The organism is Marinicella sediminis (assembly GCF_002000055.1).
Lineage (GTDB): Bacteria > Pseudomonadota > Gammaproteobacteria > Xanthomonadales > Marinicellaceae > Marinicella > Marinicella sediminis.
This window is the reverse complement of the sequence record NZ_MVBD01000003.1, coordinates 173,015-230,685: the sequence shown is the minus strand read 5'-3', so window position 1 is coordinate 230,685 and position 57,671 is coordinate 173,015. Positions and strand designations below refer to the sequence as shown.

General features: G+C 48.8%; 52 protein-coding genes, 1 tRNA gene and 1 pseudogene (2 of these 54 running past the window's edge). 23 read left to right on the top strand and 31 right to left on the bottom strand.

From position 1 onward, the window contains the following. Window positions 1-914: the 5' portion of a porin family protein gene (locus B0475_RS05820; RefSeq protein ID WP_077410821.1), read on the bottom strand. 301 nt of this gene lie to the left of the window's left edge; the window shows 914 of its 1,215 coding nt (coding positions 1-914); the start codon lies at window positions 912-914; its stop codon lies off the left edge, out of view. A gap of 51 nt (window positions 915-965) precedes the next feature. On the opposite strand from B0475_RS05820, the gene B0475_RS05815 reads away from it, so the two are divergent. Next, window positions 966-2,015 (top strand): FAD:protein FMN transferase, encoded by a 1,050-nt coding sequence (locus B0475_RS05815; RefSeq protein WP_157892735.1) that lies wholly within the window; start codon window positions 966-968, stop codon window positions 2,013-2,015. Here B0475_RS05815 and trhA read toward each other — a convergent pair. From trhA to B0475_RS05755, 12 genes are all read right to left on the bottom strand, one after another. Then, the gene (gene trhA, locus B0475_RS05810; protein ID WP_109862356.1) at window positions 2,006-2,647 is read right to left on the bottom strand and encodes a PAQR family membrane homeostasis protein TrhA; all 642 of its coding nucleotides are present in this window, start codon (window positions 2,645-2,647) and stop codon (window positions 2,006-2,008) included. The two genes, B0475_RS05815 and trhA, sit on opposite strands and share 10 nt — an antisense overlap. 108 nt (window positions 2,648-2,755) lie before the next feature. After that, complete coding sequence (gene purD, locus B0475_RS05805) at window positions 2,756-4,030, bottom strand: phosphoribosylamine--glycine ligase (RefSeq protein WP_077410935.1); 1,275 nt, start codon at window positions 4,028-4,030, stop codon at window positions 2,756-2,758. 11 nt (window positions 4,031-4,041) lie between these two features. Further along, a complete protein-coding gene (gene purH / locus B0475_RS05800) occupies window positions 4,042-5,619 on the bottom strand; it encodes a bifunctional phosphoribosylaminoimidazolecarboxamide formyltransferase/IMP cyclohydrolase (RefSeq protein ID WP_077410818.1) in 1,578 nt (525 codons plus the stop codon). Between the two features lie 141 nt (window positions 5,620-5,760). Then, window positions 5,761-6,000, bottom strand: a complete 240-nt coding sequence (locus tag B0475_RS05795; protein ID WP_077410817.1) for a helix-turn-helix domain-containing protein — start codon at window positions 5,998-6,000, stop codon at window positions 5,761-5,763. Next, window positions 5,997-6,797, bottom strand: coding sequence for a zinc-ribbon and DUF3426 domain-containing protein (locus B0475_RS05790; protein ID WP_077410816.1), 801 nt, complete (start codon window positions 6,795-6,797; stop codon window positions 5,997-5,999). Before B0475_RS05790 ends, B0475_RS05795 begins: the two co-directional genes overlap by 4 nt. Before the next feature lie 97 nt (window positions 6,798-6,894). Next, window positions 6,895-7,785: a 50S ribosomal protein L11 methyltransferase gene (gene prmA / locus B0475_RS05785; protein ID WP_077410815.1), complete on the bottom strand. Its 891-nt coding sequence runs from the start codon at window positions 7,783-7,785 to the stop codon at window positions 6,895-6,897. Beyond that, on the bottom strand, window positions 7,785-9,131 hold the full coding sequence (gene accC, locus B0475_RS05780; RefSeq protein WP_077410814.1) for an acetyl-CoA carboxylase biotin carboxylase subunit: 1,347 nt from the start codon (window positions 9,129-9,131) through the stop codon (window positions 7,785-7,787). The genes prmA and accC overlap by 1 nt, the downstream gene beginning before the upstream one ends. Window positions 9,132-9,146: 15 nt before the next feature. After that, on the bottom strand, window positions 9,147-9,599 hold the full coding sequence (accB, locus tag B0475_RS05775; RefSeq protein WP_077410813.1) for an acetyl-CoA carboxylase biotin carboxyl carrier protein: 453 nt from the start codon (window positions 9,597-9,599) through the stop codon (window positions 9,147-9,149). Window positions 9,600-9,616: 17 nt separating this feature from the next. Then, on the bottom strand, window positions 9,617-10,045 hold the full coding sequence (gene aroQ / locus B0475_RS05770) for a type II 3-dehydroquinate dehydratase (protein WP_077410812.1): 429 nt from the start codon (window positions 10,043-10,045) through the stop codon (window positions 9,617-9,619). Window positions 10,046-10,115: 70 nt separating this feature from the next. Then, window positions 10,116-12,347: a protein-disulfide reductase DsbD gene (gene dsbD / locus B0475_RS05765; protein ID WP_077410811.1), complete on the bottom strand. Its 2,232-nt coding sequence runs from the start codon at window positions 12,345-12,347 to the stop codon at window positions 10,116-10,118. Further along, a complete protein-coding gene (gene cutA / locus B0475_RS05760; protein WP_077410810.1) occupies window positions 12,331-12,651 on the bottom strand; it encodes a divalent-cation tolerance protein CutA in 321 nt (106 codons plus the stop codon). The genes dsbD and cutA overlap by 17 nt, the downstream gene beginning before the upstream one ends. 47 nt (window positions 12,652-12,698) lie before the next feature. Continuing rightward, window positions 12,699-14,558, bottom strand: a complete 1,860-nt coding sequence (locus B0475_RS05755; RefSeq protein WP_157892733.1) for an EAL domain-containing protein — start codon at window positions 14,556-14,558, stop codon at window positions 12,699-12,701. 227 nt (window positions 14,559-14,785) lie between these two features. On the opposite strand from B0475_RS05755, the gene B0475_RS05750 reads away from it, so the two are divergent. The 18 genes from B0475_RS05750 (at window position 14,786) to B0475_RS05665 (ending at window position 32,429) form a co-directional block, all read left to right on the top strand. Next, window positions 14,786-15,403 (top strand): thymidine kinase, encoded by a 618-nt coding sequence (locus B0475_RS05750; RefSeq protein WP_077410808.1) that lies wholly within the window; start codon window positions 14,786-14,788, stop codon window positions 15,401-15,403. Window positions 15,404-15,405: 2 nt separating this feature from the next. Continuing rightward, complete coding sequence (fmt, locus tag B0475_RS05745; RefSeq protein ID WP_077410934.1) at window positions 15,406-16,329, top strand: methionyl-tRNA formyltransferase; 924 nt, start codon at window positions 15,406-15,408, stop codon at window positions 16,327-16,329. Further along, the gene (rsmB, locus tag B0475_RS05740; RefSeq protein WP_077410807.1) at window positions 16,326-17,573 is read left to right on the top strand and encodes a 16S rRNA (cytosine(967)-C(5))-methyltransferase RsmB; all 1,248 of its coding nucleotides are present in this window, start codon (window positions 16,326-16,328) and stop codon (window positions 17,571-17,573) included. The genes fmt and rsmB overlap by 4 nt, the downstream gene beginning before the upstream one ends. Then, a complete protein-coding gene (locus B0475_RS05735; RefSeq protein ID WP_077410806.1) occupies window positions 17,570-18,112 on the top strand; it encodes a DUF4390 domain-containing protein in 543 nt (180 codons plus the stop codon). The genes rsmB and B0475_RS05735 overlap by 4 nt, the downstream gene beginning before the upstream one ends. Continuing rightward, window positions 18,109-20,262 (top strand): HAMP domain-containing histidine kinase, encoded by a 2,154-nt coding sequence (locus B0475_RS05730; RefSeq protein WP_077410805.1) that lies wholly within the window; start codon window positions 18,109-18,111, stop codon window positions 20,260-20,262. The genes B0475_RS05735 and B0475_RS05730 overlap by 4 nt, the downstream gene beginning before the upstream one ends. 2 nt (window positions 20,263-20,264) lie before the next feature. Next, on the top strand, window positions 20,265-21,626 hold the full coding sequence (locus B0475_RS05725; protein WP_077410804.1) for a coniferyl aldehyde dehydrogenase: 1,362 nt from the start codon (window positions 20,265-20,267) through the stop codon (window positions 21,624-21,626). 90 nt (window positions 21,627-21,716) lie between these two features. Then, entirely contained in the window at window positions 21,717-22,409 is a 693-nt protein-coding gene (locus B0475_RS05720) for a response regulator transcription factor (RefSeq protein ID WP_077410803.1), read from the top strand. After that, a complete protein-coding gene (locus tag B0475_RS05715) occupies window positions 22,409-22,810 on the top strand; it encodes a hypothetical protein (RefSeq protein ID WP_077410802.1) in 402 nt (133 codons plus the stop codon). Before B0475_RS05720 ends, B0475_RS05715 begins: the two co-directional genes overlap by 1 nt. A gap of 6 nt (window positions 22,811-22,816) precedes the next feature. Beyond that, entirely contained in the window at window positions 22,817-24,634 is a 1,818-nt protein-coding gene (locus B0475_RS05710) for a BON domain-containing protein (RefSeq protein ID WP_077410801.1), read from the top strand. Beyond that, window positions 24,631-25,107 (top strand): Rab family GTPase, encoded by a 477-nt coding sequence (locus tag B0475_RS05705; RefSeq protein WP_077410800.1) that lies wholly within the window; start codon window positions 24,631-24,633, stop codon window positions 25,105-25,107. The genes B0475_RS05710 and B0475_RS05705 overlap by 4 nt, the downstream gene beginning before the upstream one ends. Further along, window positions 25,104-26,513, top strand: coding sequence for an ATP-binding response regulator (locus B0475_RS05700; RefSeq protein ID WP_077410799.1), 1,410 nt, complete (start codon window positions 25,104-25,106; stop codon window positions 26,511-26,513). The genes B0475_RS05705 and B0475_RS05700 overlap by 4 nt, the downstream gene beginning before the upstream one ends. A 92-nt stretch (window positions 26,514-26,605) precedes the next feature. Beyond that, complete coding sequence (locus B0475_RS05695; protein ID WP_077410798.1) at window positions 26,606-27,529, top strand: SPFH domain-containing protein; 924 nt, start codon at window positions 26,606-26,608, stop codon at window positions 27,527-27,529. After that, a complete protein-coding gene (locus tag B0475_RS05690; RefSeq protein ID WP_077410797.1) occupies window positions 27,526-27,984 on the top strand; it encodes an NfeD family protein in 459 nt (152 codons plus the stop codon). Before B0475_RS05695 ends, B0475_RS05690 begins: the two co-directional genes overlap by 4 nt. Beyond that, complete coding sequence (locus tag B0475_RS05685) at window positions 27,981-29,813, top strand: hypothetical protein (RefSeq protein WP_077410796.1); 1,833 nt, start codon at window positions 27,981-27,983, stop codon at window positions 29,811-29,813. Before B0475_RS05690 ends, B0475_RS05685 begins: the two co-directional genes overlap by 4 nt. Before the next feature lie 45 nt (window positions 29,814-29,858). Next, window positions 29,859-30,398, top strand: coding sequence for a gamma carbonic anhydrase family protein (locus B0475_RS05680; RefSeq protein WP_077410795.1), 540 nt, complete (start codon window positions 29,859-29,861; stop codon window positions 30,396-30,398). A 6-nt stretch (window positions 30,399-30,404) separates the two neighbouring features. After that, on the top strand, window positions 30,405-31,364 hold the full coding sequence (locus tag B0475_RS05675) for a hypothetical protein (RefSeq protein WP_077410794.1): 960 nt from the start codon (window positions 30,405-30,407) through the stop codon (window positions 31,362-31,364). Continuing rightward, on the top strand, window positions 31,364-31,834 hold the full coding sequence (locus B0475_RS05670; protein WP_077410793.1) for a SixA phosphatase family protein: 471 nt from the start codon (window positions 31,364-31,366) through the stop codon (window positions 31,832-31,834). Before B0475_RS05675 ends, B0475_RS05670 begins: the two co-directional genes overlap by 1 nt. Then, on the top strand, window positions 31,824-32,429 hold the full coding sequence (locus B0475_RS05665) for a rhomboid family intramembrane serine protease (protein WP_157892732.1): 606 nt from the start codon (window positions 31,824-31,826) through the stop codon (window positions 32,427-32,429). Before B0475_RS05670 ends, B0475_RS05665 begins: the two co-directional genes overlap by 11 nt. Here the strand turns inward: B0475_RS05665 and B0475_RS05660 are convergent, their stop codons facing one another. The 5 genes and pseudogenes from B0475_RS05660 to B0475_RS05640 all read right to left on the bottom strand — a co-directional run bounded on the left by B0475_RS05660 (window position 32,430) and on the right by B0475_RS05640 (window position 35,755). Then, on the bottom strand, window positions 32,430-33,251 hold the full coding sequence (locus tag B0475_RS05660) for a pseudouridine synthase (RefSeq protein WP_109862353.1): 822 nt from the start codon (window positions 33,249-33,251) through the stop codon (window positions 32,430-32,432). Then, a complete protein-coding gene (scpB, locus tag B0475_RS05655) occupies window positions 33,241-33,843 on the bottom strand; it encodes an SMC-Scp complex subunit ScpB (RefSeq protein ID WP_077410791.1) in 603 nt (200 codons plus the stop codon). Before scpB ends, B0475_RS05660 begins: the two co-directional genes overlap by 11 nt. Before the next feature lie 13 nt (window positions 33,844-33,856). Next, window positions 33,857-34,657 (bottom strand): annotated as a pseudogene (locus tag B0475_RS05650) (segregation and condensation protein A); the annotation flags it as partial. Then, window positions 34,650-35,267 (bottom strand): L-threonylcarbamoyladenylate synthase, encoded by a 618-nt coding sequence (locus B0475_RS05645; protein WP_077410790.1) that lies wholly within the window; start codon window positions 35,265-35,267, stop codon window positions 34,650-34,652. The pseudogene B0475_RS05650 and the gene B0475_RS05645, both read right to left, overlap by 8 nt. A gap of 2 nt (window positions 35,268-35,269) precedes the next feature. Then, entirely contained in the window at window positions 35,270-35,755 is a 486-nt protein-coding gene (locus B0475_RS05640; protein ID WP_077410931.1) for an asparaginase domain-containing protein, read from the bottom strand. A gap of 77 nt (window positions 35,756-35,832) precedes the next feature. Here B0475_RS05640 and B0475_RS05635 point away from each other — a divergent pair, with 77 nt between their 5' ends. After that, window positions 35,833-36,654 carry a hypothetical protein gene (locus tag B0475_RS05635; protein WP_077410789.1) on the top strand — a complete coding sequence of 274 codons (822 nt, stop codon included), beginning with the start codon at window positions 35,833-35,835 and terminating at the stop codon, window positions 36,652-36,654. Between the two features lie 54 nt (window positions 36,655-36,708). Beyond that, window positions 36,709-39,273, top strand: coding sequence for a hypothetical protein (locus tag B0475_RS05630; protein ID WP_077410788.1), 2,565 nt, complete (start codon window positions 36,709-36,711; stop codon window positions 39,271-39,273). A 5-nt stretch (window positions 39,274-39,278) separates the two neighbouring features. On the opposite strand, the gene B0475_RS05625 is transcribed toward B0475_RS05630, so the two are convergent. Both B0475_RS05625 and B0475_RS05620 read right to left on the bottom strand, forming a co-directional pair. Then, window positions 39,279-40,082, bottom strand: a complete 804-nt coding sequence (locus B0475_RS05625) for a M48 family metallopeptidase (protein WP_077410787.1) — start codon at window positions 40,080-40,082, stop codon at window positions 39,279-39,281. A 31-nt stretch (window positions 40,083-40,113) separates the two neighbouring features. Next, window positions 40,114-40,431 (bottom strand): hypothetical protein, encoded by a 318-nt coding sequence (locus B0475_RS05620; RefSeq protein WP_157892730.1) that lies wholly within the window; start codon window positions 40,429-40,431, stop codon window positions 40,114-40,116. Between the two features lie 154 nt (window positions 40,432-40,585). On the opposite strand from B0475_RS05620, the gene B0475_RS05615 reads away from it, so the two are divergent. Then, window positions 40,586-41,947: a TonB family protein gene (locus B0475_RS05615; RefSeq protein ID WP_077410785.1), complete on the top strand. Its 1,362-nt coding sequence runs from the start codon at window positions 40,586-40,588 to the stop codon at window positions 41,945-41,947. Between the two features lie 172 nt (window positions 41,948-42,119). Next, window positions 42,120-42,617, top strand: coding sequence for a 2TM domain-containing protein (locus B0475_RS05610; protein ID WP_077410784.1), 498 nt, complete (start codon window positions 42,120-42,122; stop codon window positions 42,615-42,617). A gap of 134 nt (window positions 42,618-42,751) precedes the next feature. On the opposite strand, the gene B0475_RS05605 is transcribed toward B0475_RS05610, so the two are convergent. The 11 genes from B0475_RS05605 to B0475_RS05555 all read right to left on the bottom strand — a co-directional run. Next, window positions 42,752-46,303 (bottom strand): hypothetical protein, encoded by a 3,552-nt coding sequence (locus B0475_RS05605; RefSeq protein ID WP_077410783.1) that lies wholly within the window; start codon window positions 46,301-46,303, stop codon window positions 42,752-42,754. Window positions 46,304-46,554: 251 nt separating this feature from the next. Continuing rightward, window positions 46,555-48,651 carry a polyribonucleotide nucleotidyltransferase gene (gene pnp, locus B0475_RS05600; protein WP_077410782.1) on the bottom strand — a complete coding sequence of 699 codons (2,097 nt, stop codon included), beginning with the start codon at window positions 48,649-48,651 and terminating at the stop codon, window positions 46,555-46,557. 124 nt (window positions 48,652-48,775) lie between these two features. Then, the gene (rpsO, locus tag B0475_RS05595) at window positions 48,776-49,042 is read right to left on the bottom strand and encodes a 30S ribosomal protein S15 (protein ID WP_077410781.1); all 267 of its coding nucleotides are present in this window, start codon (window positions 49,040-49,042) and stop codon (window positions 48,776-48,778) included. 137 nt (window positions 49,043-49,179) lie between these two features. Beyond that, window positions 49,180-50,109 (bottom strand): tRNA pseudouridine(55) synthase TruB, encoded by a 930-nt coding sequence (gene truB / locus B0475_RS05590; RefSeq protein ID WP_077410780.1) that lies wholly within the window; start codon window positions 50,107-50,109, stop codon window positions 49,180-49,182. Window positions 50,110-50,119: 10 nt separating this feature from the next. Beyond that, window positions 50,120-50,497: a 30S ribosome-binding factor RbfA gene (rbfA, locus tag B0475_RS05585; protein ID WP_077410779.1), complete on the bottom strand. Its 378-nt coding sequence runs from the start codon at window positions 50,495-50,497 to the stop codon at window positions 50,120-50,122. Window positions 50,498-50,506: 9 nt separating this feature from the next. Then, complete coding sequence (gene infB, locus B0475_RS05580) at window positions 50,507-53,140, bottom strand: translation initiation factor IF-2 (RefSeq protein WP_077410778.1); 2,634 nt, start codon at window positions 53,138-53,140, stop codon at window positions 50,507-50,509. Window positions 53,141-53,159: 19 nt separating this feature from the next. Then, window positions 53,160-54,641 carry a transcription termination factor NusA gene (gene nusA, locus B0475_RS05575; protein WP_077410777.1) on the bottom strand — a complete coding sequence of 494 codons (1,482 nt, stop codon included), beginning with the start codon at window positions 54,639-54,641 and terminating at the stop codon, window positions 53,160-53,162. Then, window positions 54,638-55,102 (bottom strand): ribosome maturation factor RimP, encoded by a 465-nt coding sequence (gene rimP / locus B0475_RS05570; protein ID WP_077410776.1) that lies wholly within the window; start codon window positions 55,100-55,102, stop codon window positions 54,638-54,640. The genes nusA and rimP overlap by 4 nt, the downstream gene beginning before the upstream one ends. Window positions 55,103-55,238: 136 nt before the next feature. After that, window positions 55,239-55,315 (bottom strand) — tRNA-Met (locus B0475_RS05565). Between the two features lie 66 nt (window positions 55,316-55,381). After that, entirely contained in the window at window positions 55,382-56,629 is a 1,248-nt protein-coding gene (locus B0475_RS05560; protein WP_077410775.1) for a cation:proton antiporter, read from the bottom strand. A gap of 101 nt (window positions 56,630-56,730) precedes the next feature. Beyond that, on the bottom strand, window positions 56,731-57,671 hold the 3' portion of the coding sequence (locus B0475_RS05555) for a TonB-dependent receptor (RefSeq protein ID WP_198538139.1). It continues 2,116 nt past the right edge of the window; only the last 941 of its 3,057 coding nucleotides appear in the window; the start codon falls outside the window, past its right edge; it ends in the stop codon at window positions 56,731-56,733.

The window sequence follows — 57,671 nt, the reverse complement described above, 5'->3', positions numbered from 1 at the left end:
AGCGCCCGCAGACCAAAACCATCACGCTGGTACTGGGCATTGATTTCAAACAAGTCGGCAGCCACGTCGAGTGCGCCCTGAGTCAAGTCAGTCTGATGCTGATAACTGGCCGCCAATTGCAAACCAGGTACGGGGTTGTAACGCAGACGGGCGGTATATGCCAGATCTGAACCAACCGCTTCAGCCACTTTTTGCCGGCCACTGCGTATGTTAAAGGCTTTGCTGCCGGAAGTAGGAACGTTCAGGCCACTGGAAATAAACAAATCCAGGCCCAATTGATCATTGAACTGCTTGTTCAACCCCAAACCTGCTTCCCACCAGGTTGAAGGAATGATGTTTTTCTCAACGTTGTTGCGCTCTACGCCAAAGAAGGTGTCTGGCTCATGGGTTTCATTGAGGATGCCCACCGGCACCAGGCTGATGCCTGCAGTACCTTTGGTGCTGTCATTGAACAGATACTCAATATAGGCTTGCTCCAGTTCTACTTCACCGGGTTTACCATCGCCTGCCAGGGCATGCTCCAATTCGATTTCAGAGAAGAATCGGGTGCGCTCATTGAAATCATATCCAAAAAACAGCACAAATCGATGAAAATCAAATTCATCTCCCGAATCCAGGTTGTTGTAGTGCAATTCTCCGTATCCACCAATCTTCACCCGATTGGCTGGAGCCGATTGCTCTTCGATGGCATCAGCCACCACGGCAATGGCTTCTTGCTGAGCTTCTACATCAGCTTCCAACTGCTCGCTTGTGACTTTGACCTGCTCTGTCTGTTCAGCCAATTGTTTTTGCAATGAGTCGATGGTGGCCTGTTGTTGTTGAATGATTTTCCACATCTCTTCCAGTGAAGGGGTGTCTTGGGCGGCCGCCGCTCCGGCCAGGCATAACAATGCCAATATCAGTGCTTTTTTCATTCGTTATGGTTATGGTATAAAATAAGTGGGTGAATTGTAATGCTAATGAGAATGAGTATCAACATTGATTTTAATAAAACTTCAATCGTCCTGATTTGCCTGTACTGGCTGACTGCCTGCCATAACCAAAGCGGAACAAAAACCGAACATCAACTGTTTGTTTTTGGCACCCTGGTGAACCTGACCATATGGCATGATGACGACAAAGCCACCGAACATGCCTTCGATGAAATCAGCCATTTATTCAATGACATGCATCACCAATGGCATGCCTGGAAACCTGGTCGTTTGACTTCCATCAATCAACAATTACGGGCTGGTAAATCAGTCAGCCTAAATGATGAAGAAGCCGCTTTCATCTCCAGCACCATCCGCTTATCAGAACAGTCTGATGGGCTATTCAATCCGGTCATGGGTGAACTGATTCATGTCTGGGGATTTCACACCGATGATTACCCACTGCTCACCCCTCCTCCAGAACAAGCCGAGATTGATTTCCTGGTTGGTCAGCAATTAAATACCTCACGGCTGCAATTGAATGGTAACAAGCTGTCTGCAGGAAGCCCCCATGTATGGCTGGATTTTGGTGGCATTGCCAAAGGTTACGCCGTAGACCGGGCCATCGAAGTGCTGCGCAGGCATGGCATAGATAACGCCATTGTCAACGCAGGTGGCGATTTGCGCAGCATCGGCCGCAAAGGCAATCAACCCTGGCGCATTGCCATCCAATCACCCGCTGACTGGCAACCAGTGGCTGAGTTGACAGTGTCAGGTGATGAAGCCATCTTCACCTCTGGTAATTACCAGCGCTACAAAGCATTTGACGGTCAGCGATACGCCCACATCATTCACCCCGACACCGGCCAGCCGGTGGCTGAGGTGGTGTCTGCTACTGTCATTACTGAACAAGGCATCAAGGCAGACGCTGTGGCCACTGCATTGGTGGTTGCGGGCTCTGAAAACTGGTATAAAGTGGCACAAAAAATGGGCATTGAACTGGCCCTGGTCATTGATGACCAAAACCGATGTTTGTGTACCTCCGCCATGCTGGACAGGCTGGAAAATCTGACCGTTGATTGTGTGACGGTGAATCAGCTGTGATGATAGACGGCGATGAAATGACACACACTGCCTGCCAGCACAAACAGGTGGAAAATGGCATGGTTAAAGGGCAGTTTTTTGATGGCATACAGCACCGCACCAACGGTATAGGCAACACCTCCTGAGATCAACCATACCAAACCTTCAGCAGACAAAGCTGCTGCCAGTGGTTTGATGGCAAACACAATGGCCCAGCCCATGAAAACATACAACAGGGTCGATAACAACTCAAAATGCCCGGTGTAAAAGACCTTCAAAGCTATGCCCAGTACCGCCATCGACCAGGCCGCAATAAGGATGCCATAACCCAAAGTACCCGGTATGGTGAGCAACATAAATGGCGTATAAGTACCGGCAATCAATAAATAGATGGCCGCATGGTCCACCACCCTGAGTTTTTTGCGCAAATGGGGTGTTTGCGTCGAATGATAAATGGTGGAAGCGGCATACAGGGCCACCATACTTAAACCGTAGACCAGGTATGCCGCCAGACGAACCATTTCTGCAGATTGAACAGCGGCACCGATCAACAACACCAGTCCGAGTACACTGAGTACCAGCCCCAACGCATGCGAAACGATGTTCAGGCGTTCTTCTGCGGGAGGATAATGCTTCACGAGGTGGGTTGTCATTTTCAGTTTACACATGTACGCTCAAAAAAGCAGTATACACGATTTTGCTGGACACAACCAAAAAAGGCCACCTGTGGTGACCTTTTCATTTATCAGGATAATGCCACTTCAGCGTATGGCTTTGAAACCGATGTCCGTGCGATAGTATTCGCTGCCCCAGGAGATGCGTTTGACCGCCTGATAGGCTTTCTTCTGCGCTTCACCCAGGCTGTCATCAAGGGCACAGACACACAGGACACGTCCACCATGGGTGAACACCTGACCATCGGACTGACGGGTTCCTGCATGAAAGACTTTGATGTCTTCATTGACCAAACCCAATCCCTGAATGGCATGTCCTTTTTCATAAGCCATGGGATACCCTTCTTCAGCCATCACCACGCCCAAAGCATAGCGCTCATCCCACAAGCAGTGCGCTTTGGCCAGGCTGCCATTGATGGCCGCCAGGCACAATTCATCTAAATTGCTTCGCAAACGGGTCATGATGGGTTGGGTTTCCGGATCGCCAAAACGCACATTGAATTCCAGCACCTTGGCCTGCCCTTGCGAATCGATCATCAGACCTGCATATAAAAAACCAGTGAATGGCATACCATCTTTGGCCATCCCGTCCAGGGTAGCCTGAATCACTTGCTCTGCCACCTGTTGATCGATCGCCGGAGTCACAACCGGAGCTGGAGAATAGGCTCCCATACCACCGGTGTTGGGGCCCAGATCACCGTTGTCACGGGCTTTGTGATCCTGCGAGGTGGCCATGGGAATGAAGTTTTTACCGTCAGCAATGACAATATAAGAAGCCTCCTCACCCTGTAAGAATTCTTCAATGATGATTCGCGAACCGGCTTCCCCAAAAGCGTTATCTGCCAACATGTCGCGCACGGTGTCTTCAGCCTCTGGCTGAGTTTCCGCGATCACCACACCTTTGCCGGCAGCAAGTCCATCGGCTTTGATAACAATGGGCATGTCCTGAGAGGACAGGAACTCAATGGCCGGTGCCACTTCAGTGAATTCACCGTAGGCTGCTGTGGGGATGTTGTGCCTGGAGAGAAAATCTTTGGCAAAGGCTTTAGACCCTTCCAGCTGCGCAGCTTGTTGATTGGGACCAAAACAAGCAATTCCCGCAGCACTCAGGGCATCCACCATGCCATCGACCAGGGGTTGTTCCGGGCCAACCACCACCAACGTGATCTGGTTTTGCTGACAAAAACTGATCACCGCAGAAAAATCACTGACATCCAGATCAACATTGGTCAGCAAAGGCTCCAATTCGGTACCCGCATTGCCAGGGGCCACAAATGTTTGCGCCACTGTGGTCGACAGCGACATCCTCCATGCCAGGGCATGTTCCCTGCCACCTGAACCAATCACCAACACCTTGTTCATTGCCTTCTCCATCAATGGTTAAAGTGACGCATGCCGGTGAAAATCATCGCCATGTCATGTTCATCGGCGGCCTGAATGACCTCCTCATCACGGATTGAACCACCGGGTTGAATCACCGCTGTGATGCCTGCCTGAGCGGCCGCATCTATGCCATCCCTGAATGGGAAAAACGCATCTGAAGCCATCGCTGAACCCGGTACTTTGAGTCCCGCGTCATCGGCTTTGATGGAGGCGATTCTGGCCGACACCACCCGACTCATCTGACCGGCGCCCACACCGATGGTTTGGGCATCTTTGACATAGACGATGGCATTGGATTTGACCCACTTGGCCACTTTCCAGGCAAAGGCCATGTCCGTCAATTCCTGAGTTGTCGGGGTCCGTTTTGAGACCACCTCAGCCTGGGCCACATCAATCATTTCAATATCGGCATCCTGTACCAGCAAGCCACCACTGACTCGTTTGTACATTTTCCAGGGTTTGGTGTGTTCGGGCAAATCACCACAACAAATCACCCGCAGGTTTTTCTTGGTGGCAAACACTTTCAGTGCCTCATCCTCATAGGCCGGCGCCACAATCACTTCAGCAAACTGCTTCTCAAGGATGGTTTCAGCCACCTGAGCGGTCAACTTTTGATTGAATGCAAGAACGCCACCAAATGCCGATGTAGGATCGGTGGCGAAAGCCTTCAGATAAGCCAGCGTGAGGTTGGACTCAGTGGCCACACCACAAGGGTTGGCATGCTTGACAATCACACAAGCCGGCAAGTCATTGAATTCTTTAACGCAAGACAAAGCTGCATCGGCATCGGCGATGTTGTTATACGACAACGCTTTACCCTGAATTTGCCAGGCATGCCCCATGGTGCCGCTGGCTGGGTTTTGTTCGGTGTAAAAAGCGGCTTTCTGATGGGGGTTTTCACCATATCTGAGTTCAGACCGATGATTGAATTGTTTGGTGAAATAACGGGGAAAATCTTCCTGTTCTTCGGTGTCATTGATGGCACTCAGGTAATTGGCAATCAAACCATCATAACGAGCGGTATGGGCAAATGCCTTGGCCGCCAGAATATGACGATTGGCATGAGAAATGCCACCATAAGTGCTCAATTCATCAAGCATTTCTTCGTAATCTTCCGGGTTTACCAGCACGGTGACCCGGTCATGATTTTTGGATGCTGCCCGTATCATCGCCGGGCCACCAATGTCGATGTTTTCAATCGCCTGCTCCAGGGTCACACCCTGTTGCTTGATGGTGGCTTCAAATGGGTACAAGTTGACCACCAGCAGATCGATCCCCTCAATGCCATGCTGTGCCATGACTTCATCATCCACCCCGTTACGACCCAGTAAGGCACCATGTACCCGCGGATGCAAAGTCTTGATGCGACCATCCATCATTTCCGGAAATTCCGTGTATTGGGAAATTTCAGTGACCAAAATGCCTGATTGTTCCAGCATTTTAGCGGTGCCACCAGTGGACAGGATTTCAACACCCAGCCGTGACAGGCCGTTGGCCAGCATATCCAGGTTGGTCTTGTCAGAAACGCTGATCAAAGCCCTTCTGATGGGTACACGATTTTGTGCCATGATATATGTGATTGTGCTCAAAGGAGCGCGTATTATAAACGCGAATAATTTTGAAGTTAATGGATATCAGGGATTTTTAAGTAGAATCGGCCAGTGTTAATACAATCTGAGCAGGTAACCGGTGTCTGGATGACCAAATGCTCAGGAAATATTCAACTTGCGCATTTTATTGCGCAGGGTGGTGCGGGTGATGCCCAGCATTTCAGCGGCGTTGGTGCGGTTGCCTTTGCACCATTTCAAGACTTCAGTGATCATGCCACGCTCAGTTTCTTCGATCACCAAATCATACAATTGATTGGGTTTATGGCCATTGAGTGACTCCAGGTAGCGGCGAACCGATTCACGGGTGAATTTTTTTTGACTGTGGCTGTCCTGGCTCATGGTTGTACAAACCCAATTTCAAATGCCACCGCATCATCACCCGGGCTGAGGATTTCCAGATTAACCGGTATCAGGGTGTTGCTCACGAAGCCTGCCCGCAGTACATCACCTGGTACATACTCCTCTGCCAGGAAACGTCGCATGGCTACAATCTGTCCGTCCAGATCTGATAATTTGATTTCCAGTGCCGGGAATGCAAGGCTGTCTTCATTGCTGTTGATGATGCTGGCAGATATGATCAGCGAATGATCTCTGCCTGGATGGGGCCGGATGTTTCTGGAAACCAAAGAAATGGCACTCAGATCCACAGCTTCTCCAGGCTGCTGACAACTGATCCATTGGCACAGCTCATCTGTATAGCTGTTCTCTGGCAACTTGATTTGCCCGGAAGCCACCGCCATTTGCGCCTGCCAAAAAAACACGGCCAACATCGCCACAGCAAGACCCCGCCACATCCAGCGGGATGAATCAGATGGCTGTTGTTCTGCTGACTGGCTGGCAAATGGAGTTTCTTCAGTGCTGGCCTCAGCGAACCCCGGAATCATGGGTTCTTCCAGTTCTTCTTCAACGGTATCTGCCACCAGCATGGAATGATAGGCTTGTGTCAGCAATGGCGGGGCGTTGTCAAAATCATGTAACAACAGGTCTTCATCTTCATGGGGTTTTTCTGCACTGAGGGTTTCCAAACCATCAAAAACAGTGCCGCACAGGTTACACCTGACATGACCGCGTGCGTGGGTGAGGTGATCCACTTCGATCACGAATACTTCACCACAACCTCTGCATTGCGTATACAATTTAATTCACCCAATTGGTTTGTTAACGGAAATATCCAGCGCCAATAAACTGACCCGAAAGAACGGTTGCTGTCAATCTGGTGACTGGATGATCAGGTCATTCATTGCCTGATTTTTTGATGGCTCCCACACGAACCCAATCTTGGTCAATTTCTGTCTCAATGTCAACAAATAGGGTGCTGTATTTTTCCACAATGCGGTTTTTCTGCGACTTCAGAATACCACTGAGGATGACAAAGCCTCCTGGTTTCAACATCTGCCTGAAGGATTCACCATACGCCATCAAAGGTTCAGCCAATATATTAGCCAAAACCCCGTCCTGATTCTTGATGGTGTCCACATTTTCCGGATTTACTACCCTGATACCACCCGCTACGCCATTTTTTTCTGCATTTTGCCAGGTTGCCTGAATGGCTTGTTCATCAATGTCCACACAAATCACCTCTTGTGCACCATGCAGTAAAGCCATCACCGCCAAAATCCCTGAACCACAGCCAAAATCCACCAGTCGCTTGCCTTTCAAATGCGCTCTGTTGGCATCCAGCCATCGCAAACACAAAGCGGGGGTTTCGTGAGTACCGGTGCCAAAGGCCAGTCCCGGATCCAACATCAGATTAACCGCCTGCTCATCAACCACGGCAAAACCATCTGGAATGACCCAACTGTGCGCACCAAATTGAATCGGCTTAAAATGATCCATCCATACACGCTCCCAAACCTGGTCTTTGAGTTGAGTCTTGAGTTGCTGTAAAGCAGGGTGCTGTTGTGCCAGCTGATCACTGGCTTGTTGCATCAGGGTCTGTTGATCAAACAAACCAATGAGTTTGATGTCCTGCCATAAAGGCATTTCACCAGGTGCCGGTTCATAAATGGGGTGGTCTTTGGCATCCACATAAGTCACCCCAACCGCACCATTGGCGTGCAGTAATTCATCCAACGCTTCAACTTGCGGCTGGGCAACCTGAACGGTGAGCTCGTAAAACGGCATTATTTATTTTCGTTGAGGCGTTTTTCCAGGTAGTGGATGTTCTTACCACCGCTGACAAATCCCTGATCGGTCATGATCCGCTGTTGTAACGGGATGTTGGTTTTGATGCCATTGACCACCGTTTCAGCCAGCGCCAAACGCATGCGTCTGATGGCCGTTTCCCGGTCTTCCCCATGGGTGATGATTTTACCTATCATGGAGTCATAGTTTGGCGGTACAGGATAGCCATCATAAACATGTGAGTCAACCCGCACACCCGGTCCACCCGGTGCATGAAAAATATCAATGGTTCCGGGGCATGGCATGAAGGTGTCCGGATCCTCTGCATTGACCCGGCACTCGATGGCATGGCCAGTCAGCTTTATGTCATCTTGTTTAATTTTCAATGGCTCACCGGATGCAATCAGCAGTTGTTGCTTGATCAGGTCAACCCCGGTAATCAATTCAGTGACCGGATGCTCAACCTGAATCCGGGTATTCATTTCAATGAAATAGAAACAACCACTGTCATACAAAAACTCAAAGGTTCCTGCTCCTTCATATTGGATGCGTTTACAGGCAGCCACACAGACCTCACCGATGGCCGCACGTTCTTCATCTGTCAAACCGGGAGCCGGCGCTTCTTCCACCACTTTTTGGTGGCGGCGTTGCATGGAACAATCACGTTCACCCAAATGAATGGCATTGCCATGCATGTCAGAAAGCACTTGGATTTCAATGTGTCTTGGATTTTCCAGGTATTTTTCCATGTACACCGTGTCATCACCGAATGCCGCCTTCGCCTCGGTTTTGGTGGTCATGATGGCATTGTTCAGGGCCGCTTCAGTGTGTACCACCCGCATGCCTCGTCCACCACCACCGGCAGCGGCTTTCACAATGATTGGATAACCAATTTTACGGGCGATCTTTAAATTGCGTTCGGCATCGTCATTCAATGGTCCGTCAGAACCGGGTACACAGGGCACGCCGGCAGCCTTCATGGCTTCAATGGCCGCCACCTTATCACCCATCAGGCGAATGGTTTCAGCCCGTGGTCCAATGAATTTAAAGCCGGATTCGGCGATGCATTCAGCAAACTCAGCATTTTCTGCCAGAAAACCATAGCCCGGATGGATGGCTTCGGCGTCAGTGACTTCAGCCGCAGCAATGATTTTGGGGATGTCCAGGTAGGATTCCAATGAGGAAGGTGGTCCGATACATACCGATTCATCGGCCATCCCTACGTGTTTTTGATTGCGGTCGACTGTGGAATGAACAGCCACCGTTTTGACCCCCATGGTTTGACAGGCGCGCAAAATCCGCAGGGCTATTTCACCCCGGTTTGCAATGACTATTTTACTGAACATAATGGCCCCTTAAGATCACTCAATTTCAAACAATGGTTCATCAAATTCAACCGGTTGACCATTTTCCACCAGAATGCGTTTGATTTTACCTTTGTGCTCAGATTCAATCTGATTGAACATCTTCATGGCTTCAACCATACACAGTGTATCACCTACATTGACAGACTGACCCACTTTGACAAACGGTTCAGAATCTGGTGAGGGTGATGCATAAAATGTGCCCACCATGGGGCTGCGGACCAGCAAACCAGAGGGTTCCGGGGTTGCCTCAGCGGCCGCAGGTGCGGGGGCAGCAGCAGGTGCCGGTGCAGCGACCGGTGCAGCAGCCTGAACCGCCACCGGAGCTGGCTGGCTGTGCTGTGAAATGCGTGATAATTTAACGGTTTCTTCGCCTTCGGTGATTTCCATCTCGGTGAGTGAAGAGTCTTCTAACAATTCAATGAGCTTTTTTATTTTTCTGATATCCACTGATTTATCCTGCTGAATTAGTCTTGCCAGTAACGAAGTGCCATCAGGTAGCCTTTTGAGCCCATACCCGTGATGGTGCCAATGGCCACATCCGACAACCACGACTGTGAACGGAATGATTCCCGTGCATGGATGTTGGAAAGGTGCACTTCAATGAATGGAATTTCGGTTGCCAACAAAGCGTCGCGAAGCGCCACACTGGTGTGGGTAAACGCAGCCGGGTTGATGACAATACCTGAAACCTGGTCGGCATAGCACTGATGAATGTATTCGACCAGTTCATGTTCTGCGTTGGATTGCCTGAACCGCAAAGACACACCCAACTCATCAGCCAAATGGCTCATTTTGTCGTTGATGTCTTGCAAGGATTCGGTGCCATAAACCTCGGGTTCCCTGACTCCCAGAAGGTTCAGATTGGGACCGTTTATGACCGCAATTTCGCGCATGTTAATTCTATATATTGCTTATAATTTCAGCGATTGTGCATCAATCGGTAGCGAATGTCCAGAAATGTGCTTAATTTAATATTTTTTCAAACGTTTGTTTCAGTTCGCCTGCAGATTTGTAGCCAAAGAAGTTTCTCGCCTTTAACGGGGTACCATCAGCAGCAAAGAACAAACTGGCTGGCGGACCAACCACACCAAACTGCTTCATCAACGCCCTGTCCTCATCGTCCTGAGCTGTGACATCAGCTTTCAGCACAGTAAATTCAGCAGCCAATGCAACAATTTGAGGGTCTTTGAAGGTGGTTTTTTCCATGCGGATACACTCCACACACCAATCGGCATAAAAGTCCAGAAAAACAGGCCGGTTGCTTTGCTGTATTTCGCGGTTCAGGTCATCCACTGACTTGATGGTTTTGAAGTTCACCTTTTGTTCAGCCGCAGTGGCACCACCGGAAAACACCCCTTGCAATGGCCTGAAAGGATCTTCCTTACCGGCCATGCCTCCCAGTAGCTGGGCAATGCCCACCACCAGCAAGATGACTTTCAACGCATCAAACAGCGACATGACCCAGCCACTGAGTCCATTGGCTTTGGCATGCTGATGCCACATCACCGCGGTGGCAATCAGCAACACACCCCATGTCATCAGAATGGTGTCACCAGGCATAATTCTCGACAGGAACCAGATGGCCATGCCTAACAACAGGATACCAAAGAATGATTTAACCACATTCATCCAGCCCCCGGCACCTGGCATCCACTTCCCAGCAGAAGTGCCAATCGCAATCAACGGTACGCCCATTCCAATTGACATGGCGAACAAGGCCAATCCACCCAACACCGGTCCACTGTCGGTTGATGAAATGAAAAGCACCGCTGCCGCCAACGGAGGTGCCACACAAGGCCCGACAATCAAGGCTGACAACAGCCCCATCACCGCCACTCCCGCATATGATCCACTTTTCTGACGATTGGAAATACCGGAAAGTTTACTTTGCCAGCTGGCTGGCAACTGCAGGTCATAAAAACCAAACATACTCAATGCCAGCAACACAAATACCAGAGAGAATACAATGATGATCCAGGGTGTCTGGAACAATGCCTGTAAATTGACCTCAGCCATTCCTGCAATGACGCCGACTGCGGTATAAGTCAGCGCCATGGCCAGCACATAAACCACCGATAAAGTAAAAGCCTTGGCTGTAGAGGGGTTCTTTTGACCCACGATCAGGCCAGACAGAATGGGAATCATGGGAAACACGCAAGGGGTCAGAGACAGCAACAAGCCAAATCCAAAAAATTGCAACAGGATGAGTAACACAGAACGGTCAAACACCTGGCTGATGACTTCGGTTTCTGATAATTCAACGGCTGACTCACTGTCCAACAGGTCTTCGGTTTGTACCAGGGTCACCGCAGGCGGCAGCTCAACGGTCACCAATTGTGCCGTTGGCGGATAGCAAACCTTGCCATCTTCACACCCCTGAAAAGCAGCTTCAATGTCCATTTGGCTGAGCCCAGCCTTCGAGCGACTGATCGGCAGCTCGATTTCCACCACGTCATAATAAACATCCACCAAACCGAATTCCGGGTCATCCTTCAGCACCGCCTGCGGAAACACCGGCTTACCCAGCGAAACTCCGTTGGTGAAACTGCTGAACTGAATCTGGTCTTTGTACAGATATATATTGGGCGCCATGGTAAATCGCGCCATCAGGCGATCACCATCAAGGGCAATGGTTTCAAACTGAAAGGCCTGGTCGACAGGTAACAACTGTTCGCCACCAAAGAATCCACCGGAACCGGAACCACTGTTCAACAGGGAACCGGCCGGTTGTATGGGCGCAGGCGCGCCGGACGACAACAAAGGTTCAGCCGATAAATCAAAAGACAGCCGTTGTGGTGGATAACAAATGAAATTTTCCACACAGCCCTGGTACTTGACTTTCAACACCGGATTTTCACCCACTGAACTGAACGGCACCCGCACGATCAGCTCATCCCAATATGTCTCAACCAGACCAAATGCAGGGTCATCTTTTTCCTTGCCCGCCGGGATGAACAGCGCTGCTTCATCCACCATCAGGTTTTCACCAGTGAATGCCAATGCATGGCGATACAGATACACATCCTCAATCAGCTCAAACCGAACCTCTATCTGATTGCCATCAATTACCCGGTATGATACCTGCATGGCCTCATCTGGTGGCGGTGGATTTTGCTGAGCAGCTTGTCCAGCCACACTGTGCAGCAGCAACCAACCGGTTGCCCATATCAATATCAGTTTATTCAGTTTGTTCATCGATCCACTTTAAATAGTCTGTTGAGCCGTCCACCAGCGGGACAGCAATGATTTCCGGCACATCATAACTGTGCCCTTCTCTGACCAGTTGTTCAATTGCAGAAAAATGCCGATGCCGGGTTTTCAGCAACAGCAAACATTCCTGATCATTGACGATCTGACCTTTCCAGCGATAAAAAGATTCCACTTCAGGCAAAATTTGTGCACAGGCAATTATCTGGTCTGCCAACAAAGATTCAACCAATTTTTTGGCTTCTGACTTATTCTGGCAACTGATGAAGACCTGGATGTGTTGATAATTCATGCAAAAAAATGGACGCCTGGTGATTGGAGCCACATATTAACAGAAAGTCACTGCACCGTTTGTGATGAAAGCGGCTTGTCAGCGTCTGCATTAACTTCAAATTCGTAGGGACCGGGTTTACCCAGATAGAATCCTTGCAAATAATCCACCCCGAGATCTATGGCCAGTTGTGTCAAGGCCCTGGTGGAGCAGTATTCAGCCACCACTTCCAGGCCCTTTTTGTGAGCCAGTTTGACAATTCCTCTGGCCACATTCTGCATCTCCAGGTTGTGCGTTACGTTTTCCATGATGGAACGATCGATTTTGACATAATCAATTGGTAAATTAATCAGCCGTTCAATATTGGAATGACCTTTACCCAGATCATCCATGCCCACCCGACAGCCAATGGACTTCAGCTCCCCAATGAATTCGATGATGTCGTCAGTTTCAATGATGGCCTCATTTTCCAACAGTTCGATCTGGATGTACTGACCCAGGCCAGAACTTTTGAGTTTATGAAACAGGTATTCACAGGTTCGTCTGTTGTGAATATCCGAAACACTGAGGTTCAGAGACACGTTGATGTGGTAGGCTTCGACCAGGCTGATGGCCTGACGAATCATGGCTTTGGTGATTTGCGCATACACATTGGCGCGGTGAGCCAACGGAATAAACACATTGGGCATCAGTTCCACTTCACCATCACGGCCGATCAGTCTGGACAAGCATTCATATTTCACCACTTGCTTGGTCCTGGCACAAAATATCGGTTGATAATAAGCCACAATGCGATCTTCTTTGAGACCCTCAAGCAACACCTGAGTCAGCGCCAGATCACGCCTGTACGTTTCTGGCAACCAGCTGTCATGTTCATCAATCAGATAAAACTGCAGGTTCTTCCTTTCAGCTTCCTGCAAGGCCATGTTGGCCAGCATAAAAGCATCCCGATTCTGACGCACCGCTCCCACTGTGACATTCACCGAAATGTATTCTCCGTCACCAACCTCGTACCGGGTGGTCATGATGGCCGTGACCAGGTCTTTGGTCAACTGGGCAATTTTTTCATAGGAAATCTGCTGATCTTCCAGGGTTGCGAACACCGCCTGTTGAACATGGTAGCAAGTACCATTTTTTGACAACGGATGAGAAAAACCTGCGATCACGGCCGAAATCTGCCTGATCACATCATCGGTGATGGCTGGGCCATAGGTGTTCAGAATACTGTTGAAATTGTGGAACTTGATGAAGGCCAGGTTGGTGTGCCTGGCGTGTTTCAGATCCCGTTGCAACTGATGCTGGTTGGGCAATCCGGTCAATGGGTCAATTTTGGCGTTTTTTATCATGTTCAGCCAGCGTTTCCTGCGCTTTTGATAAATCAACACATGCACCAGATAAATCAATACTGAAACCAGCACTATGATCACCAGCATCCACAACAGCAACACCACATAGTCACTGACCATGACCGATTGTCTGGCCAACAATACGGCCTGTCTGCCTGCGGCAGCATCGATCAACAATGCCCGGTATGACTGATCCTGCCGTCTGAATGTCAGGCCCATTCCATGGGGGTTGTCCCTGGCCAGCACGGGCATCAGATCTTGCAACAGTGGTTCGGGATCAACCGAATTGCCAGCCACAGGAAACCAATGTCGGACCACAGGCTGATTGTGCTGATGTTCAATGATCAGTAAACCGGCCGGATTGAATGACTGTAAAACTGGAAATTGAATGTCTGGTGTAACGCTGGGACTGTGCGGCTGCACATCAGGAGAATGGTCATGCAATAGATTGTCGAGGCTGTTGTGCTCAGACCACAACTTGAGCTGGTCATCCAGCAGATCAATGTGCTGATCGGTTGTATACTGGTATATCCCCCTGGCCGCAATGAACAGTGTCACCATCACCGTGACCACAACAACCATGATTATCAGATATTTTTTTCCCACTTATGTCATAACGTATCAGTTGAGCATTCATCCACACCCTTATTATCATAGCACTTTTAAATATCGGCGCAGTGAATTTTTCAACCCACAAGCACTGAGTCATCAACCAATGCGGCTCAGAGATTGAATCAATCACCTGAAACAAGGCCTGACTTTTGACCGCTGAATTCTGTTAAAATGGCGCATTTACTGTCTACTGTGGCATGGCCAAACTGTACTTTTATTACTCTGCAATGAATGCTGGTAAAACCACGCACTTACTGCAATCCAGTCATAATTACCGCGAGCGCGGCATGAAAACCCTGATCCTGTCATCGTCATTGGATGACCGGTTTGGAAAAGGCGTGGTGAAATCCCGCATTGGGATTCACTCACCCTCAATCATCTTCAATCAGTCTGAAAACCTGTTCGAACTGATCAGTCAACAGCCAGCTGTGGATTGCATCCTGGTTGATGAAGCCCAGTTTCTCAGCAAAGCACAGGTTTATCAGCTGACAGACATTGTTGACCAGATACAAGTGCCGGTGCTGGCTTATGGCTTGCGTACCGACTTTCAAGGTGAATTGTTTGAAGGCAGTCAGTATTTATTGGCATGGGCAGATGAACTCAGGGAACTCAAAACCATCTGCCACACCGGTAAAAAAGCCACCATGGTGGTACGCATCGACGAAACCGGCAAAGCCATTAAAACGGGTGCCCAGATTCAGATTGGTGGCAACGAACGCTATGTTTCGGTTTCAAGGGCTGAATACAAACGCATCTTTCATGATCAGGGCAGCATCAAGCCATCGCAGATCTCATTACCATTGGAGGACATGTGATGCTGAACATTGTGTTTTGTGGCACACCAGATTTTTCAGTCCCGCCGCTGGCCGGTTTGGTGGCTGCCGGACACCACATTCAAGCGGTATTTACACAGCCGGACAAACCCAAAGGTCGTGGCCAACAGGTACAGAAAACCCCGGTCAAAATCGAAGCAGAAAAACACGGTATTCCGGTTCATCAACCGGCCAATCTGAAAGATCCGGAAACCATTGAGCTGTTACAGCAACTGAATCCTGACCTGATGGTGGTTGTGGCTTATGGATTGATCATTCCGCAAAACATCCTGGATATTCCCCGCCACGGCTGCTGGAACATCCATGCTTCACTGTTGCCGAAGTGGCGAGGCGCAGCCCCCATTCACCGCGCCATTCTGGCTGGAGATGAAACCACCGGAGTGGCCATCATGCACATGGAAGCAGGATTGGATACCGGACCCGTGTATCACATGTATCCAACCGATATCAGGCCCGATGACACTGGACAATCATTGCATGACCGGTTGAGCCACATGGGCGCAGAAGCCATTATCAGTTGTGTTGCAGAGCTGGAATCAGGGCAACTACCTGAGGCACAGACTCAGGACCATGATCAGGCCACTTATGCACACAAACTGAAGAAAACAGAATCCAGGATTGACTGGAACCTTCCGGCCATTGAAATTGAACGCCAAATCAGGGCCTTTAACCCCTGGCCGGGTACTCAGGCGGTGATCCAGGGGGAAACCTTCAAACTATGGCATGCCCATGTGGTGTCATCGACGTCAACCGCAGATCCTGGCACCCTGGTGGAAGCCAGCAAAAAACGATTGGTGGTGCAATGTGGCGAAGCTCAATTGAGCATACTTGATCTGCAAAAAGCCGGCAAAAAACGCATGCCAGTGGGCGCGTTTATGGCTGCCAAACAGGATTGGTATACGGTATGACAGCCACCCGCCATCTGGCAACACAGGTGCTGTACCAGGTGGTCATCAAAGGACAGCACCTGAAAGCAGCCATGAAATCGGTACTGCCTGATCAGCTTCCTGCGCAGGACCAGGCCTGGATTCAACATGCCTGCTACGTTTCACTCCGTCATCATTACAGCCTCACAGCCCGTTGGCAAAAACACCTGAAAAAACCACTCAAGGATCTCTGGGTTGGCGAATTGCTGACCCTCAGTCTGGCGCAAAAGTTTTACATGGAAACGCCTGATCATGCGATTGTCAATGAAGCCATCAAGACCGTGCGTAAGAACAAAAAAAACTGGGCCAGCGGATTGGTCAATAAAGTGTTGCGCCTGGCCATCAACGACCAAATTTACCAACCAGAAACACCTGTTGAACAGTTTGAACATCCCCAATGGTGGATTGACATTCTAAAAAAAGACTGGCCAGATGATTACCTGCAAATCTTGCAGGCCAATAACCAAAAACCCCCCTTGTGGGTACGCAATAAAAACCCGGCTAAGCAATTGGCCGGCCAGCAACATCCAGAGATTCCCACAGCCTGGCTGATGAGTGACCACAAAGCCAGCGGTGACAGTGCTTTGCACGGCGGCCAATATTCGGTTCAGGATGCCGCCGCACAATTGTCTGCGATGATCCTTGATCCGCAGCCAGGTGAACGGATACTGGATGCCTGTGCTGCACCAGGCGGCAAATCTTGTCACCTGCTGGAACGCCAGCCGAACATTGTTCTGGACATCCTCGAAAAGGAACCGGGCCGACTAGATCAGGTCAAAAGCAACCTAACGCGCCTGCAGTTGACAGCTCACCAGCTGATCTGCGGAGATGCCACCCAACCGGAAACTTGGTACAGTGGTGAAAAATATGACAAAATATTACTCGATGTTCCGTGCAGTGCGACCGGCGTGGTCCGCCGCAATCCGGACATCAAAATATCCAGAAAGGCTGAACACTTGAAACCATTGACGGCATTACAGCAGGACATCCTGCAAACCATGTCCGCCCTCTTGAAACCTGGCGGCTTACTGCTATATGCCACGTGCTCTGTGTTTCGTTCTGAAAATGAACGCCAAATTAAAAAATTCCTCTCATCCAAACCTGACTTCTCTGAATTGCCTTTACAACTACCTGGTGCACGGACTGCGCTGCATGGTCAGCAAATCATCACTGGAACCGATGACATGGATGGGTTTTATTATTGCCTGTTGAGCAAACAATCATGAATAAATCTTGGTTGTTGTGCTGTTTGCTGCTTCCGGGCCTGTTGCTGGCAGAGGCCACTCATCAGCAAACCCATCAACAACGAACTCAGACTGAGCTGCTCATTAACCCCAGGTTTGATCTGGAGATTTCAGACAAAATCAAAGAAGCAATCAACAACGGGATTGTCATCACTTTTGTGATGCAAGCCAAATTATTCAAGCAAGTGGATTGGTGGTTTGATGATGAAATCAGCAGCAAAATCAACACCTATCAAGTGCGATACTTTTCCCTCAGCAGGCAATACCAACTGACCCATCGTGGATCTGACGAAAAACAAAGTTTTGTTACCCTGGAGCAGTTACTGGAGCACATGTCTTTGCAAAGTCAGTTTCGCTTCACTGCCTTTAAACAGGCCACTCATGTGGAAACCCGCTTTTTCCTGGATAAACAGGCGCTGCCCTCAACCATGCAGTTGCCAACTGTGTTTGATCAGGACTGGAACCTCAATTCAGACTGGCAACGCACAGCCCTGAGCCAACCCCCTGGTAGCCAGCCATGATGAAACAGCTGCGACCTTTGTTGCTCAACAAGAACCTGCCCATCATGGCATTGCTGATCACTTTGCTGACCGCTTTATACCTATTGGCCCGGGCCATTCAGGGAGCTGAACAGTTTAATCGGATATACATTTGGCTGTTCGCCGCATCAGTCCTGGCTGTATTGATCCTGACCCTGATCATCATTCAACGCATTGTCTGGTTGTACCTGAAGAGAAAAGACAAGGAACCCGGTATTCAGCTGACCACCCGCATGGTGTTGATGTTCACCGGTTTGTCATTGCCTCCAGTGATCGTGCTGTACTTGTTTGCCACCATGCTGGTCAATCAATATGTCGACTCCTGGTTTGATGTGCGAACCGACCAGGCACTGAATGATGCCATCACCCTGGGCAACACTTTCCTGGACACCCAAACCCTGGCACATCTGAACGAAGCCCGCAGCATGGTCACCGAACTTTCTGAAGTACCGGTATTGAATCAGGCGATCTACCTCGATCGTTTACTGGATAACTCCAAAGCCAATTCTTTGTCCATCTATGGCTCTGATGGACAGCTGGTCAGCAGCAGCAACATAGATCCCCTAAACTTTGTCTCTCCGACCCTGCCACAAAATACTTTCAACGAAGTGTCTAACAACCGCAATTATGCCCGGGTTGAACCTGCCGGTGCCACCGGCTTACAAATCCGCGTGGTTTTGCCCATCTTCAATAACACCGCCAGCGTCGGTTCGAGAAGATACCTGCAGGGCTTGTTTCCAATTCCCGAAGAATATGAAAGCCTGGCCATCAACATCGAAACCCAGTTTCATGAGTACGACAAACAAACCTATCAGCGTCAACAACTGAAAAGCACCTTCAACATCATCCTGACCATTGTGCTGTTGATCAGCGTGTTGCTGGCCATGCTGCGGGCATTTTCTTCAGCACGCCGGTTGGTGGCACCAATTAAACTGTTGTCTGAAGCAACCAAAGACATCACTGAAGGTAAATTCAGTAAAGTCATTCCGGTGGATTCCAAGGATGAGCTGGGGCTACTGATCGAGTCATTCAACTCCATGTCATCACAAATCGCCACCTCCAGCGCACTGGCTCACCGCGCACAAAGTGATGCAGAGAACCAAAGGGCATATCTTGAGAATGTGTTGTCTCACCTGACCAGTGGTGTGATCAGTATTGATCAGGATCTGCTGATCCGGCTGAGCAATGAAGCCACCCATAAGATCCTCCATCTGGGCAAGCACAGCCTGATCAATCGCAACATCGACTACATAGCAATGAAAAACCCAACATTGCAGCCTTTGATTGAATTGATCAAACAAAAAGTGACTGACAAAACCAATTACTGGCAACAGGAAGTGTTGATCGCAGAAGATTCTCTGCGGCGGATCCTGCTGGTCCGCGGTTCGCAGATCAGTGAACAGGAAATTGAAGGCGGTGGTCATGTGATTGTGTTTGATGACCAGACCATCATCAATCAGGCACAGCGTGATGCCGCCTGGAGTGAAGTGGCCAGAAGACTGGCACATGAGGTCAAAAATCCGCTCACCCCAATCCAATTATCGGCCGAACGGATGCACATGCGTTTCGCCGGCAAATTGTCAAAAGAAGAAGATGAGATCCTCAACCGGGCCACCCAAACCATCGTTTCTCAGGTGGAAAACCTGAAAACCCTGGTGAATGCCTTTTCAGACTATGCCAAACCCCCGGAGCTGAAAAAAGAACTGGGAGGGCTCAATCAGCTGATCAATGAAATTGTCGACCTGTACAGTCTGTCTCATCCGGGTATTGTGTTTGAACTCGATTTGATCGAACCCGAACCTCAATTATTACTCGACAAAGGCCGGATGACTCAATTACTGACCAACCTGATTAAGAATGCCCAGGAAAGCGTCGATGAAGGGGATGTCAGGATCGCCATCAGCACCCGCACAGACCACAATCAACTCCAGTTAAACATCACCGACAACGGCCATGGATTCGCCGAAGACATCATCGAACATGTGTTCGAACCTTACGAAACCACCAAACAAGGCGGTTCAGGGCTGGGACTGGCGATCGTTAAGAAAATTGTCGAAGAACACGGTGGCACCATTGAGGCAGAAAACCTCACAGTCGGTGCCAGAATCAGCATCCACCTACCATTGGCCTAAATATGCAACAACAACTGCAAAAAATGAAACAACTGCCGGCACTGACCCTGGCTGAACGCACCGCGCGCCTCAAGTCACTGGCCCGCATCATACGACAACACCAGGTAGAAATCATCAACACAGTCAGCAGTGATTTTTCTCACCGTTGTGCCCAGGAATCACAGATGGCCGAAGTGATGGTTTGTCTTGATGAAATCAAACACACCTTAAAAAACATCAAACAATGGACCAGGGAAAAGGTCTGGCACGCGAATTGGAAATTCTTCCCTTCAAAATGTGCCATCTCCCCCCAACCCAAAGGAGTGGTTGGTGTAATGGCACCCTGGAATTATCCTTTTAACCTGGTCATTGAACCATTGGTGGCGGCCATCGCTGCCGGTAACCGGGTGATGATCAAACCATCTGAAGTAACCCCGAAAACTGCCACCCTGACCCAAAAACTGCTGCGTCAAGTATTTACTGAAGACGAAGTTTTTGTGGTGTTAGGCGACGCAAAAGTGGCCAATGAGTTCAGTCAGTTGCCGCTTGATCACTTGTTGTTCACCGGCTCCACGCAGGTCGGTAAAATCATCATGAACAATGCCAGCCAGCACCTCACCCCGCTGACCCTGGAATTGGGTGGTAAATCGCCCGTGCTGATTGATGATAATTATCCACTGGACAAAGCCGCCAACAGCATTGCCAAAGGCAAATGGTTCAATGCAGGGCAAACCTGTATCGCACCGGACTATATCCTGATCAGCAAAGAGCGCAAAGCTGAATTGGTCGAACAACTGAAGCAACAACTGACCACCAGCTACCCAGACTTTGCTGAGAATGATGATTACACGGCTGTGGTTAATGCTCATCACATGCAACGACTCAACAAATACACCGAGGGACTTGCTGCCACACAAATCGTGCCATTGAGTGAATCGTCGGAACCTGCCAGACAAAAAATCCCCCCTACCCTGATATTGGACCCAGCCGCTGATCACCCAATAATGCAAGAAGAAATTTTTGGCCCCTATCTGCCCATCATGACCATCGACACCCTGCAGGACGGCATTGATTTCATCAACCAAGGTGAACGACCATTGACATTGTACCTGTTCAGTCATCGTCCGGCGGTGATCCGTCAGGTCAGAGAACAAACCACTTCAGGCTCATTGGCGATCAATGAAACCCTGGTGCACTTTGCACAGGAAGGCTTGCCATTCGGTGGCATTGGCGCCAGCGGCATGGGCAGCTACCACGGCCACCAGGGCTTCCTGGCGATGAGTCACATGAAGTCAGTTTACTATCAGTCCCGGATCAACCTGAACAACCTGGTCAGGGCGCCTTACAGCCAATTGAAAAAGAAAATACTCAATTGGATGAGCTGAAAACAGGTCCGACGACAATGCGAACATACTAAATGATGTCTTTTTGCGTTAGAATAATGGGATTATCAGTACAAACCAAAAAGCATTTGGATGAACGTATTTATTTTAGAGGACGATACAGACCAGTCTGAGTTAATGCAGCACTGGCTTGAAGCACACAATCACAACTGTCAATTGTTTGTTGATGGCAGGGCTTTCATTGATAAATTACCCTATGAACAGCCCGACCTGGTGATTCTTGACTGGAACCTACCCGGACTGAATGGACTGGAAATCCTGAATTGGATCCGATCCAGTGATTTTCATGATTTGCCGGTTATTTTCGCCACCACCCGTGGTCATGATGATGACCTGGTGAAAGCACTCGATCAGGGAGCTGATGACTACCTGGTCAAGCCCATCAAAGAGGTCGAGCTGATAGCCCGGGCTCAGGCCCTTCACCGACGGCATAATAAAGGTAACCCGAACAAACGGGAGTTTGATCCGTTTCAGTTTGACAGCAACGAGCACACCGTGACTTACCTGGCCACCCCAATCAAACTAACAGCCAAAGAATTCCAACTGGCGTTTTATTTTTTCAACAACCCGGACCGGCTGATTTCGCGTGACTATTTGTTGGAAACCATCTGGACCAAGACTGCCTCCATTTCCACCAGAACAGTGGATACCCACATCAGCCGGCTACGGAAAAAACTGGATCTTGATGGCAGTTCCGGATGGAAACTGATTTCTGTTTATCACAAAGGTTATCGTTTGATTAAGACCGATCAAGGAGCATCATAATGGCAGACAATAAAAACAACGCCAATTCCGTCGACCAGATCAGAGACATTCTGTTTGGCGAACAAACCAAAAACATCGAAAAACGTTTTGCTCAACTGGAAGCTGAGATCAACAAGCAGTTCAATGGCATCAAGAACAAAATGGAAGCGCTGGACAAGCAATTAAGTCAAAACCTGGCAACCCTGGAAAAACAGAGCAATCAGGGTCTGGACCACTTATCAGCAGATCAAAACGAACGTCTGGCACAACTCGAGCAACAGTTGAAAAATACCATCATTGACACCGAAGCCAGCATCCTTAGTGAACTGCAACAAAAAACCGATGCCCTGGATGAAAACCTGACCCACCGCAAGGAATTAGCCAGCTTATTGAAAAAAATGGCAGACCAGATCGCAGGCTGATGATCCATGAGCGAAGATCGTGACAAACTAAAATCCTTACTGCTGGGTGAGGAAATTGCACAGATCAAAGCCATACAAAAGCTGTTGGATGATCGACAGGCATTCACCGAAAAAGTCAGCCAGGTACTGGACAACGCGGCTGACCAAACCATAAAACAAAATCCTGAATTTCAAAAAAAGTTCTCCCGGCTTGACCCCAAAGCACTGACCAGGGCCATCAAAGCCAATCAGAAATCATTCATTGACGCCATGATTCCCATCATGGGGCCAATGATCAGGCAGTCAGTTGCCAATGCCATCAGTAAATTTGTCCAGGACGTTAACCGGGCCATGGAGCAACGCTTTTCCATCAAAGCGCTGAGGTGGCGCTGGCAAGCCTATCGCACAGGTATTTCGTTCACTGAAATAGTCTTCAGCAACACCATTGAATACCAGGTGCAACAGGTTTTTCTGATTGACAAAGAATCCGGATTACTGATTGAACATGCCGGCCACGAGGATGCCTTGATGCAAGACAAAGAGGCCATCTCAGCCATGCTGACTGCCATTGAAAGTTTTGTCCAGGATTCGATGGGGCATGATGGCAGCCATTTGTCTGCAGCCAAGTTAGGAGAACGCAATGTGGAGGTCATCTCCGGCAGTCAGGCCAATCTGGCCGTGGTCATCAAAGGGGCATATACCCCGAGGCTGGTTGATCACTTGTCTGCCGCATCTGAACAAATCCACATCGACTTTGCCAGCGACATCAATGATCAAAATACCTGGAATAACAACCCGGATTTGAAAGTTGAGCTGGAAAATTTACTGGTCACCAAAAGCCAATCTGATGATGAGGAATCATCCGGAGTTAATTTCTGGCCCTGGCTGATCATTGCTTTGTTATTAATTGGCTGGTTTTCATGGCGTACCTATCAGCAACACAAAGCCCTCAGCGAAACCAGGCTCCAATTGGCTGCCATTGATGGTCTGGTGGTACAGCAGATCACGCCAAATGACGATGGCTTTTTGGTGACCGGATTACTGGATCCATTGGCGGACACCAGTACGCTGTCTGCAGATATTCGCCTGGCAACACAACCTTATGTATCATTGGATGATGAACTGATTGCTAACCGGGTAAGGTTATTGCTCAATCAACCCGACTTAGAGGTTGAAGTCCGGCATGGCTTGCTCACCCTGACCGGGCATTTCGATGATGTACAACAACACCGGCTACAACGGCAAATGCTGGGCATCATACCCGGTATCAGCCAGGTAGATGACCAAAGCACAGCACGGCCACAACCGCCTGATCTGAATCAGCAGTTGCTGAACCACCTGCAACAACATCCCCTGCCTGAATACCTCAAATTGCAGGTGATTGATGAAAAAATTGTTGCTTCCGGAGAATTGATGGTCAGCGATGTTGACGATTACTGGCAGTTGTTGAATCAACACTTTGAGGCCATTGATGCTTCGGGATTAACCCTGCTGAACGCCTCGACTCAGCTTAAGAGCATCACTTCTGAGCCGCTTAATTTTATCGCTACAAACCAACTCAGCCCTGCACAGCAGTCATTGTTAAACCAAAAAGCTGCGGCATTTTTAACGCTGCACCGACACAACCAGGCAAAACAAATCAAGTTGATTGCTCAAAGTGATTGCCAGGGCTCATTGCAGGAAAGCAACGCCAATAACCGCAAAAGGGGTACCTGGCTGGCAGAACAGCTGGTGCAATCGGGCGTTGATCGCTCACTCATTCAAGTTGAAACCATCCTCTGCGAACAGATCACCACAACCGTGAATACCGATCTGATTGGGGTTTGGTTTGAGGTCAATCGATGAAATCTAAAAAAATCTGTATGATCGGACGTTTTGCAGTGGGGAAGACTTCATTGGTTGACCGCTATGTGAAAAATCATTTTGCCGATAAATATCAAACCACAGTTGGGGTCGCCATTTCCACCAAGATCATTGACAACACAACCAAGCTGATCATCTGGGACATTGCGGGTTTTGAACAGGAAAATCATTACAAACCTTACCTGAGAGGAGCCCATGGCATCATCTTTGTGGCCGATGCCACTGAACCCGAGTCGGTTCACACATTGGCCGATATTGTGGCAGACTCACCCGAGTTAAAAGCCCTGCCTGCGGTCTGCTTCATCAATAAAACTGACCGAAAAGATGACATCAACTGGCAGCCGGCACTGGATCAATCCATTGCCGGACTGACTGCACACAGTTTCTGGACCAGTGCCAAAACCGGAGATCATGTTGAAGAGGGCTTTGCGGCCCTGAGTCGTTTACTGTCGTGAAACTACCCGGACAAATCGTTCAGCAGATTCATGAACATTACCAGGCAACAGGCTGGGTCGTCATCACCCTGGATGCGGACAATCAGGTCACTTCCTTGAATCAAACTGCCAGGGACGTATTGGCCGTTTCGCAAATCAATGACATCAAAGAGGTTCTGCCCGTGCTGGCAGCAGAGCCACTGGATGAATCCTTTTATTTGCCTTTTTATCATCACCAAGAACATGTTTATGATGTGCATTTCACCCTGACCAATGAGCATAAATATCTGATCATGGTACCGGTGGATGTGATCCATCAACAGGTACAGTACAAGCAACAAATGGCGCATGATGAAGAGCTTGAAAAACTGCGCTTTAAAGGACTGTTTCAGGCATTGGAAACCGCCCATCAGGAACTTCGCGAAGCCAACAACGCCAAATCTTTTTTTATTTCCGCACTGTCACACGAAATGGGCAACCCGCTCAATGCCATCAAGGGTTACAACGATTTATTGGCCGAGCACGCCATAGAGCTGAGTGAAGCCACCCGAATCATCAACAGCAATGTCGACAAACTATCGACCATCATCCGCCAAACACTGGATTATGACAATCAACAAAGCAGTCAGCAAAAACAGGTTTTTTCACCAGCCAAAGTGGTGGCAGAACTGTGTCGGGATTTTCAGTTACAGGCCGCACAAAAGAACCTGCAACTGATCAATGCCATTGATCATGATATCCATATACAGTGCCATCAAGGTAAATGGGTGCAAATCCTTACCAACCTCATCAGCAATGCCATCAAGTACACCGATCAGGGCATCGTTAAAATCAGTTCGAAGGTGACCAGTGATGAATTTCACTGTGAGGTTCAGGACAGCGGGTGTGGCATCAGTGAAGCGTTCCGGAAACAGTTGTTCAAACCCTGGTCAAGAGAGCACCGCAGTGAGGCGGCCGGCAATGGCATTGGCCTGGTGATCTCCAACATGCTGGCTGAACAGTTGTCTGCACAGTTGTGCCTGCATCACAGTGACTCTTCAGGCTCCACTTTTCGACTGAGTATGCCACTTGCTGTGCTGGTAACAGCCAAAAAAGTATTGTTGCTGGATGATGACGAAGATTGCCTGTTGTTGTTTGAGCATTACCTGACAGAACTCAATCACCAGGTCACGGCCATCAATGGTCTGCCTGCCCTGCGCAAACTGATTCAATCCAACGCTCGATTTGATGTGGCCATCAGTGACCTGAACCTGGGTAACAAGCAGGTGACTGAGGTGTGGGATGAATTGTCCAAGATGGCTGATAAATGCCTGTTAATGACTGCCAATCCAACGGCTCAACTGATTAACCAACTCCAACAGTTGGGGATTACAGAGGTGTTGAGCAAACCCCTGTCCCGTCAGGATTTAGTGAACAGCGTCGCATAATTCCCTGCCACTTCTTTTGATATCACCAATGGCACATGAGAAATGATTTATAATCATGCTAAAATCATTACAAAGCGATTGGAGGCCCCCTTATGGACGACACCATTTTTTATATCATTCTTGGCGTATTTGCAGTCATCTTTCTGCGCAGTGTATTTGTGGTTGTGCCACAGGGATTTGAATACACCGTAGAACGATTTGGACAATTCCGTCGGGTTTTTTCACCCGGCTTGGGAATGAAAGTGCCTTTTGTCGAACGCATTGGCCGGAAAATCAATATGATGGAACAAGTGGCCAATGTGCCATCACAGGAAGTCATCACCAAGGACAACGCCGTGGTCACTGTCGACGGGGTGGTGTTTTATCAGATTCTGGATTGCGTCAAGGCCGCTTATGAAGTGAACCGCCTGGAATATGCCATCCTCAATCTGACCATGACCAACATCAGAACCGTACTGGGCGCCATGGATCTGGACGAATCACTGTCCAAGCGGGATGAAATCAACCACCGTTTACTGGCCGTGGTTGATGAGGCCACCTCACCCTGGGGGGTCAAAGTCACGCGGATTGAAATCAAAGACATCAAGCCACCGCAGGACTTGGTCGCAGCAATGGCCAAACAAATGAAAGCTGAACGTCTTAAACGGGCTGAAATCCTGGAAGCTGAAGGCCACAGACAATCTGATATTTTAAAAGCCGAAGGTTCAAAACAATCAGCCATTTTGGAAGCCGAAGGCCTGAGACAGGCTGCCTTTTTGGAGGCCGAAGCCCGAGAACGTGAGGCTGAAGCCGAAGCCAAGGCCACCCACATGGTGTCTGAAGCAATTTCCTCTGGCAATCTCAATGCCATTAATTATTTTGTGGCGCAAAAGTACCTCGACCAGTTTGGCAAATTTGCTGACTCTCCCAATCAGAAAACCTTGATTTTGCCCATGGAGGCCACGCAGGTTCTCGGCTCACTGGCCGGTATCACTGAACTGGTCAAAGAATTCAAAGACAAGGAGGCTGGTACATGATTGGATACCTGATGAGTCTGTCACCCTGGCACTGGTTGTCTGCCGCGGTGTTGTTGCTGGTGGTGGAAATGATGGTCGGTTCTTATTACCTGCTGTGGGTCAGTTTTTCCGCTTTTCTCACCGCTGTGCTGCAATGGATGTTTGGCCTCAATTGGGAATCACAGATGGTGATTTTCACCCTCGCTACCATATTTTCTGTCATTGCCTGGTATGTGTATGACAAACGCAGAGATAAATCACACAGTCACCCAACACTCAACAAACGCGGCCATCAATACATTGGCCGTACCTTCGAACTCAGCCAACCCATCATCAATGGGGTTGGTAAAATCAAAGTCGATGATTCAACCTGGAAAGTCAAAGGTGCTGATGCACCGGTTGGCACGCTTATCCAGGTCACCGACATTGATGGAACTGTTTTAATTGTAGAATCCAAAGGAGAATCCAAACCATGAAAAAACTCATGATCCTGGTCATGACCATGTCCCTGGTGGCATGTAGTGATGACCCGAAAGAAACCCCGGCTAAGGCGGTCACTCAGGCAGCTGCCCAGCCTGACATCCTGTCATACATTCCTGCCGACACCCCGCTTTTGTTGGTCAGTGGCATCAATCCTGATCAATATCCTGACAGATACCAGGAAGTCATGCAAAGTAATATGGATGGGGCCGTTAAATACCTTGAAGTATTCATGAAACAAGCCATGAAAACAGCCGAGAAAAAGCAGGCTGAACTGGCCGAAGCATTGGCCGAAACCTTAGAAAGTGAAGGTATGCCTGAAGATGTAGAATCGATCACCATTGACTCCACAGATCAAAATGAAATGGCCACCAAAGCCATGAGTTTTCTGGACAAATGGTTAATCCAGGACAAATTCAACAAAGTCGGACTGAAAGTGGGAGAAACCCAAATCGCCGTTTACATGGTAGATCTGTTCCCGGTAGTTCGTATCAAACTCAGCGCCGGTAACCAGATGGAAGCCATGTTGACTGAGGCGCAACAAGAATTTGACCTGCCCATGACAATGACCGAGGTCAGTGGAATCAAAGTCCGTGAAATTGCAGCAGAAAAAATAACTGTGCTGTTGGCCACAGACGGTGAATACCTGACCATTTCGGGTGCCCCTGCGGTGATCAAGGATCAGTTGATTAATCAATTGATTGGTGCTGAAAAACCGGCCACTACTCTGGCAAACGACCGGTCATTGATGGATCAGGTCAAGCAGGCTCACGGTTACACCAATGACGATTTAATGGTGGTTGATTTTCAAACACTGGCAGACCATTTCATCAATCCTGCAAAACACAATTCTGCATTGGTGAACTTTTTACAAATTGAAGACAACATGTTATCGGCTGTCTGTAAAGCTGAGATCACAGCATTGATTGGTCATGCGCCGCGCATGGTCGCTGGCAACAAACAATTGACCAATGACACGATTCACGGCACCTTTGTTTGGGAAATGGATGCTGCTTTGGCCGCAGACATGGCCACCCTGGCCGGCCGCATTCCACATGGTAATGCCGATGCCGCCTTTGCTTTTGGTATGAGTTTTGATCTCATGGGTGCCAAGGATGTGGCGGTTAAATACGCCAATGATCTGGTGGCATCGCCATATGCCTGTGAACATTTGGCACCATTGAACCAGCAAGCCGCTGAAATGCAGGCCAAACTGAGTCAACCCATTCCACCTTTTGTGGGTAATTTCAAGGGCTTTAACCTGTCTCTGGACGAATTGAAACTGAATCTGGAGAATGCCAACCTGGCCAACCCGGATCCCAATGAAATGATCGAAAGTCTGAAAACCCAGATTTTCCTGGCAGTGGACGAAACCGAAGCCCTGATGGGTATGGCACAAATGATGGTGCCACAGTTGCAGGGTATGGAGCTGAAAACCGATGGGTCATTGATCACCCTGGCCGACAAAGTGCCAATGATCAGTGGCAAAGACGTGCCATTTGACATCAGCCACCTGTATGCAGCCATTTCAGCAGATACCATTGGCCTGTCACTGGGTCATGAAGGTGGTGGTGAACTGAGTGAAAAAGTACAGGATTCCGGTAAGCAAGCGTTGATTGCCATGAGTGCCAGTGCCGAAGGTTACCGCCAATTGATGGAACAGGTATTCGCCATGGCTGACATGCCCAACATGCCGCAATCGGTCAAAGAGGAACTGCAGATGCAGAAAGAGTTAACGCTCAGTATGCTTTACTGGACTCATCAGGACGTATCGATGGGCTTCTCTGACCAGGGATTTGAAACCGACTTTGTGATCAAATACTGATCATAAAAACAATCCAGCGCCCCTGTTCTCAGGGGCGTTTTTTTTATGAAAAACATCAGACCTTTTCAACACCACCACCCTGACATTGATCCCAGCGCCTACATTGATGAAGCCGCTGTAGTGATTGGTGAAGTCAGCATTGCTGCCGATGCTTCTGTCTGGCCGATGACGGTCATCAGAGGTGATGTTCATCACATCCATATTGGTGCCCAATCCAACATTCAGGACAACAGTGTATTGCATGTCACCCACCGTTCTGACCATAACCCTGATGGTGGGCCCCTGATCATTGGCCAGGGGGTAACGGTGGGCCATGGAGCCATTCTGCATGCCTGTCGCATTGATGACTACTGCCTGATTGGCATGGGAGCCACTGTACTGGATGATGCCCACATGGAGCACCACAGTATGCTGGGGGCCGGTAGCCTGTTGTCACCTGGCAAAGTGATCCGCAGCGGAGAGTTGTGGTTGGGTAATCCTGCCAGAATGGTTCGTCGGCTCAGCACAGCTGAAATGGAATCACTGGACTACTCAGCGCGGCATTATGTTAAACTGAAAGACCTGTATAAAGGCCCGACAGGTTAAACTGTAATGAATGAGTCCGCAGCCATTGATTCAACTGAGCGCATGATCAGCGAATATCAGCAGGCTGAAGACGTGTTGGCACAATTGCCAGCAGACCATGTCAAACTGACTCACTGGCAATTGTGGGCCGACCAGGTATTTGCTGATCAGCCATGGCATCGCCAGTTGTCTCAAGCCATGACCATTGCCTATGCACGTATGGCCGTTCGAAATGGCAGCCTCAGCCATCATCCTCGCAGTTACCACAATGAATACCACATCAATGACTTATTGCTGCGCATCATGTACTGTCAGGAATCCAGTGAACAACCCATCACACCCGAACGACTGGCCTTACTGAGTTTGTTTGCCGCCTGTCATGATCTGCGCCAGGCTGAACCAAGAAAACCTGAATCTGATGATTCACTGGTGGGTGCCAATGAAGTAGCCAGTTTTACTGAAGCACATCGCCTGATGACCCAAACCAGTGATCAGGGTTTATGGACATCACACAACCAATTGCTGCTGAAAACCATGATTGAAGGCAGTACATTTGGCTCCGGAGGTAAACGCAGTAAAAACTTTTTTCAGGGTAACCTGGCTCATCATTTGCTGGCTCAACTCGATTTGCCGGATGAAGACGCACAATTGGTGCTCCTTGCCTGTGACATTGACACCGCAAATGTCAGCCTGCCGATTGATGATTTTGCCGATTCAGCAATTGATATTTATGACGAATTGTTGTCTCATCAACAAGCCAACCTCAGTGCCCATGAGTTTTTCAGTACCCAACAGAAGATTTATTTTTTTGAGCTACAGGCTTTTCATGCCGACCGGTCCCGGCTGCTTTTTCAACCACACAAAGACAGCAATCAGAACAGCCTGCGGGCTTTATCTGCGCACATTGAGGCATTGCCTGCTGCTTTATCTGACAGCGAAATCAAAACCCAATTCAAACAGAAAGCCATCGAGCTGAGTCAGTTGTGATGAATCTGTTCGTTGTCAGACACGGTGATTCACCATTCACAACGGCCACTGACCATCAGCGGCCATTGTCTGACCTGGGAATCCGGCAGGCCACCCAAAGTGGTCGATTCATAGCCACCAGAATACCAGCTTCAAAAAGCTTGATTGTCTGCTCAGATGCCCTGAGAACAACGACCACAGCCCACACCATTGGAGAACAGCTCAACAGCGTTGAAATCAAGGCACAAGCGAATTTATATGGTGCCCAAACCGGTCAATGGTGCGATGTGATGGAGCGGCATGCTGACATTGACAACCTGATACTGGTTGGACACAACCCAACCATGTCTTTATTGGCGCGACACTTGTTTTCTTTACGAGCCTTTCAGTTTCAACCAGCATGTGTGGCCCATTTTGGCCTTGAAATTGACGCCGATGGCCTCAGATTACCGGCTCAATACAAAGAGTTCTTTAACCCAGATGCAAGCTAACAACCCATTGAGCGCCATCCCACCGGTGACCCGCAACATCCTGATCGCCATTGTGGTGATGTACCTGGCACAAAACATCCTGGGACAAACCGGCGGACAATTTATAGGCCGTTATTTCCCACTCTATCCGATCGGTTCTGAATTGTTTTATCCCTGGCAATTGGTGACCTATGCACTGTTGCATGGCAGCCCCATGCACTTGTTCTTCAATGGCTTTGCCATCTGGATGTTTGGTTCACAGATTGAACATTTCTGGGGAGAGAAAAAATACAGTATTTTCATCATGGTTTGTATCATTGGCTCAGGACTGGCCAATGCATTGTTAAGCGACATTGGTGCAATCGGTATATCAGGCGCTGTTTATGGCCTGTTGGTGGCTTATGGCATGATGTGGCCCAACCACACCATCTACCTGGTATTACCGCCAATACCCATCAAAGCCAAATACTTCGTGATGATATTTGCCGGCATTGCACTGCTCAGCAGCATCAACCCCAGAAATGATGGCATTGCGCACATTGCCCATTTGGGTGGTGCCATCACAGGATTTCTGCTGATCCAGTACTGGCGGCGTAAACCACCATTTAAGTGGTGATCAGCGCCGGCCTTTTTTCACTGACTTAACCACCAGTGATTGATCAGAGGGCTGATAAGCGGTGTCTTTAAACAAGATGTCGAGCTCTTTGGCATTCAGCTCCCGACATTCGCCCTGACGCAGATTTTTGGGCAGAAAAACCCCTCCGTAGCGCACCCGTTTCAAGCGGTTAACCTGCACATTCTGTGACTCCCAAAGGCGCCGGACTTCACGGTTTTTCCCTTCCATGATGGCCACATGAAACCAGCTGTTCGCTGATTTTTCATTGTCTTCATCACCGGCAGGCTGTATGTCTGAGAAACGCGCCACACCATCTTCCAGCTTGACACCACTGAGCAGATTACGGATGTTTTCTTCAGTGATTTCACCAAACACCCGACATGCATACTCACGATCAATATTGGCACTGGGGTGCATCATGTGATTGGCGAAATCTCCATCATTGGTGAACAATAACAAGCCGGTGGTGTTGATGTCCAAACGACCAATGTTCAGCCATTTTTGCCCTTTTATTTTGGGTAATCGGTCAAACACCGTAGACCGGCCTTTTTCATCCTTGCGGGTGGTCACCTCACCTGTGGGCTTGTGATACATCAATACCCGGGGCCTGACGGACTCTGTTTCCACCACCCAAACGCGGTTTTTCCACACCACTTTATCACCTGCCTGGAGTTTTTGGCCCAACACCACCGGTTTGCGGTTGATGCTGATCTGTCCCAATTTGATGGCCTGTTCAATTTGCCGCCTTGAGCCAAGCCCGCAACGGGCCAGGGTTTTTTGTATGCGTTCGGTGGGTTCAAAACCCATGTCATCATGACTCATCTTTTAATTCCTGTTGTGTGTTTTCACTGGCTGCCTGATCTGGAAAATCCAGTTCCTGCTCCAGGGTTTCAATGTCTTTGATTTCAGCCAGGCTTGGTAAATCCTGTAGTGAAGTCAGATTAAAGTGATCCAAAAATCCTTTGGTGGTGCCCAACATGGCAGGCTTACCGGGCACATCCCTGTAACCCAGTACCCGGATCCAATCCTGGTCCATCATGAAGTGAATGATTTTACTCGACACCGCCACCCCACGAATGTCCTCAATTTCACCCCGGGTGATGGGTTGACGGTAGGCAATCAGAGCCAGGGTTTCCAACAGCGCTCTGGACAGTTTTTTGGGTTTTTGTTGTTGTAGATTTTGTAACCAGTGTTGTACCGATGATTTGGTTTGCAATCGATAACCCCTGGCCAACCGCTTTAACTCAATCGACCGCTCTGCATAATCAGCCTCCAATGCGTTCAGGGCTTGATTAATGTCAGTAACAGTGATTTCCTGATCGGCAAACATCTGCAGTAAATCTTTGGCAGAAAGGGGCTCATCAAAGGCCAGTAAAGCCGCTTCAATGGTGTGTTTAAGTTCTTTGATTTCCATGTTAACTGCCTGCTGCCTGTAAGTAAATTTCTCCAAATGGCGCATTTTGGACCAGCTCAAGGGTTTGTGCTTTGAGCAACTCTAGCACCGCCAGAAAAGCCACCAGCGCACCTTGCCGACCTTCTTCGCGGGTAAATAATGCATAGAAGCTGATGGTTTTGTGGGCCATCAATTGATCCAGCACCAGAGTCATGCGATCACGAACACTGAGCACTTCCCGTTCAATTTCATGTGACACCTTCAGGTCAGCCCGAGCCATCACCTCTTTAAAGGCCATCAACAGGTCTTTGATGTCAACCTCAATGTCCACATCTGACTGTTGTTGCTGGTCATGATAAACCGTCGCAATAAAAACGTCTCGGCCTACCCTGGGTAATTCATCAATGTCTTCAGCAGCTTGTTTAAAGCGTTCATATTCCTGTAACCGCCTGATCAGTTCAGCCCGTGGATCGCTTTCTTCTTCCTCTTCACTGGCCGGTTTGGGTAACAACATCCTGGACTTGATTTCGGCCAGCATGGCAGCCATCACCAGGTACTCTGCGGCCAGTTCGAAGTTCAACTGGTGCATCAATTCGATGTATTCCACGTATTGACGGGTGATGTCATGTATTGGAATGTTAAGGATGTCCAGATTCTGCCTTCTGATCAGATACAACAGCAAATCAAGCGGCCCTTCAAATGCTTCTAAAATGACTTCCAGCGCATCCGGTGGAATGTATAAATCAGTGGGCATCTGGGTGAATGGTTTGCCTTCCACCACAGCGAACGGCATCTCTGCCTGTTGTACCTGATTATTGGGTGTTTGTTCAGACAAAATCGATCTCGCCCTTACCTTGCCTGATGATGTTGATGTCACCTTCAGAAAGATCCACCACCGTTGATGGGTCCTGTTCACAATAGCCGGCATCAATGATGGTGTTCACCCGGTTACCTGCCCTCAGCTCTATGTCCTCAACATCCAGCTCATACATATCGACTTCAGGGAATTCCAGGGTAGACGTCATCAAAGGTTCACCCAATTCTTCCAATAGAGATTGTACCACCGGATGGGCATCAATCCTGATGCCTATGGTTTTCCGCTTTTGATGCTGTAGCTTTTTGGGAACCCGTCGGGTGGCTGCCATGATGAACGTGTAAGGTCCCGGGGTATGCTGTTTGATCAGCCGGAATGCCACATTATCCACCAATACAAATTCCGTCATTTGTGAAATACTGGAACACATCATGGTGTAATGGTGCTGGGCATCTATTTGTTTGATCAGGGCCACAATTTTGGGGGCTTTGAGGTTATCAACGCCCCAACCGATCGCATAACCAGAATCAGTCGGGTAAATGATCAGGCCGCCATTGCGCACCGTTTCAATCGCTGCCTTGATTGACCTGGGTTGAGGATTTTCCGGATGAACGCGCAGGATATTGGCCATGATCACACCTCCTCAAAACGATTGGCTTTGCGGTTTTTCCTGACATGTTCAGGGTCCCAGACCAGGCCGTTCATGATGACCCAAACACCCGGTGGTTTGGTTTGCACCGCAGCCACAGCACAACCAATGTTAAAAATCGCATCGGTGGCATTGAAGCGTGCCGGGGTGAGTGCTCCGGTCAGAACGATTGTTTTGTCTTCAATACCATGGAGGAAACGTGCGGTGTCAACCATGGTGTCGGTTCCATGGGTGATGAGAAAATGCTGTTCATCAGATTTCGCGATCACCTGACGTATCAGTTCCCGGTCTTCATCAGTGATGTAGATCGAATCTTTCTTCATCAGCGGCACCACTTCAAAATCAAACCCCACATGATATGTGTTCAATAACTCACCAATGATGGGCTTACCGATTTGATAGTCACTGAGGTCATCAAAATACAATTTATCAATGGTGCCTCCGGTGGTGATTATTTTCAGGTTTTTCATGTTTTTGATGGATTCATTCGGGTGGTTTATTGTAGACCAAATCAGTTCATCCGATATGGTTTTTTGCCTGATATTCAATGCCTTTATTCCAGTATACCATTGATGTCAATGGGCCCGAAACAGTTGCTCATGACGTCTTCGGAGCATTGCTTTATAATGAGCCCATGCATAACCTGTCTGCCAAATTCAGTATCGTCAGTTTATTGGTGTTACTGATCTCTTTTATCAACCGCAATGAGATTCCGGCGGATTTGCCATTGCTGCCTGAATTGAACATTGATCCGGTACAGAGGGCTGTGAATCAGGCACCATTTATGACCACTTACAACGATGAACAATTCCTTGTCAAACCCAGGTTTGATTACCGACTCAATGGTCTGGTGGTATCTTACCGATTGCATGACTCGGAAAATGGCATGATGCTTCATGCCTTATCAAAAGACCACCTCAATGTGGCTGACTTTTGTGTGGTCTGGGGAGACTCAGCCAATCCTGAACTGTTGCAGGATTTCGATTTCAGTAACGGTCAGTTCACCTGCAACTACGGCAGCCAAAGCCGGCAGGCCTGGGATGCTTTTAACCACCACCAATTATCCAACAACCACCTGTTGGCAGCCGATGAATTCGTCAGGGACACCATCAAAGACATTCAAATCGGTGATCAGATCACGCTCTCCGGTTGGCTGGCCAATTATCAGAACCCAACAGGGTACGAGCGGGCCACCAGTACCACCCGTACTGACACGGGTAATGGTGCCTGCGAAACCATTTTTGTCAACGACATCAGCATCGTACGCCCGATGAACAGTTTCTGGCGCCAATTAATGATGTTTTCACTCGGTGCATTTCTGATCAGCACTTTTCTGTATTTCACATCGCCCTATGTACCCAATAAATAGTGAAAGTGCTGATTCAGTGTTTGGTTGCTGTCGCTATTCGGATACAATAAATCCATGAAAAATCTATTACTGACCGCCACCCTGTTACTGGCCAGCTTCAGCAGTCACAGCCAGGAAGACCCATCAGCACAGGAAGCCGCGGTGACTTTGTCGGCCCATGCAATCGCTGCACATTTACGCAGTAACTACGACCCGGTGCACGCTGCTTACCTGACCCAAATGGCCTGGGAACTGGCCCACTCTTTCGCCTCTACAGAACAGTTACAACAACAGTGGTTACAAGCGCTGGAAGCTGAAGTACCAGATTATCAGGCATTCAACCGAATCAATACGCATGCCTTGATGGCCCAGACCCTGATTGCTCACTACAATGGCATGACCCTGAACAAATGGCGCACCACCAACCTGGAACTGCCACCTCAAATCAATAAACCGGAAAACGGTTTGCTGCCAGATCAGGCGTTTCAGCACTGGGTAAATCTGCCTTATTTCTGGGAACAAATCATCAGCAGTCAACCACAACAGGTTGCCAACTGGCTGGTATGGCCGGAAACCACGCTGGAACCAATTGAACCCCGCGAAATCACCCAATCTGCCTTGTCAGTGACACTGCAGTGGCTGAGTACAGACCTTGAACAACCAATCACTGCTTTGTCGGTCACTGATCCTGACATTCATTACCACGATGAATTGACCACTGCTCTGATCAGGCAAAGGCACCACCGATTGACAGATCAACCGCTGGCCTTCAGCAACGACTGGATTGAAATCTATCAGCTGATTGAGCTCAGTGCCACCTTGCTTACGGCTGACGAACAAACCCGTCTGAACACCCTGCTTGAACGAGCCCTGGAACAATGGCAGCTTTGGCAGGAAGTCACTACCCAGATTGATGTCAGGCTACCGGAACTGTTGACCCGGGTGTTGACTGAACTGCCAAAAAAATTCAAAAATCCCGATCACTTCAATGCCGTGCTGAACCAGGACATTCTCAACCTGCAACTGGGCATGGACGACACGGCTGCTTACCTCGTCCATCCCATCCGCAATGAGTTACAAAAAAACCTTGAGGTTTGTTTGAACCTGAGCGACAAAGAACCACCGGAACCTGCCGAACCCATAGCAGACAACCAATTCAACAGCTGTTTTGATGAACTGTACAAATGGGCCACAGAAACGGCCAGTGAACCCAATTTGTCTGGCAACCAGGTCAAACCGGATAACCCAACCAGCCTGAACCGGGCACTGGAAATGCCGAGTGTTCAAATCATCAATGTGCTGGCCACAGAGGCCGTGTCTGATGAAAGTTGTTTGCAACAGCTGACTCAACAACCCAACAACTTTGAGTGGCTGCTGGCTGCCGAATCAATTGCCTGGTTTCATGACCGCTGGCCAGGTCTCTTTGCGGCCAAAAACAAATCCTCAGCCATCGGCTCATTGATCAACAGCGGACAGCGACTGAACCAATACCCGTCCTGTTTCAGCAACGCCAATCCATTATCCGCATTGAATCAGAAATTGCTGGCCAAGTGGGAACGTTTGAAACTGGAAATCAATAACCACATCACCGATTATGCTGAGACCGAACTGGTTGAAGGCAGCGACATTGATTTGTTTGGTTCAATTGACCAGGTGACCCGACACATTCCTGATGGACTGGTCATCAAACCTTGTGATGTGACCACATCCTGTGGGGCATTCACCGAAATGGAACCATCTGCTGCGGTGATGAAATTGTTTCCCAATCACCTCCGGCTGGCCACCCAGTTTGGCCTCGGCGAACTGGAGATTTGTTATGACCAGGTGCAATGGCAAAACCGCAAGTCGGTTCCAACCCACCTGGACAACAACAAAATAGCCAATTTTGAAGGACAGCTGTCTGTCAGGTTGAATGGCAAATATGCCGGTGCGACGGTGTTTACCCAGCCACTACTCAGCGAGCAAAAGCTCATTTATTTGTTTGGTGAAAATAACCAGGAAACTTTGGACACGGCCTGTCCGCTGCCCATCATTGGTAAACAAATCAACACCTCACTGGACCGGGGAACTTTCGGCTTACTGCCCAACCGCCTGACCTTTCTGACTGCTCAGAAAGCCGACGTCAATCAAGTCATCAGAAATAACTGGGACGCCTGGCTCGCTCAAATTCAGGATCAATCACTCTCCACCACCTATGTGGATGAAATGAAACCGATTAAAACCACGCTCAATGACGCCTTTTTACAGCATGTCAACACCTTACAGCAGCAGATTTATCGCAAACTGACCACCAGCAATCCATCACGCATCAATGATTCTGCTTTGTCCAGGGCGGTGTTTGAATTCCTCAATCAAAGACAACTGCTGAATCACATGGTCAGTGGCCTGTATCCACTGAGTCACAACAGCAATACCGCGATAAGAGCGGCTCTGTATGGTGATGACAGATTGGTGGATGAACAGTTTTTTCGTGAGGCATTCACCAATCAAACCAATGTGACTGATCTACTGAACTTGGGTGATGCCAGGATGAGCCAACATCAAGGCAGTTGGTCAGTGGTGATGCCTACGCAAAACGGCCTGGTCAACGCCACCCTGGAAGTTCTGCACAAAAAGGCCCGCTTTATGGGTGCAGACTGATGCGTTCATCGGCGACAACGGGGATTCACTCCGTTGGCCAGGGCCTGTTGTTGAATACCAATGGCTTGTTGCATGATCTCATTCAGTTTGATGATGCGGTTTTCCGGCTCAGGGTGAGTGGATAAAAACTCAGGTGGCCGTTGACCGCCGGAAGCTGCGTCCATATTGCGCCACAACTGCACACTTTCGGTAGGATCAAACCCTGCAGCAGCCATCAGGTTAAGACCTAACTGGTCAGCTTCTTTTTCATGGGTCCTGGAGAATGGCAGCAACACCCCAACCTGGGTTCCCAGGCCCAGCACCGCCATGGCAATCTGCCGCTCACGTGAGCCTTCAACGTGCTGGTTGCTCAACATGTCAGCGACTTGCAAACCGGTTTGAGCTGCCATTTGAATGGATACCCGTTCGGCACCATGGCGCGAGAGCACATGGGCCACTTCATGACCAAGCACTGTGGCCAGCTGAGACGGCGTGGTGGCCACATCCAATAAACCGGTGTGCACTCCGATTTTACCACCAGGCAAAGCAAAAGCATTGGCACTGTCATCTTCAAAAACCACCACTTCCCAGTTATTGTCCTGCCCCTGATCAGGCAGGGCATTGATGATGGCGAATGACACACAACCGACATAACTTTGTTGTCTGCGGTCTCCGGCAACCTTTTGCGCCTTTTTCAGTTCCTGAAAAGAAGTCACACCCATTTGATTCATTTGTTGATCACCAACGAGAATCAGTTGTTTACGACCGGTGGGGCTGGTGGCGCAGGACGCCAGGGTAAGGATGATCAGGATGATGCCTGTTGTTCTCATTGCGGTGCTCCTTCTGGGTTTTGTTGACTGTTCAATCCAATAATAACACAACTAATCCCGTGGCCAGGCCCAACACAAACAAAAAGCCATAGAGCCACTTGGCCAACTGATATTTTTTATAAACCGGGTCATCTTTGACGTATTTGGCGCGGTGATGCAACCACACCATTTCCAGCAGAATCACAAACACTAACAACATGATGAACACCACGCCGAATACCCGCAATGCTTGAGCCCATGGCTGTCCGTCAAAAACAAAGCTGGCCAATGCCACAGCGTTGGACAAGATAATCGCAATGAGCAGGGCAATTCTGAGCGGAGTAAAAACGACGTAATTGGTTTGATTCATGGGTTTCCTCAGGAACTTATGCTGGTAAAAATGCTCATTATAACCTGAGCGTGTCAAATTCAGATCATTGTTAAAAAGACAAATTTTTGCTATGATTTGTTGTTGGAAAAACACTTTTTTGGTGTCTTAATTCTTAATACAGGGAGTATTTCATATGTCAAATCATCTTCAAATTGTTCTGTTGTTCCTGCTGCTGACTGTCACACCAGGCTGGTCCAAAACCACTCAGGCAGACATCCTCACCGCAATCAAGCAACATGAACAAGGACACCATCAACAGGCCTTTGATGCATTCAAGTCTTTGGCTGCATTGGGCAGTAACCAGGCACGTTATCACCTGGCCCACATGTACTTTAATGGAGAAGGTGTGCAACAGGATGTTCAGCTGGCCTATGCATGGAGTCAATTGATCGGGGAAGAAACCTCAGATAATCTGCAGAATTTGCGCCAAATCATTCAGCAGAATCTGACCAGTGAACAACTCCTTCAGGCCTCTCAGCTGGCTAAAAAGTTAAATGAATCCTGGGGTGATGACGCCATTCTGTCTCAGCTGGCACCCATTAAACACAACCCTGATCAGCGGCAAGAAAACAACCAGGGATTCAACATCACCATGACCGAACGAGCAGCACCCCGGTATCCAAAACGTGAATACCTCAATGGCACCCAGGGTTGGGTGCGGGTGGCGTTTAAAATATTCCCTGATGGCTCAGTGCGCGATCCTTATATACTCGAATCTGTACCCAACGAAGTTTTTGATGAAGTCACCATCGAAGCCATCAGTAAATTCAGGTTCAGCATCAGCTTTGATGATCAGGCTACCATCAAACCCATACCGGCAGTTCAGATGGTTCAATATGTGCTCAATGAACCGCAGGAAATGGTCCGCACATATCAGCAAAGATTACATGAACTCAAGCAAAAAGCCGAAGCCGGCCACCCAGCTGCTCAGTATTATTATGCCCTGGCTGCCAGTTCACGTTCACTGATCAAAGATTATGTTGACATGCCTGAAGCATCAGTAAATAACTGGCTGCTTAAAGCCGCACAAAACGGTCACAGCGATGCCCAGTTTCAGTTGGGATACAACATTTATTACGGCAAAGGCTGCCAGCAAGATAAACAGCGTGGCATCAACTGGATGGTGGAAGCCGCCCAACGTGGACATGCCAGAGCTGCCAGACAAGCTTATGAATACCTGATCACAGATCAATTGATCAACACTTCAGACCATCCGCCCGAATATTGGCTAAAGTTGGCTGCAGAGGCCGGTGACCCGGATTCTCAGTTGGCCTATGCACAACATTTGCTACAGGCCGGTCAACTCACAAAGGAGGACACATCCCACATCAATGACCTGCTTGAATCTTATCAAAAATCCCGCGATCGTTCTGTCAGCTATTACCAGGCAGAAGCCCTTTTACATGAGCACCTGGGGAATCCAAAAAAAGCCAAACGGGCGCAAAAGAAAGCCACTAAACTGGCCAACAAACTGGGTTGGGACTTGGCCAAATAAATCCCCTTCAACCTTTATCCAATACAGAGCTGTCCCGGCTCTGTGTTGGGTTTCATTGAGCGCATACAGGGCCCGCTGTCAGGTGCCTTGTCACCCGCAAGTCGCATGACAGTCCTAACAATTTGCGGCATAATAAGGACAATGGATATCCAGTGAAACAACGAATATCATCATGATCGTCAAAAAACTCAGATTGCAACAGAACTGGTCTCAGGAACAATTGGCTGAATACAGTGGATTGAGCATCCGCACCATTCAACGCATTGAAAAAGGCAAGCCAGCGAGTCTTGAGTCGTTTAAATCGATCGCGGCGGTGTTCGAAGTGCATGTTGATGATTTACAACCGGAGATAGCCATGAAACAAGACAACCACAGACCTGCCACAGATGAGCAGGCCCCTTTAATCACCCGTGAAGAAACCGAGGCCATGGAGTATGTTCAGGGCCTAAAAAGCTTCTACTTGCATGCCATGACTTTTGTGGTGATTAATATTTTCATCATGCTGGTCAACCTGATCACCAGTCCGGGGTACCTGTGGTTTTTATGGGCCCTGTTAGGCTGGGGGCTGGGTCTGGCGCTGCACGCCTTGTCCACTTTTGATTGGCTGGGTCACTTTGACAGTGACTGGGAAAAGAAACAAATTGAGAAACGCCTGGGTCGCAAACTCTGAACAACTGCCTGACACCAGTCGGCACTCTGGCCATTATCTGCAACCCTGACGAATGCCACTACCGGCAGTGAATAACCTCTTTCGTATGACCAGCCAAGCAAAACAAACCCGCCAGGAGGCGGGTTTTTAGCAACTCAATCAAAGTCATTTTGATAAATCAGGTCATTACCGCACAACACCTCGACCAACACATGATCACCTGAAATCACTCCCTCACTGAGGCCAATGGTTTCACAGGTATTGGCCGGATCGTCAGGTTGATTGGCCACTTGCACATCATAGTGGCTGCCACTGATCCAGCGAGTGGCAAATGGTGTGGACCCATTTTGATTAATGATCAGATCATCACTGCCATTGTTCTGTATCATCAGCCCCGGTCCGGTTAAACCTGAAACCAACACGCCAATCTGATAGGTATTGATCATGCATTGGACATCCACATCAACCACATCATCACCATCAATCACCCCTGAACCCTGGTTCACCTGGCAGCTGTGTTCGTTGGGCAAGGCTGATACGGTCACCTGATAAGGACTGCCATCGACCAGGGGTAGTGAAAACACAAAGCCACCATTGTCGGTGATGTTCAGGTCATCAGTAGCATTATTTTGCAACGTCAGCCCGGTCGTTGCCAGACCACTGACGTTGCCGCCAATGAAATAACTGTTGTCTGTACAGCTCACCTGCACATCCGTGACATCCGTATCAGCTACGGTGCCACTTTCATTGCTGACCGCACAGGTCTGTTGTGCTGGCTGAGACAGAACACTGACCAGATAAGAGTTACCAAAGGTGAGTGGTGTGTCGAAACTAAACCCTCCATTTGCAGTGATGGACAGGTCATCGGCTCCATTGTTTTGCAACACCAGACCACTGGCTGCCAAACCACTGACACTTCCCCCAATGTCATAGCTGTTGTTGGTACAGCTCACCAATACATCCGTGACATCCGCATCGGCCACCGTGCCACTTTCATTGTTGACTACACAGGTCTGATGTGCTGGCTGAGTCAATATACTGACCAGATAAGCTTCACCGGCAGCAATGGGCGTGTCAAAGGTAAATCCCCCATTGCCTGTCAGGGTCAGATCATCGAGCCCATTGTTTTGTAAGACCAGCGTTCCATCCAGGCCACTGACACTGCCTCCAACCGTGTGATCCAAACCGACACAATCAACATCGACCTGAGCGTCACTGCCATTGATGGTGCCGCTGCCATTGGCCACTGAACAAATCTGTCCGTTGTCCGGTTGAGTCAGCACCACCACATCATAGGGCGTGCCATTGGCAAAATCCGGACCGAAATCAAAGGGTCCGTTGTTGTTGATGATCACATCATAAACCCCGTTGTTGCGCAGAATCAGGTCATTTCCCGTCAAGCCACTGACGGTGCCAGTCACATTGAATGTGCTGATAGAACAATACACATTGACGTTGGTTACATCCTCATAACCCACGGTGCCTGAAGCGCCGACGATGCTGCATGTATAGCCAGTTGGGGTACTTACCACACTGACACTGTAATCCCTAAAGTCCTGCAGATCAGTCAAAAACTCATAACGGCCATTGTGGTCCACAGATAAAATTTCATTGCCATTGAGAGACAATTGCATGGCTTGTCCCAGCGGTAATCCAAACGCTTGGCCACCCACAAAATACCTTCCGGCGAAATCGTACACCACCCCAGCTGCTGAAGCATTGTCATTGGGGGTGGTCATCGTGCTTGTGGCATCACCATCTTCACCTTTGGCTGCCACATAAATGTGTTCCCCGCGAAGGGCGACGGCGTTGCCAAAACGATCAGACAAGCCTGCATTATCTGCTTTCAGGTAATTTTTTTGCCCCCAGACATCATCCACCCTGACAAAAACATAGGCAGCTCCTGCGTTGGACAAGTCATTATTAGGTGAATCCATCGTGCTGTTGCCATCGCCATCCTCACTGGGCGCTCCGACCACAATGGTGTTACCTGATATGGCCAGTGAATCTGCAAACTCATCATCTGCCTCCGCATTGCCGGCTTTCAGATAACCTTGTTGACTCCACACAGCATCTTCCCGAACATACACGTAGGCTGCGCCGGCATCTGTGGCCCCGTTATTGGATGAGGCCATGGTGCTATTGGCATCACCATCTTCAAGCACCGTTCCCACCACCAATGTATCACCATCGATGGCCACCACTTTCCCAAACTCATCATTGGCCTGGGCATTGTGGGCTTTGAGATAGGCTTGCTGACTCCACTGACCATCATCACGAACGAATACATAAGCCGCACCAGCCTCACTGGCTGCATTGTTGGGCGTGTTGATGGTGCTGTTAGCATCACCGTCTTCTCCAAAGGCACCGGCCACGATGGTGTCTCCTGAAATAGCCACAGAAATTCCCAGTTGATCACTTACTTCGGCTTGACTGGTCTTCAGGTAGGCTTGCTGGCTCCACTCAGATCCCAACCGGGTATACACATAGACGGCCCCGGCGTTGGCGGCATTGTTGTTGGTGTCATCCACGGTGCTGTTTCGGTCACCATCTTCCCATTTAGAACCCACCACAATGGTGCTGCCATCAATATCGACCGTCTCGGCAAATTCATCACCACCTGTTTCATGGGCTTTCAGATATGCCTGCTGAGTCCAGTTCGTTCCGTCCTGTTTAAACACATAGGCAGCCCCGGCACTGAGTCTCGAATTATTCGGGTTATCCATGGTACTGTTGGCATCACCATCCTCATTGGCTGCCCCAACCACAATGTAGCTGCCGGAGATGGCCACTGATTCACCAAATTTATCCCCGGATTCTGCATTACTGGCTTTCAGGTAGGCCTGTTGCTGCCAGCCATTAAAATCATAAGTAAACACATACGCCGCACCGGCGGCACCCGCTCTGTTATCACTGCTATCACCATTGATGATGGTGGCCGCACTGTCTTCAAATGGTGTGCCCACTACCATAGTTAAACCATCTACATCCATGGAAAAGCCAAACTCATCTAACGCATCTACAACCACAGGTTTGAGGTAATGTTCCTGACTGAAGCTGGGATCAATGGTGATTGGATAACTGGCCTGGCGGTCGTCAACCACCAGGGTGATGCTGGCCTGGTCAGCCGCCAGTTGCATGTGGCTGGGCAGCACCAGGCCTTGGCTGTCCCAGACTTTTAGCCGGTCGTAGCTGATGCGCTTATTGGTCTGGGTGGTAAAAACCAACTGATTACCTGACTGACTCACTTCAGCGTTGGTCTCAAGCCCGATGGTCAGCTGCAACTCCCCCTCAGTTGACAACCGGTTGTTGATGCGAAACCACTGTTCCGTTTTGTCTGGTGAATTAACCCACCATTCTTCTGTGCCGTTGCTGTGCTGATAAGTCAGGGTATCACCATCCGCCATGAGTGTTGGCTCTCGCTTTATTAGCAAGGGTCCAACAGACGCTAATTTCATGCCAATCTCAACCTCAGCATTCTGCAAGATGGTCTTACCATCCCGGGCATAGTTAACCTGCCAACCCTGTGCAGCATTCATTGCCACAAAACCTTCATCTGTTGGCCGTGGATGGTAGCGACTGGCTGCAATTTGTTGTTTTATGTGGAGCCAATCCTGGGCTGTGACACCGTTTGGCAAACTAAATGCCCTGGCGTTCAATGAACAAAACAATGCCATAACAAACAAAGTAGTTGATGATAATCTCATTTAAATCACACTTCCTGCCCTGTTGCTTACTCATTGATTGAGCGCACACAACAAGATCAATTAAAAGCAAAAAGTATATTTGAATCGCTCCTCTGTCAGTTCTTCAGGGATGATAATTCATAATGAATTAACAGGGTATTCATAATTCATCCTGCCAACCTCATTCATTTCATGTTTTTTTCAGGTGTATTTTAAAAGTAAAAAAAAGCCCGCTGAATGCGGGCTTTCTTTGCTTGCTTTAAGTCTGATGTTTATTCAGGCTTGGGCTCAAGGGCTTTCATTGACAAACGCACACGGCCTTGTTTGTCGACTTCCAGCACTTTCACTTTAACAACCTCACCTTCTTTGATCTTGTCGGTGACTTTGGCCACACGCTCATGACAAATCTCTGAGATGTGAACCATGCCATCCTGTCCGGGCAGCAGGTTAACAAAGGCACCGAAGTCCATGATCTTAACCACTTTACCTTCATAAATCGCACCCACTTCAACTTCTGCAGTTAAATCTTCGATGCGTTTTCTGGCCAAATCACCGTCTTCCTGATTGATTGAAGCGATGGTCACTGTACCATCATCGGTGATGTCGATGGTGGTGTTGGTCTCTTCAGTCAATGCACGGATGGTGGCACCGCCTTTACCAATGATGTCACGGATTTTCTCAGGATTAATCTTGATGGTTTCCAAACGTGGCGCATAGGCCGACATTTCTTTGCGTGGCTCGGAAATGACTTTGTTCATTTCACCAAGGATGAAGTTTCTGCCTTCGGTGGCCTGGTTCAAAGCGATTTCCATGATTTCACGGGTAATGCCTTCGATTTTGATGTCCATTTGCAAAGCAGTGATACCATCCTGGGTTCCAGCCACTTTGAAGTCCATGTCACCCAGATGATCCTCATCACCCAGAATGTCAGACAACACAGCAAAACCTTCGTCTTCTTTGATCAGGCCCATGGCAATTCCAGCCACCGGTGCTTTCAGCGGAATACCCGCATCCATCATGGATAGCGAAGAACCACAGACCGAGGCCATCGAACTCGAACCATTGGATTCAGTGATTTCAGAAACCACACGTTTGACATAAGGGAAATCTTCTTCACTGGGAACCACTGCCATCAAACCACGTTTGGCCAAACGACCATGACCAATCTCACGACGCTTTGGACCACTCATGAAGCCCGCTTCACCCACACAGAATGGAGGAAAATTGTAATGCAGCATGAAGTCATCTTTGGTTTCACCTTCGATGCCATCGATCAACTGGGCATCACGACCGGTACCCAAAGTGGTGGCCACGATGGCCTGGGTTTCACCACGGGTGAACAAGGCAGAGCCATGAGCGCGGGGTAAAATACCCACTTCCACAGAGATCGGACGAACCTGAGTCGGATCTCGACCATCAATCCGTGGAGCGCCTGAAATGATCTTGTTACGCACATGTTGTTTTTCCAATTTACCAACCAGTGCTGATACTTCTTTCGGATCATGTCCGTCTTCAGCATCTTCAGGGCAGAAGTGTTCCAATACAGCGGAGCGCATTTCGGCCAATGCGTCATAACGCATTTCTTTTTCCTGATTAGCGAAAGCTGCTTCGATTTGTGAACCAAATTTATCATTGATTTCAGCCATCAGTGTTTCATTGGTTTCCGGGGCTTCCCATTCCCATCTTGGTTTGCCGTGTTCGGCAGCAAATTCTTTGATCGCTTCAATGGCCACTTGCATTTGATCATGACCAAAGTTAACCGCTCCCAGCATTTCAGCTTCGCTGAGCAGGTCAGCTTCTGACTCAACCATCAATACCGCTTTATCAGTACCAGCCACAACCAGGTCCAGTTTTGAGGTTTCCAGTTGTTCCAGTGAAGGATTAAGGATGTATTCACCATCGGTGTATCCAATTCTGGCTGCGCCTATCGGGCCGTTGAATGGCAGGCCTGAGATGGCCAGTGCCGCTGAAGTACCGATCAAAGCCGGAATGTCTGCATCAATCTCTTTGCTGAACGACATCACGGTGGCAATCACCTGAACTTCGTTCTTAAACCCATTCGGAAACAAAGGCCTGATTGGCCTGTCAATCAATCGACAGATCAGTGTTTCTTTTTCAGTCGGTCTGCCTTCACGCTTGAAGAAACCGCCAGGAATGGCACCTGCAGCGTAAAATTTTTCCTGATAATTAACCGTTAACGGGAAAAAGCTTTGATCTGGTTTGGCTTCTTTTTTACCCACCACTGTAACCAGCAGAACGGTGTCATCCATGGTGACTTTGACTGCACCAGAGGCTTGACGGGCGATTTGACCTGTTTCCAGGGTGACGGTGTGTTGACCGTACTTAAATTGTTTGATTTGTTTATTCACTTTCTTTTCCTGGCTGAATAGATGTTTCAACCTGTTATTTTCTTACTTTCCTACAGACCTGCTCCCTTGAACAAGCCCTGAATTGAGCCAATAAAAAAACCCGCTTTCGCGGGTTTTGATTGACTTATCGTCGCAGACCTAAGCGCTTGATGAGGTTCTGATAACGATCCACATCTTTGCGTTTGGTATACGCCAATAATTTGCGACGCTGGTTAATCAGTTTGATCAGACCACGTCTTGAATGCTTGTCTTTCTTATGAGATTTGAAGTGCTCAGTCAGGTTGTTAATCCTGGCAGTCAGCAATGCCACCTGCACTTCAGGAGATCCGGTGTCTTTGTCACCAGTCTGATACTCTTTGATGATGTCTTGTCTTTGTTCAACTGTAATCATGTTTACGCTCGTTGAAGGGGCTGCCATGTTGGCTGTCACCCGTTAAAATAACCGAACTGCCGTCAGACGTGTCGCACAGCTCAGATGAGGGGCGTATTCTACTGATTTTGGGGATCAATAACAAGCATTATCGGCATTTAGCACATTGATTTAAGTTGTTGCTGGTATGATTTCATATAGATGTTTTTGACCCGCAATTGACCATCAGAAATGACACCCAATCCAAAAAACAACCCATGGTGTTCAAACATCACGCAGGTTTGATCAGCCAACCCGGATTTAACCCGTTTGCCATGGATCAGATCCTGAGTTTGTTCGGCAGTCAAATCAACCCGTGGATACTCGACCAGTGCCTGCTCCATAGGCAATAACTGACTCATGGGGTCATCCATGGCTGCCAGTTCTTCCAGGGTGTGCATGCCGTCAGCCGAGAAAATACCAGTTTGAATGCGGTGCAATGCTGACATGTGCGCCACGGTACCCAGTTTAACTGCCAGGTCTTCCAACAGGGTGCGGATGTAGGTGCCCTTAGAGACCTTGATTTCAAAATCGATGAATTCGGAACGATTGCACAACAACTTAAAATCGTACACCGTTACCTTGCGGGACGGACGCTCAACGGTGATGCCTTTTCGGGCCAGGTCATACAGACGTTGTCCTTCGTGATGCAAGGCTGAGTACATTGGTGGAATCTGTTTAATCTCACCCGTAAGACTGGCCGCAGCTTGCAAAACGTCATGATCACTGACCGCTGTCAAAGCTGAGCTACCAATGACTTCACCGGTGGCGTCTCCGGTGTCAGTCTGTGTCCCCAGAACACACCTGGCCCGGTATGTTTTGTCCGAATTGATCAATAGCGCAGCGACCTTGGTGGCATCTCCAAAACAACAAGGTAACAAACCAGTGGCCATGGGATCAAGATTACCGGTATGGCCGGCTTTGTTGGCTTTGAACAGGTGACGTACTTTCTGTAAGGCGGCATTGGAGCTGATGCCTTTGGGCTTATCCAATAACACGATGCCGTGCACATCACGGAAATCACGTTTGGCAGAACGACGCTGAGCCATGACGTGCAGGTCAGCTTTCTTCGTCAGGCAGATTTGGATCAGTGGCCCTTGCTTTTTGAATCAGGTCTTCCAGCTTGCGGCCGTATTCCAGTGATGAGTCGTATTTGAAACGCAACTCAGGAACTTTGCGGCTGTTCAACTGACTGGCCATGATCTTACGCAACGGCTTTTCATTGAGGCGCAAGGTTTGCAGGGCCAACTTTTCCTGACTGGGATCCAGGGTATTGATGTAAACCGTGGCAACCGACAAATCGCGGGTCACTTCAACATCTGATATGGCGATAAAAGAAGTGTCCTCATCAGGTAAATTCTGATGTATGGCTGTCGCCAGGCAGCGCCTCAAATGAGCCGCTACCCGATCACTTCTTTTAAAATCTCTGTGTCCCATGGTGTTAAATTAATCCAGTGTTTTCTGTACTTCGATGCGCTCGAAACATTCGATCTGATCACCAGGCTGTACGTCTTTGTATTGTTTCACACCAATACCACATTCAGTACCTGAACGGACTTCGTTGACGTCATCTTTGTGGCGTCTGAGTGACTCCAGCTCACCTTCAAAAATCACAACGTTGTCTCGCAATACGCGGATCGGGTTATCACGTTTAACCACACCTTCTGAAACCAAACAACCGGCGATGGTACCAAACTTAGATGATCTGAAGACATCTTTCACATCAGCAATGCCGATGATCTCTTCTCTGACTTCAGTACCCAATATACCCGTTACTGACTGTTTCACCTGGTCAATTGCTTCATAAATGATGCTGAAGTAATGCAGATCCAGATCGCTTTCCTTGATGAATTCACGCGCTGCTTTATCGGCCCTTACATTGAATCCGATGATGATGGCACTGGATGCCGCGGCCAGTTGTGCATCGGCATTGGTGATGCCACCCACACCGGCGGAAATGACTTTTACATCCACTTCATCATTGGAAATGCTTTCCAATGACTCTCGCAAAGCCTCAACGGAACCCTGCACATCGGCTTTGACCAGCAGATTAACGTTCAGCTTGGCTTCCTTGCCCATTTGTGACATCAGGTTTTCAAGTTTTGCTGCCTGTTGACGTTTCAGACGGGTTTCACGTTCACGCTCACGATGTTCCTGTGCGGCTTCACGGGCGTGCTTTTTATTCTTCACCACCAGGAATTCATCACCAGCGATGGGTACCCCGGATAAACCAAGGACCACCGCAGGAATTGAAGGTCCTGCTGATTCAATTTCTGCCCCATTTTCATCGATCAGGCTGCGGATGCGGCCAAACTGTTCGCCACATAAGATCATGTCACCTTTCTTCAGGGTACCGTTTTTAACCAATACAGTGGCCACAGGTCCACGACCTTTGTCCAAAGAAGACTCAACAACAATTCCTGACGCACTGGAATCCTTAACGGCTTTGAGCTCCATCACTTCAGCTTGCAGAGAAATGGCATCCAACAGATTATCAATACCCTGGCCGGTCAGCGCAGAAACCTCAATAAACTGAACATCACCACCCCAATCTTCAGGAACCACTTCATGTGCAGCCAGATCTTGTTTGACCTTGTCTACATTGGCTTCCTGCAAGTCAACTTTATTCACCGCCACGATCATCGGCACACCGGCGGCCTTGGCATGTTCAATGCCTTCTTTGGTCTGTGGCATAACACCGTCATTGGCTGCCACCACCAGAATAACGATATCGGTCACCTGGGCTCCCCGGGCCCGCATTGCGGTAAAGGCCGCATGGCCTGGTGTATCAATGAAAGAGATCACTCCTTTTTCAGTTTCTACATGATAAGCACCAATGTGCTGGGTGATACCACCGGCTTCTTTGTCAGTGACTTTGGTTTCACGGATGTAATCCAGTAATGAAGTTTTACCGTGATCAACATGGCCCATCACAGTCACAACCGGAGGTCTGATCTCGGCGTTTTCTTCATCGACTTCTTTCTGAGATTCTTCTTTCAGGATATCCGCTTTGGTCTGTACCACGGCTTCTTCAGCTTTGTGACCCAACTCTTCCACAACCAAAATAGCAGTGTCTTGATCCAGTGGCTGATTGATGGTCACCATCATGCCCATGTTCATCAGCACTTTGATGACGTCAGCGGCTTTGATGGACAATTCTTTGGCCAGATCAGACACGGTGATGTTTTCCGGAATGGCGACCGTTTTGACCACAGGGGCGGCCGGCTTTTGAAAGCCATGCTCACTGCTGCCACTGCTGACGTGACGGCGCCTGTCACCACGGTTTTGCCCAGGTTGAACATGCAATTGTTTTCGACCATAACGGGTTTTTCCAGCATCCCTGTCGGTTTTTCCACGACCCCTGCCGGCAGGCTGAGCCTGTTCTTTCTTCTTGCGGTTGGCCCGTTCACTGATGGCTTTCTGAACCTGTTGATTCACCAGGTCTTCGTGGCGTTTCTTGCGTTCTTCTTCTTTACTGACGGTCTCGGCTTTGAGTTTTTCCAGTCTGGCTTGTTCTTCTGCCAGTTTCTGTTGCGCCTCGTCTTGTTCCTGCAATTCTTTTTGTTCTTTTTCCAGCGCTTCGCGCTCAGCATCTGCCTTGGCTTTTTCTTCTTCGGCTTTTTGTTGTTCTTCGATTTGCTGGTTCTTCAGACGATCTTCAGCTTCTTTTTTGGCCTGTTCTTCTGCTGCCAACTGTGCTTTGCGATCATCCAGGGCTTTTTGTGCTTCCAGGCGTTCCTTCTCAATCTCTGCCATTTCTGACTGACTGGGGCCTGTCACCACTTTTTTCTTTTTGACTTCGATGTTGATGTTTTTGGTCTTCGCCACACCAGAGCCGCTGGTAACCCGCAACACTTCCTTGGATTTACGTTTCAGCACCACTTTTTTACGGGGCGATAAACTTTTTTTCTCTTTACCGTGTGAGCCGCGCAAAAACTCAAGCAGTTTGACTTTCGACTCATTGCTGATGGTGTCATCTTCAGATTTGGCCGGAATCCCTGCGCTGGACAGTTGTTCCATCAGCTTCTCTGCAGTGATGCCCAGTACATCAGCCAGTTGTTTTACGGTTACATCAGACATATACGTCTCCTGTTGTTATTTATTCGAACCAGTGTTTACGGGCTTCCATAATCAGATCAGAAGCATCCTGTTCTTCCATCTCTACCAGTTCAAGTAATTCGTCAGTCGCCAGATCAGCCAGATCATCCCTGGTTCTGATGCCTTTGTCTGCCAGAATATAGGCCAATTTATCATTCATCAGCTCTAAACCCAACATGTCTTCGGCAGGTTTTTTATCTTCCAGCTTTTCTTCTTTGGCAATCATCTGTGTCAGCAGAGCGTCTCTGGCCCGGCCGCGCAGTTCTTCAACCAATTCTTCATCAAAACCATCAATGCTCAGCAGTTCTGACTCGTCTACATAGGCGATTTCTTCGATTGATGAGAAGCCTTCCTGCACCAGCAGGATGGCCATGTCTTCATCAACATCGAGTTTTTCTTCGTATTCACGAACGAATTCCATCGCTTCGGCTTCATTCTTTTCTTCAGCCTGTTCGGTGGTCAGTACATTGATTTCCCATTGGGTCAATTCACTGGCCAGACGGACATTTTGACCACCCCGACCGATGGCTTGGGACAATTGGGCTTCATTCACTGCCACATCAATGGCACCTTTCTCTTCATCCACCACAATCGATTCAATTTCAGCCGGTGACATGGCGTTGATGATGAATTGTGCAGGATTTTCATCCCACAAAACAATATCGATACGCTCGCCGCCCAGTTCATTGGCCACAGACATCACCCGTGATCCACGCATACCCACACAGGCTCCGATGGGGTCCAGTTTTTTGTCATGAGAGAATACCGCAATCTTGGCCCGGTGTCCGGGATCTCTGGCTGCGCCTTTGATTTCCAGGAAACCTTGCGAAATTTCAGGCACTTCGACTTTGAACAGTTCAATCATGAACGCAGGGCTTCTTCTGGATAATGTCAAAATGGGTCCCCGGTTCAGACGGTTGACCTCAATCAACAACCCTTTCAGGCGATCGCCACGCTTGACCTTTTCCCTTGGTATGCCATGCTCACGAGGTACAATGGCTTCAATACCGCTGCCCACATCAATGAACACATGGCCGCGCTCAACCCGTTTAACCACACCTGAAAGCACTTCACCAATGCGGTCCTCAAACATTTCAACCACTTGCTCGCGCTCGGCTTCACGGACTTTTTGCAAAATCACTTGCTTGGCTGTTTGAGCGGCAATCCGGCCAAATTCAACCGATTCCATGGGCTCTTCAATGACGTCACCGATTTCAATTTCCGGATCGGTTTTTTTCGCTTCTTCCAACAGCAGTTCGCGCTCTTCTGATTCAAACTCTTCATCAGTGACCACAGTCCAGCGACGGTAACTGTCATAAGTACCGGTGTTGCGGTCGATGTCTACCCGCACATCCATGTCTTTCATGTGTTTTTTTCTGGTGGCTGACGCCAGAGCCAATTCAATGGCCTCAAAAATCACATCGCGACTGACCCCTTTTTCATTGGACAGGGCCTCTGCCACATACAGAATCTCTCTACTCATTTTTTCACTCCAGCATTCGTTGGTTTCAACCGAGCTTTCATTACATTTCCCATTGAAAAATCATAGGTGGTCACATCATTGGCCACACTGATCAAATCATCATTGACCGCTTTGATCACACCTTTCACATTGCGCGCACCATCCACCGGATGAGCGAGTTTAACCTGTACGCGTTCTCCCACATAGCTGGCGAACTGTTCAGCGCTGAAAAGTACCCGATCGATACCCGGAGAAGATACCTCAAGTACATAGGCATTGGTGATGGGATCTTCAACTTCCAGTAAACCAGAGATTTCATGACTGCAATCGGCACAATGATTCACCGTCACGCCATCGGCATGATCAATGTATACGCGCAAAATGGCATTGTTTTTTTGTGGCAGGTATTCCAGCCCCCAAAACACGAAGCCCATGTCTTCGATCACCGGCGCAATCAATTCTGACAACAGTTTTTCTTTCATCAATAGTCTATGGTTCAGCTGTTAAGTTGATGTGAATGTTAACTGGAAAAAGCGAAGTGTCTGTCGCTTAACCAATCAATAAATTTCAGCAACAAAAAAGGCTCCACTAGGAGCCTGATAATACGATCAATCAAATTGGTTGCGGGGGCAGGATTTGAACCTACGACCTTCGGGTTATGAGCCCGACGAGCTGCCAGACTGCTCCACCCCGCATCATCAAGATGGCATATTCTACTATATATTTTTGTTTTTGCAACACCTAAACCACAGCGATTTTGATTATTTTGCAGTTCCATCCTCATTTGCCATCCGTGCCACCCGACCAACAGTCAATCCCTGTACCAGAATACTGAACAATACCACTGCATAAGTGGCTGCAATCAAAGGTTCGCGATAAGGCCCTGCCGGCAAAGACAGCACCAAGGCTACGGAAATACCACCACGTAAACCACCCCAGGTAAGGATTTTGATGGCATGCGGTGAATAAGTGTTTCTGGCCCGTAACAAGGTTACTGGCAGGCCCACACTGATGAATCGGGCCAGCACCACCAATGGAATGATGAGTAAAGCACTGTACAGATAACTTGGCAGGAACTGTATCAACAGAACTTCCATCCCAATCAGTAAAAACAACACCGCATTGAGCACTTCATCCAGTAATTCCCAGAAATGATCCAGACGTTCACGTGTGACATCGCTCATCGCCAGCAACCGGCCGCGGTTACCCATCATCAGGCCCGCAATGACAATGGCGATTGGCCCAGACAGGTGCAAGTGCTGAGCCAGCGCATACCCACCGGTGACCATGGCGATGGTGATCAGCACTTCGACCTGATAATTATCAATCGACTTGAGCATCCAATAACCACCATAACCCAGCATCAAACCAAATACCGCACCCCCAACTGCTTCCTGCAAAAACAACAAACCCACTGCAGACAAAGATGGTTCGGACTGGCCAGTAGCAACCCCGACGACGGCAACGAACAACACCACAGCAACGCCATCATTGAAGAGAGACTCACCAGTGATTTTCACTTCAATTGATTTTGGTGCGCCCACTTTCTTTAATATACCCATCACCGCAATGGGATCTGTGGGAGAGATCAATACCCCAAACACCAGACAATAGATAAAGGGTATGTCGATGCCAAATAAAGCGAACACATAAAAGCTCACCACACCGATGATCACCGATGACATGATCACCCCAATGGTGGCCAACACAGCGATGGTATCCTTCATGGCTGCCAGGCGGTTGATGTTAACGTGTAACGCCCCGGCAAAAAGCAGAAAACTCAACATGCCGTTCATCACAGCTTCATCAAAGTCTACCTGCGCCAATAAAGTCTCAAAGTAATCGGTATTGATCCAGCCCAGTTTATTCATCAACACCAGGCCGAGTGACATCAGCAAGCCAATCAGCATGATGCCGATGCCATTGGGCAAACCGACAAAGCGATGATTGAGGTACGCAAATAATGCTGCCAGAGTCAACAAAATGGCAATCAGGTCAAACAGTCCCATAGAGATCATTCCATGCTAAATAAGCAAATATTTTAACGCCAGAGACAAAAAAAAGGGTGACCTATTGGCCACCCTTTTATCAAGACGTTGTCTTGCTTGGTTTACCAGTCTAAACGGAAACCAACTTGTGCACGCCACTGAGAGGCCACACGATTGGTGCTGAAACGGGTTGGGCCATTCCAGTCGATGGTTTGCACTCCGTTGTCATCAATGCTGATCATGTTGGCCACGTCGTCGCCATCAAAGCCAGCAGTGACAACCTGACCCCAGTCGCTGTCCAGCAGGTTACCCAGGTTCTTGATGTTCAGGAACAGGGTGGCACGGACAGGACCCCAGGCAGGCAGTTCCTGAGAAATGTTCAGATCCACAGTGTTGATGCGTGGCGCTTTGAAAGCGTTACGAGGTGCAATCTGACCGCGGTACTGAGCCAAACCTGATGATTGCAGGAAGGCTTCGAAGTCAGCGGCTTCACTTGGGTCAGCCAACACGTACTCATTAGGCATGGGGACGTAGAACAAGTCATTGTCACGGATGCCATCACCATTCACGTCGGTGCGGTAAGTGTAAGAGAACGGCTCACCGTCTTGAGATACCCAAACCAAACCAATGTTGGTGTAGTTATCACCAAAGAACATGTTTTGGTAGTTGGTGAAGAACACAAATGCATTTTCAACTTCATACGCTGAAGTGGCCGCCAATGGCTCATTGACGTTAAACGCAGGGGTGTTGTTCCAGTTTGAAATGGCTCGTGAAGAGGTACCAGCTGACACTTCAGTCGCATCTGTGTAGGTGTAAGATGCTTTGGCATACCAGTGCTCAGTCTGTGGCAATTCCAGAGACACGGTGGCACGTTTGGTTTCACCTTTGGAGGTGTTGGTCAGGTACAACACGTCATTGAAGTCGCTGTTGGCGTTACAACGCGCATCACCACGGGTGTTTGAAAAGTCATTCGGATCACACAGGTAAGACAAACGACCATCAGCAAAGGTACCGGTAGGTGCACCCAGGTTCAGGTGTTGATAGTGAATGGCATCCTGAGCTT

Bases quoted from the DNA above. Each gene is read 5' to 3' on its own strand.
- B0475_RS05640 (WP_077410931.1), bottom strand. From the start codon at position 35,755: ATGAAAAACCTGAAAATAATCACCACCGGAGGCACCATTGATAAATTG.
- rbfA (WP_077410779.1), bottom strand. From the start codon at position 50,497: ATGGGACACAGAGATTTTAAAAGAAGTGATCGGGTAGCGGCTCATTTG.
- B0475_RS05675 (WP_077410794.1), top strand. From the start codon at position 30,405: ATGAATGAGTCCGCAGCCATTGATTCAACTGAGCGCATGATCAGCGAA.
- rimP (WP_077410776.1), bottom strand. From the start codon at position 55,102: ATGAAAGAAAAACTGTTGTCAGAATTGATTGCGCCGGTGATCGAAGAC.
- B0475_RS05725 (WP_077410804.1), top strand. From the start codon at position 20,265: ATGCAACAACAACTGCAAAAAATGAAACAACTGCCGGCACTGACCCTG.
- scpB (WP_077410791.1), bottom strand. From the start codon at position 33,843: ATGGAAATCAAAGAACTTAAACACACCATTGAAGCGGCTTTACTGGCC.
- B0475_RS05720 (WP_077410803.1), top strand. From the start codon at position 21,717: ATGAACGTATTTATTTTAGAGGACGATACAGACCAGTCTGAGTTAATG.
- aroQ (WP_077410812.1), bottom strand. From the start codon at position 10,045: ATGCGCGAAATTGCGGTCATAAACGGTCCCAATCTGAACCTTCTGGGA.
- B0475_RS05750 (WP_077410808.1), top strand. From the start codon at position 14,786: ATGGCCAAACTGTACTTTTATTACTCTGCAATGAATGCTGGTAAAACC.
- cutA (WP_077410810.1), bottom strand. From the start codon at position 12,651: ATGAATTATCAACACATCCAGGTCTTCATCAGTTGCCAGAATAAGTCA.
- B0475_RS05795 (WP_077410817.1), bottom strand. From the start codon at position 6,000: ATGAGCCAGGACAGCCACAGTCAAAAAAAATTCACCCGTGAATCGGTT.
- B0475_RS05615 (WP_077410785.1), top strand. From the start codon at position 40,586: ATGTCAAATCATCTTCAAATTGTTCTGTTGTTCCTGCTGCTGACTGTC.
- accC (WP_077410814.1), bottom strand. From the start codon at position 9,131: ATGTTCAGTAAAATAGTCATTGCAAACCGGGGTGAAATAGCCCTGCGG.
- nusA (WP_077410777.1), bottom strand. From the start codon at position 54,641: ATGAGTAGAGAGATTCTGTATGTGGCAGAGGCCCTGTCCAATGAAAAA.
- rpsO (WP_077410781.1), bottom strand. From the start codon at position 49,042: ATGATTACAGTTGAACAAAGACAAGACATCATCAAAGAGTATCAGACT.
- B0475_RS05695 (WP_077410798.1), top strand. From the start codon at position 26,606: ATGGACGACACCATTTTTTATATCATTCTTGGCGTATTTGCAGTCATC.
- truB (WP_077410780.1), bottom strand. From the start codon at position 50,109: ATGGCTCAGCGTCGTTCTGCCAAACGTGATTTCCGTGATGTGCACGGC.
- B0475_RS05620 (WP_157892730.1), bottom strand. From the start codon at position 40,431: ATGAATCAAACCAATTACGTCGTTTTTACTCCGCTCAGAATTGCCCTG.
- rsmB (WP_077410807.1), top strand. From the start codon at position 16,326: ATGACAGCCACCCGCCATCTGGCAACACAGGTGCTGTACCAGGTGGTC.
- B0475_RS05815 (WP_157892735.1), top strand. From the start codon at position 966: ATGAGTATCAACATTGATTTTAATAAAACTTCAATCGTCCTGATTTGC.
- B0475_RS05730 (WP_077410805.1), top strand. From the start codon at position 18,109: ATGATGAAACAGCTGCGACCTTTGTTGCTCAACAAGAACCTGCCCATC.
- B0475_RS05630 (WP_077410788.1), top strand. From the start codon at position 36,709: ATGAAAAATCTATTACTGACCGCCACCCTGTTACTGGCCAGCTTCAGC.
- B0475_RS05635 (WP_077410789.1), top strand. From the start codon at position 35,833: ATGCCTTTATTCCAGTATACCATTGATGTCAATGGGCCCGAAACAGTT.
- trhA (WP_109862356.1), bottom strand. From the start codon at position 2,647: ATGACAACCCACCTCGTGAAGCATTATCCTCCCGCAGAAGAACGCCTG.
- B0475_RS05690 (WP_077410797.1), top strand. From the start codon at position 27,526: ATGATTGGATACCTGATGAGTCTGTCACCCTGGCACTGGTTGTCTGCC.
- B0475_RS05665 (WP_157892732.1), top strand. From the start codon at position 31,824: ATGCAAGCTAACAACCCATTGAGCGCCATCCCACCGGTGACCCGCAAC.
- B0475_RS05715 (WP_077410802.1), top strand. From the start codon at position 22,409: ATGGCAGACAATAAAAACAACGCCAATTCCGTCGACCAGATCAGAGAC.
- B0475_RS05625 (WP_077410787.1), bottom strand. From the start codon at position 40,082: ATGAGAACAACAGGCATCATCCTGATCATCCTTACCCTGGCGTCCTGC.
- B0475_RS05645 (WP_077410790.1), bottom strand. From the start codon at position 35,267: ATGGCCAATATCCTGCGCGTTCATCCGGAAAATCCTCAACCCAGGTCA.
- B0475_RS05670 (WP_077410793.1), top strand. From the start codon at position 31,364: ATGAATCTGTTCGTTGTCAGACACGGTGATTCACCATTCACAACGGCC.
- purD (WP_077410935.1), bottom strand. From the start codon at position 4,030: ATGAACAAGGTGTTGGTGATTGGTTCAGGTGGCAGGGAACATGCCCTG.
- B0475_RS05735 (WP_077410806.1), top strand. From the start codon at position 17,570: ATGAATAAATCTTGGTTGTTGTGCTGTTTGCTGCTTCCGGGCCTGTTG.
- B0475_RS05605 (WP_077410783.1), bottom strand. From the start codon at position 46,303: ATGAGATTATCATCAACTACTTTGTTTGTTATGGCATTGTTTTGTTCA.
- prmA (WP_077410815.1), bottom strand. From the start codon at position 7,785: ATGCCGTTTTACGAGCTCACCGTTCAGGTTGCCCAGCCGCAAGTTGAA.
- infB (WP_077410778.1), bottom strand. From the start codon at position 53,140: ATGTCTGATGTAACCGTAAAACAACTGGCTGATGTACTGGGCATCACT.
- B0475_RS05560 (WP_077410775.1), bottom strand. From the start codon at position 56,629: ATGGGACTGTTTGACCTGATTGCCATTTTGTTGACTCTGGCAGCATTA.
- B0475_RS05685 (WP_077410796.1), top strand. From the start codon at position 27,981: ATGAAAAAACTCATGATCCTGGTCATGACCATGTCCCTGGTGGCATGT.
- B0475_RS05755 (WP_157892733.1), bottom strand. From the start codon at position 14,558: ATGGTTGTTGTGGTCACGGTGATGGTGACACTGTTCATTGCGGCCAGG.
- B0475_RS05610 (WP_077410784.1), top strand. From the start codon at position 42,120: ATGATCGTCAAAAAACTCAGATTGCAACAGAACTGGTCTCAGGAACAA.
- B0475_RS05705 (WP_077410800.1), top strand. From the start codon at position 24,631: ATGAAATCTAAAAAAATCTGTATGATCGGACGTTTTGCAGTGGGGAAG.
- B0475_RS05660 (WP_109862353.1), bottom strand. From the start codon at position 33,251: ATGAGTCATGATGACATGGGTTTTGAACCCACCGAACGCATACAAAAA.
- dsbD (WP_077410811.1), bottom strand. From the start codon at position 12,347: ATGAACAAACTGAATAAACTGATATTGATATGGGCAACCGGTTGGTTG.
- B0475_RS05710 (WP_077410801.1), top strand. From the start codon at position 22,817: ATGAGCGAAGATCGTGACAAACTAAAATCCTTACTGCTGGGTGAGGAA.
- B0475_RS05680 (WP_077410795.1), top strand. From the start codon at position 29,859: ATGAAAAACATCAGACCTTTTCAACACCACCACCCTGACATTGATCCC.
- purH (WP_077410818.1), bottom strand. From the start codon at position 5,619: ATGGCACAAAATCGTGTACCCATCAGAAGGGCTTTGATCAGCGTTTCT.